Here is a 57,671-nt window from a genome sequence, read left to right as displayed (position 1 = left end):
CAGACCGGTCAGGCGGACACCGCGCTCGTCTACTCCTACGGGAAGTCCTCGCCCGGCGAGGTGCGCGACGTCCTCACCCGCCAGCTCGACCCGTACTACGTCGGGCCGCTCTGGCCGGACTCCGTCGCACTCGCCGCCCTCCAGGCTCGCGCACTCATCGACGCGGGCGACACGGACGAGGCCGCGCTCGCCGCGATCGCCCACCGCAGCCGGGCCGCCGCGGCGGACAATCCGCACGCCCAGCTCAAGGGACCTGTCCCGGCCGGCGAGTACGTCGTGCGACCGCTGCGCACCGGCGACTGCCCGCCGATCGGTGACGGCGCGGCCGCCGTGATTCTCGCCGCAGGCGACACCGCACGGGCCCTGTGCCCCCGCCCCGCCTGGATCCGCGGCATCGACCACCGCGTCGAGGCCCACGGCCTAGGGGTGCGGGAGCTGACCGAATCACCGTCCACCCGGCTCGCCGCGACCCGCGCCGGATTCTTCGAACGGCCCGTGGACACCGCGGAGTTGCACGCCCCGTTCACCTCCCAGGAGGTGGTGCTGCGCAAGACGCTCGGACTCGACGACAGCGTGAACGTCAACCCGTCCGGCGGCGCGCTGGCCGCCAACCCCGTCATGGCCGCCGGGCTGATCCGGCTCGGCGAGGCCGCTGCCCGCATCCACCGCGGCGAGTCCGACCGGGCGCTCGCCCACGCCACCTCCGGGCCCTGCCTGCAGCAGAACCTGGTAGCCGTCCTCGAAGGGGAGAGCGCTCATGCCTGAGGAGCCCGTGGCCGTGGTCGGCATCGGCCAGACCAAGCACGTGTCCGCGCGCCGGGACGTCTCCATCGCCGGACTCGTCCGCGAGGCCGCCGTCCGCGCACTGGAGGACGCGGCACTGACCTGGGCGGACATCGACGCCGTCGTCATCGGCAAGGCACCCGACTTCTTCGAGGGCCTGATGATGCCGGAGCTCTATCTCGCCGACGCCCTCGGCGCGGTCGGCAAACCGATGCTCCGGGTGCACACCGCGGGCTCGGTCGGCGGCTCCACCGCGCTGGTCGCGGCCAATCTGGTCTCCGCCCGGGTTCACCGCACCGTCCTCACGCTCGCCTTCGAGAAGCAGTCCGAGTCCAACGCCATGTGGGGGCTCTCGCTGCCCATCCCGTTCCAGCAGCCGCTGCTGGCCGGAGCGGGCGGCTTCTTCGCCCCGCACGTGCGGGCGTACATGCGCCGCACCGGCGCGCCCGACACGGTCGGCTCCCTCGTCGCGTACAAGGACCGCCGCAACGCGCTCAAGAATCCGTACGCGCACATCCACGACCCCGGCATCACCCTGGAGAAGGTGCGCTCGGCGCCGATGCTCTGGGACCCGATCCGCTACTCGGAGACCTGCCCGTCCTCCGACGGGGCCTGCGCGATGATCCTCACCGACCGTGCCGGAGCGGCCCGTTCGCCGCATCCGCCCGCCTGGGTGCACGGGGGCGCGATGCGCAGCGAGCCGACGCTGTTCGCGGGGAAGGACTTCGTCTCGCCGCGGGCGGGCCGGGACTGCGCCGCAGACGTGTACCGGCAGGCGGGCATCAGCGACCCGCGACGCGAGATAGACGCCGTGGAGATGTACGTGCCGTTCTCCTGGTACGAGCCGATGTGGCTGGAGAATCTCGGCTTCGCCGAGGAGGGTGAGGGCTGGAAACTCACCGAGTCCGGCGTCACCGAACTCGACGGCGACCTGCCCGTGAATCCCTCGGGCGGAGTGCTCTCCACCAATCCGATCGGCGCCTCCGGCATGATCCGCTTCGCCGAGGCCGCGTTGCAGGTCCGGGGACAGGCGGGCGCACACCAAGTGCCCGGGGCCCGGAAGGCACTCGGCCATGCGTACGGGGGCGGGGCACAGTTCTTCTCCATGTGGCTGGTCGGAGCCGAGCCCCCGACCCGATGACACCGTGCCGTCCCGGACCGCCGCGGGCGCTGCTCGCGCCCGTCCGGGACCGGTCGGCCCGGCCCGGGGCCCCCCGCAGCGCCCCGGCCTGCGCGGACCCGGCTCTGCAACGTGAGCCCGGACACGTAACATGGCTGCATGTCCTTCCTCCGCCGCCGTAGCGCCGCCACACCCGCGGGCCCCGACTTCGACGTCCTGGCCATGGATCCGGGGGACTGGCCCGGAAACCTCGGTGCCGGTCTGCTGCCCGCGCCCGACGGAAGCTGTCAGGGCGTCTTTCTGCGCTACGACCTGTTCGGCGGCCGTGGCCCTGCGATGATCATCGGCAACCTCCCGGAGGGCTCGCCCGCCCGCGAGACCGAGGAGGGGCAGGTCCCGTTCGAGGTCGCCCAGCTGCTGCTCGCGCTGGAGAACGACGAGCCGGTCGAGGTCACCGGCACGGAGGACATGCCCGTGATGCAGGGCGACAACCTGCTGATCGTCCGCCGGATCAAGCTCTCCGAGAGCCGGATCTCCTGTGTCCAGTTCGACCGCAGCGACGGTGTGCTCGTCACCATCGCCAGCTGGGACCGGCCGATCACCGACGATCTGTACACCCTGCTGAAGCCCCTGCCGGCCGAGCTGTTCCAGCAGGGCTGAAAAAGGTCCCTCCCGTCGGCCGTCCGCGCTCCCCGGGCGGCTGCGGGACCGCTGCCTCAACATCTGTCCAAGTGCTCGCGGCCTCTGTCCAAGAGGCCGCTTTGTCATGCTCCTTGTCGGGTCAGTCGTCGGACCTTTACCGTCGGCCGCATGACATCCGGGATCACGCGACGTACCACAGTGAAGACAGCGATCGGCGCAACCGGTGCTCTGGCACTGGGAATCCCCACCCTCTCCGGCACAGCGGCAGCCGCCGGTACCTCCGATGAATCGGCGAGTGTCGCCCACACGAAGAAGCAAGCGGAACCGACCCTCCGGTACGACGCGCCGTCCGCGAACTGGGAACGCGAGTCGCTGCCCATCGGCGGCGGTGCCCTCGGCGCGAGCGTGTTCGGGACGCTCGCCTCCGAACAGCTCACCTTCAACGAGAAGACGCTGTGGACCGGCGGTCCCGGCTCCGTCCAGGGCTACGACTTCGGGAACTGGACCACCCCCAGACCCGGCGCCCTCACCGGCGTACAGCAACGTCTCGACAGCGAGGGCGCGCTCGGCCCGGACGCCGTCGCGGCCGAACTCGGGCAGGCGCGACGCGGCTACGGCGCCTACCAGGTCTTCGGCGATCTGCGGCTGGACCTGGCGAACGCACCGGCCGCCCCCGATGCCTCCTACCGCCGCACCCTCGATCTGCGCAGCGCCCTCGCCTCCGTGACCTACACCCATCAAGGGGCCGTCCACACAAGGGAGTTCTTCGCCTCCCACCCGGGCCGGGTCATCGTCGGGCGCCTCGGCGCCGACCGCCCCCGGCAGGTGTCCTTCACCCTGCGCTACACCTCACCCCGCAACGACTGCACCGTCACCGCCGACCGGGACCGGATCACCGTACGCGGCGCCCTGAAGGACAACGGGTTGCGCTTCGAGGCCCAGATCCGCGTCCTGACCAGCGGCGGAACCGTGACCGCGGGCGCGGACGGCACCGTCACCGTCACCGGCGCCGACAGCGCCTGGTTCGCCCTCGCCGCGGGCACCGACTACGCCGACAGCTACCCCTCCTACCGCGGCGAGGACCCGCACCCTGCGGTCACCGCCGCCGTGGACGCCGCCGCCCGGACCTCCTACGAGAAGGTCCGCGACGCCCACGTACGCGACCACCGCACTCTCTTCGACCGGGTCGCCCTCGACATCGGCCAGCAGCTGCCCGACCTGCCCACCGACCAGCTGCTCGCCCGCTACACGGGTGGTGCGAGTCGGGCCGACCGGGCGCTGGAAGCACTGTTCTTCCAGTACGGCCGCTATCTGCTGATCGCGTCCTCGCGGGCCGGCTCGCTGCCCGCCAACCTCCAGGGCGTCTGGAACAACTCCACCACCCCGCCCTGGTCCGCCGACTACCACGGCAACATCAATCTGCAGATGAACTACTGGCCCGCCGAGGTCACCAACCTCGCCGAGACCACCGCCCCGTACGACCGGTACATCGAAGCGATGCGCGCCCCCGGCCGCAGAACGGCGAAGGAGATGTTCGGGACGGCAGGCTGGGTGGTGCACAACGAGACCAACCCGTACGGCTTCACCGGCGTCCACGACTGGTCCACCGCCTTCTGGTTCCCGGAGGCCGCGGCCTGGCTCACCCAGCAGATGTACGAGCACTTCCGGTTCGGCGGCTCCACCGACTACCTGCGCTCCACCGCCTACCCGGCGATGAAGGAGGCGGCCGAGTTCTGGCTGGCCAATCTGCGTGCCGATCCGCGCGACGGACTGCTCGTCGTCACCCCCAGCTACTCCCCGGAGCACGGCGACTTCACCGCCGGAGCCGCGATGTCCCAGCAGATCGTGCACGACCTGCTCACCAGCACCTTGGAAGCCGCTCGCACCCTCGGCGACGCACCCGCCTTCCGCAGTCGGCTGGAGAACGCCCTCGACCGGCTCGACCCCGGGCTGCGGATCGGCTCCTGGGGCCAGCTCCAGGAGTGGAGGACGGACCGGGACGACCCGGGCGACGACCATCGCCATGTCTCGCACCTCTTCGCGCTGCACCCCGGCCGGCAGATCGAACCCGGCAGCGAGTGGGCCGAGGCGGCCAAGGTCTCCCTGCGCGCACGCGGCGACGGCGGCACCGGCTGGTCCAAGGCATGGAAGATCAACTTCTGGGCTCGGCTGCGGGACGGCGACCACGCGCACCGGATGCTCGCCGAGCAGCTGAAGAACTCCACCCTGCCCAATCTCTGGGACACCCACCCGCCCTTCCAGATCGACGGCAACTTCGGCGCCACCTCGGGCATCGCCGAAATGCTGCTGCAGAGCCAGCACGGCACCGTCGACATCCTCCCAGCCCTCCCGGCGGGCTGGCCGGACGGATCGGTGCGCGGACTGCGCGCCCGGGGAGGGTTCACCGTCGACATCGAATGGGCCGGCGGGCAGGCCCGCCGTGTGGTGATCACGGCGAGCCGCAGCCGCGAAGTGACCGTCCGCAGCTCGCTGTTCGCGAGTGGCGAGAAGGTCTTCAAGGCACGCGCCGGCAGCCGCTACACGCTGATCGCCGAGGGCTGAGCGAACAGCGCGGTCACCCGCGCCGCCGAGACACCGAGCCCCGTGGGACCGCTGATGTGCCACGGGGTGCCGGTGCCGCGCAGCAGGTCCTGCTCGCGGTAGCGCCGGCAGCCCCGGTGCCAGATCAGGATGCCCGCGATCCAGTGCTTGAGCTCCTGCACGTATCCGGCCAGGACCTCCCTGGCCTCCGCGTCCAGCCCGAAGTCGTCGTAGAGCACCGGCAGTTCCTGCTCGGCGACGTGCAGGAACTGCCTCAGCCGCGACTTCATCAGGTCGTACACGATCGCCACCCCGGTCGGATAGTCGACCCCGAAGAAGTTCTGCACGACCAGGACGCCGTTGTGCACCTCGCCCTCGAACTCGATCTCCTTCTGGTACGAGAACAGGTCGTTGAGCAGACAGGCGTAGTCCGCCGCCGCGTTCTCCAGGGAGCGCAGCGGACCGCTGTGGTAGATCTCCGGCGGGACCTTCCTGCCATGACCCAGCCGGCACAGGCTCATCGTCAGATCGGAGCCGAAGGTCATGCGCCGCATCTCGACGTAGTCCACCGGGTCGGGGATGCGGTTTTGCACCTGGTTCGCCAGCTCCCACACCCAGCTCGCGGTCATGTCCTCGACCGCCTTGCGGAACGCGAGGCGCCCGTCCGCGTCCATCGGGGCCGAGGTCCGCGCCCAGAGGTCGGCGAGCCCCCGCTCCAGGGCGTTGACCGGTTCGGGCGTCCCGGACCCGTCCAGGGGCATGAACAGCGACAGCCGCTCATTGGCGAGCTTGGCCCCCGCCAGGTCGCGGGCCCGGCCGTGCACCACCGGGAACCAGTCGTCGCCGTACGTCCCCCAGGTCAGCCACTGCGAGGAGAGGTCCAGCTCCTGCGGTGTCGCGTCCGGATGCAGGCCGGCCGCGCAGAGCGGCAGATCGATCGCGACGAGCCGCTCCTCGTCCCAGATGTGCGAACCGGGCACCCCCGGCTGCGCCTCCAGAATGCCCATCCGGCCCGCCCAGTCGACGATCCGCACCCGGGCCCCGTCCAGATGCGGACTGAGCGTCGTGCCGAAGGGCAGCTCGAAGTCGGGCAGCAGCGAGGGGCCGACCCGCCGGTAGGGCACATGGGTGTGACTGCGCAGCCTGGCCGTCTCCGAGCGCGAGGTGAACCGGATGGAGGCCGCGGCCATGCCGAATCCGGGCGTCGCCGCCTCGACCGCGCCGTCGTTCATGTAGCGGCTGGAGCGCATGTGCCACTCATGGCCGCCGGACTGCCAGTCCTGCAAGCCCTTGACGTACGCGAGCACGGCCGCGGTCCGGGCGGGGTCGAGTCCCTTCTCCGCGCAGAGCGGCCCGAGTTCGGTGAGCGCGGTGTTCTCGAACTGCTGGAGCCGGGACGTCAGCAGATCGTTCACCGCGTCCGCGGCCTCCTGCGTGGTGCAGCCGAGAAAGTGCTCCAGGACCAGCACGCCGTTGCTGTTCTCACCCTCGTCCTCGACCTCCCGCTGGTACGAGAAGAGGTCGTTGCGCAGATGCACACCGTCGGAGAACGCGTCCCGCAGCACCCGCAGCGCACGCTCGTCGGCCACCGCCTCGGGGACCTCGGCGCCCGCCGCGTACTCCACGAGGCCCGCCGACCACGGGGCGCCGCCCACCTTGCGGCGCATCTCGATGTACTCGACGGGGTTGGCGATGCGCCCCTCGTTGATGTTGGAGAGCTCCCACAGCGACTCGTTGAGCAGGTTCTCCGTCGCCACGGCGAACCTCGCCCGCCAGGCGTCGGACATGCTCGGCACCGTGCGCTTCCACAGATCGGCCAGCCCCGCCTCGACCGGATTCGTCGGCTCCGGCATCGGGGCCCCGCGGTCCATCGGCATGAACGCCGGCAACCGGTCCAGATAGCGCTTGGCGCCCTCGCGGTCGGGGTGGCGCTTGAAGAGTTCCAGGAAGTGGTCGTCGAAGAAGAAGACCCACACGTACCAGTCGGTGACCAGCGACAGCGCCTCGGCCGAGCAGTCGGGATGGGTGTACGCGCACAGCAGTGCGTAGTCGTGGGAGTCGATGTCCTTCTCCTCCCAGATGCCCGAACCCTCCACCATCCCTATGCTGCGCGCCCACTGCTTGGTGTGTACCCGGGCCTCCTCGACATGGGCGTTGAGCCGTGCCGGGTACGGAACATAGAAGTCCGGCAGGGTGAAGGGCTGAGCCATGTGCGTCCGGCCTTTCCTGGATCGCCGTGCGGACGACGCACGGACGTGATCGTGTCGGCGCGAGCACTACCCTTCGGCCGTTCGGGGCACGCACATCCGGGATTAGTCACATAAATGGCGCGCTCACGGGGGGTGTCCCGGCACGGGCCTGGGGTTGCCCGGAAGCTGTGCCGGCCCTGGCAACGGCCTGCCGTGGAAGATCGGTTGAATCTTTCCGTCGCAGGTCGGACACCTTGCCAGAGGTCTGCTCCACTGGCTCGTCCCGTGACCTCCACGGATCCCTTGACGTGCTGTCATCTCAGGTCGGAGAGTGTGCGCGCACAGCGGAACAGTGAGATCGGATCACACACGGCTCCCACACGCACGGCTCCAAGAAGGGTTGTCATGACGTCCAAGCAGAGGACCGGACTCGCACTCGCGTTGACAGGTGTCGGCGCACTGAGCATGGCGCTGCTCAGTCCAGCGGCGCAGGCCGGCGCGGACGGGGTGCGACCGGAATGCCCGCGCAGCCTCGCATGCGACTGGGTGCCGGCGGCCTACCAGCAGACGGGTGATCCGGCCGACAAGGAGACGTACGGGAACTACGACACCGCGGACCGACCGCACACCAACAAGATCAGGTTCATTGTTCTGCACGACACCGAGGAAGACTTCGACACCACCCTGAAGATCTTCCAGAACCCGCTGAAGCAGACGTCCGCCCACTACGTGGTGCGCTCGTCCGACGGGCACGTCACCCAGATGGTCAAGGGCAAGGACGTCGCCTGGCAGGCGGGCAACTGGTACGTCAACAGCCACTCCATCGGCATCGAGCAGGAGGGCGTCGCCGTCGAGGGCGCCAAGTGGTACACCCCCGAGATGTACCGCTCGACCGCCAGGCTGGTGCGCTACCTCGCGGCCAAGTACGACATACCGCTCGACCGCCAGCACATCATCGGCCACGACGGAGTGCCGCCCACCAGCGCGTCCGGCACCAAGAAGATGCACTGGGACCCGGGCACGTACTGGGACTGGAACCGCTTCATGGCGCTGCTCGGCAAGCCCACCGTGCCGAGCGCCTCCAAGAGCAGCGAACTGGTCACCGTCAGCCCGGACTTCAAGAAGAACCAGCAGGCCTTCCGCGACTGCGAGAAGGGCGTCGACCTGCCGCTCCAGGGCTCCAGCGCCGTCCCGCTGCACACCGCGCCGTCCACCGACGCGCCCCTCTTCTCCGACCCCGGTCTGCACACCGACGGCTCGCCCGGCACGAACTGCGTCGCCGACTGGGGCAGCAAGATCAGCGCCACCCAGCAGGCCGTCGTCGCGGACCACGCCCCCGGCTGGACGGCGATCTGGTGGTACGGCCGGAAAGCCTGGTTCCAGACGCCGGCCCGCAGCCGCAACACCACACCCACCGCCGGCTATGTCGTCAGGCCGAAGCCCGGCCGCACGGACGTGCCGGTGTACGGGGTCGCGTACCCCGAGAAGTCCGAGTACCCCGCGGACTTCGCGGACAAGCGGGTGGGTGCGCCGCTCCAGTACACGATCAAGGCCGGCCAGTCCTACCCCGGCGGCGGCGAGGCACCGACGGGCTTCTACTACGCGCCGACGATCGATGCCTCGTACCCGCTCGACCACGCATACTTCCGTGGCGCGGAGAAGTACGTGACGGTGCAGATCGGCCACCGGATCGCCTTCGTGAAGGCGTCCGACGTGGACATCGTGCGCACGCGCTGAGACCTGGTCGCAGCAGCGGCGGAATGCCAGGTAACCGTATGACTCAGAAGGAGGCCTTCATGCAGAAGCCGATCAGGACCGTCGGCACCGCGGTCGCGGGGCTTGCCATGGCGCTCGCGCTCACCGGCGCCGGAGCCGTCGTCACCGTCGCCACGGCCACGGCCGCCGCCGCGTCCGAGACCGGCGCGCAGGGCTGGGACGTCTCCGGCTCGTTCGACACCCAGCAGGAGTGCGTCGCCGCCGGGGACGCGGGTGTGGCCGCCGGGAGCTGGGCGCAGTACTGGTGCGTACTGTTCGAGGCCCGGTGGGATCTGATGACCCCGGCGTAACCGCACGCCGAAGTACCGGTGTGGTGTGACCGGTGCCCCCGCGCGCACAACGCCCGTGCGCGCGGGGGCACTCGGGTTCAGCCCGCGACCAGCCGGTTCACCTGCTCGGGAGACAGCGCGTGCTCGATGGCGAGGATCCCCGCGCCCACCGCCGCCGCGTTCTCACCCGTACGGCTCGGCTCGATCCGCAGCAACTGGGTGGCCAGCGGATGCGAGCGCCGGTACACCGCCTCCCGCACCCCCGCGAGCAACTGGTCGTGCACGGCGGCCAGCGCGCCGCCCATCACCACCGTATCCGGGTTGAAGAAATTCACCAGCCCCGCCAGTACCTCGCCGACGGCCCGTCCGGCCTCCCGGACCATCCGCACCGCGTCCCGGTTCCCGGACTGCACCAGGCGCACCACATCGCTGCCCGATGCCGCGTCCAGCCCCAGGCCGACCAGCTTCGCCGCCAGTGACGCACCTCCCGCGACCGCCTCCAGGCAGCCCGCATTGCCGCACCGGCACGGATCGTCGAGATCGGCGACCCGGATGTGGCCGATGTCGCCCGCGCACCCCTGCGCCCCCCGGTGCAGCCTGCCGTCGGCGACGATCCCGCAGCCGATCCCCGTACCGACCTTGATGTACAGCAGATAGCGGCAGTCCGGGAAGGCACGCCGCTGCTCGCCCAGCGCCATCACGTTCACATCGTTGTCGACGAGTGCCCGCACGCCGAACCGGGAGGCGAAGAACTCCGGGATCGGGTACTGGTGCCAGCCCGGCATGATCGGCGGATCGACCGGACGGCCGGTGGAGAACTCCACCGGACCCGGCACCCCGACGCCTATGGAGCGCAGCGTCCCCGGTTCCCGCTGCGTCTCCTTCAGCAGGGCGCGCACGGTGCGTTCCACGTGCCGCAGCACGGAATCCGGGCCGTCACCGATCGACAGCGGCTCCTCGTGCGCCGCGAGTGTGGTCCCGCCGATGTCCATCAGCGCCACCCGGCAGTGCGAGGCACCCAGATCCACCCCGGCCACCGCGTGCTCACGGGTGCGCAGCGCCAGCCGCCGGGGCGGTCGGCCGCCGGTGGAACCGCCGTCGGCGTCCTCGTCCACGAGACCGTGCGCGATCAGGGCGTCCACGCGCTGGGAGACCGTCGAACGGGCCATCTTGGTGACCCGGGCGATATCGGCCCGGGTCGTCACCGCCCCGGAACCGATCAGTGCGAGCACCTCGCCCGGCGAGTGCGATGCGGCAGCGGAATTGCGATCCGACGGCGAAGACATGGCAGTCACCCTAGGGACGACTTTCGCTGCTCACAAGGCATCCATTGTTCGGTCATCGGCATAAGTGGCGGCCAAGTCACCTTAAAACAAAGGTGCTTGAGACCTTGACACTCCCAATGTCTGTCACGACTCTGCTCTGCAGACCACTGAGCGAGGAGCAGTTCGATGCTGACGATGCAGGGTGTGTCCAAGAGCTTTCTCGGGGTGCGTGTGCTCGAAGGGGTCGGGCTCGACCTCGAAGCCGGAGAAGTGCATGCCCTGGTGGGGGAGAACGGCGCCGGAAAGTCGACGCTGATGAAGATCCTCGCGGGCGAGCACTCACCCGACGCGGGCACCCTCACCATCGACGGTACCGTCCACTCCTTCAGCCACCCGGCCCAGGCCCAGGCCGCCGGGATCGGCATCATCCACCAGGAGTTCGCCCTCCTGGAGCACCGCACGGTCGCCGAGAACGTCTTCCTCGGCCGTGAACCGACCCGGTACGGGCTCGTCGACCGGCGCACCATGGAACGGCGCACCGCCGAACTCCTCGCCGAGCTCGACGAGACCGGCATCACCCCCCGGACCTCTGTGCACGAACTCTCCGTCGCACGCCGGCAGACCGTGGAGATCGTCAAGGCCCTCGCATCCGACGTCCGCATCCTGGTGATGGACGAACCCACCGCCGCACTCGCCGACCACGAGGTCGACCGGCTCTGCGCCCTGGTCCGCCGTCTCACCGCCCGCGGACTCGGCATCCTCTACGTCTCGCACCGGCTCCGCGAGGTCTTCGACCTCTCACGGCGCATCACCGTCCTCAAGGACGGCCGCCGCGTCACCACCCTCGTCACCCGCGACACCGACGCAGACACGGTGGTACGCGCCATGGTCGGACGGGAACTCGGCGCCTATTACCCGCCCCGGGCCGGGCCACAAGAACCGGGCGAGGTACGGCTCACGGTGCACGGCGGCGGCAACTCCCGGATCTCCGGCATCGATCTGGCCCTGCGGGCCGGTGAGGTCGTCGGCGTCGCCGGTCTCCAGGGCTCCGGCCGCAGCTGTCTGGCCCGGGCCCTCTTCGGCGCCGACCCCTTCACCACGGGCACCATGACCGTCGGCGGGGAAGAGCTGCGCCCTGCACGCCCCCGGGAAGCCGTCCGGGCCGGGATCGCGCTGGTCACCGAGGACCGCAAGGGGGAGGGTCTCGCCCTGCACCAGTCGGTGACCGACAACGCGCTGCTCGTGACCCGTGCCGTCCCCGCACGCGGCAGGCCGTCCGTGCGCCGCGAGGTCACCGCCCTGCTGGAACGCGTACGCCTCCACGCCCACGGCGCCGACCAGCAGGTCCAGTACCTGTCCGGCGGCAATCAGCAGAAGGTCGTCATCGCCAAGTGGCTCGCAGCCCGGCCTCGGGTGCTCCTCTTCGACGAGCCGACGCGGGGAGTCGACGTCGGGGCCAAGGCGGCCATCCACACCCTCGTGCGGGAACTGGCGCGCGAGGGGCTCGCCGTACTGATCATCTCCTCCGAACTGCCCGAGCTGATCGGCATGAGCGACCGCATCCTCGTCATGTCCGAAGGCCGGCTCGCCGGTGAACTGCCCGCCGGTGCCACGGAAGAGGCCGTCATGCGCGTCGCCACCGGCGGCGACCGCGCACGGGAGGGAGCAGCATGACCGCACTCCGGCACGATGCGAGCACCCGGCCCCTCGCCGAGGCGCTGCGGACGGCCCGGCCGCGTCCCACCGGCCCCGTGGCCGGGGTCTGGCTCGCCGCCCTCGCCGTCACCGTGGCCGGCTGGATCGCCGTCGCGGCCCGCGGCGGGGACTTCCTGACCGTGACCAACGCGGTCACGATCCTCCAGAACTGCGTAGCCCTCGGTCTCGTGGCCGTCGGCCAGTCCGTCGTCGTCCTCAGCGGATCGCTCGACCTGTCCGTCGCCTACCTCATCAGCCTGGGCACCCTCGTCGCCGCGGAAACGATGGAGAGCGGCAGTGTGCTCGTCGCGGTCGTCGCCGTCCTCGCCCTCTGCGCCGCCGTCGGCCTGGCCAACGGGCTGATCGTCACCGGCCTCAAGGTCAACGCCTTCATCGCCACCCTCGGCACGGCCTTCATCCTGCGAGGCTGGATCGAGGACAACTACACCGGCCCCGCCGGCAAGGTCCCCGCCTCCTTCCAGCACCTCGGCTACGACCGGATCGGACCGGTCCCGGTCTCCCTCTTCCTCCTTCTCGCGATCACCGCCGCCCTCTGGCTGACCACCCGCCGCACCCGGCTCGGCCACCACATGTACGCGACCGGCGGCGACGAGCACGCCGCCCGGCTCTCCGGCGTACGCACCCGGCGCACCGTCGTCACCGCCCACCTCCTGTGCTCGCTCTGCGCCGGAGCCGCGGCCCTCTTCCTCGCCGCGCGACTCGGCGCCGGGGCTCCCTGGGCCGGTACCGAGGCACGCTACGACCTGGAATCCATCGCCGCCGTCGTCCTCGGCGGCACCGCGCTGGCCGGCGGGCGCGGGGGAGTGGCGGGCACCCTCGGCGGTGTCCTCGTCCTCGCCGTGCTCGACAGCGTCTTCAACCAGCTGTCCGTGGACCCGTTCTTCAAGAACGTCGTCCGCGGCGTCGTCATCATCGCGGCCGTCGCCCTCTACGCGCGGGGCCGCCGCACCCCGCAGGAGAGGACCGCATGACCACCGTCGGCCGCCGTGTCCTGCGTGCCCTCACCACCGGTACCCCCGTCCACCTCCTGCTCGGGGTACTCCTGGCCGCACTCGCCCTCACCGACCCGGGCTTCTACGAGCCCGACCGCTTCCTCTCCTTCGTCAAGCGTGCCGCGCCCCTCGTCATCCTGGCGGCCGGCCAGTATCTGGTCATCGTCTGCGGTGAGTTCGACCTCTCCGTGGGAGCGATCGTCACCGCCGGGGTGGTCGTCGCCGCCGAACTGTACGGCTCGTTCCCGGCCGCTCCCTGGCCGCTCGTCACCGTGGTGCTGCTGCTCGCCGGAGCACTCGCCGGTCTCGTCAGCGGACTGATCACCACCCTGCTGCGCGTGCCGTCGTTCATCACCACGCTCGGCATGATGCTGATCCTCGAAGGTGCCGTCTTCTTCTGGACCGGAGGCTCCCCGCACGGCTCGCTGCCCCCGGAGTTCCGCAGGCTCGGACGCGGCACCGCGTTCGGCTGGCTGCCATGGGCCGTGCTCGCCTGCCTCGTCGCCGGTCTCGTGGCCGTACGCCTGATGCGTTCCGATTTCGGCCGTACGCTGCTGGCCACCGGCGACAGCGAACGTGCCGCTGCGCTGGCCGGAGTCCGGGTCGCACGGGCCCGGACCATCGCCTTCGTGCTCTCCGGCGGCGCGGCCGCGCTCGCGGCCGTACTCGTCGGCGGTTTCTCCGGAGTCTCGGCGCAGGCGGGCCGGGGCTACGAGTTCGAGGCGATCACAGCCGTCGTCCTGGGCGGCGTGGTGCTCGGCGGTGGCCGGGGTTCCGTCGTCGCGGCGATGGCCGGGGCGTTCTCGCTCCAGGCACTGTTCACGCTGCTCAACCTCCAGGGCGTCTCCGGAGCCCTGGAATCGACCGTGCAAGGCGTCATCGTCATCGCCGCCGTCGCGCTCGGCGCAGCCGACTGGTCCCGGCTGCGCCGCCGCGGCACCGAATCCACGGGAGCGAAAGCCTCATGAGTACGCGAAAGTTCACACACGTCCTCGCGCCGGTCGCCGCCCTGCTGGGCGCGGTGCTGCTGGTCGGCTGCACGAGCGACACACCGCCCGGTGCGCCCGCCGCCGGACCGAGCGGCAGCCCGGGCGAACCGGGCAGCGGCGAACAGTCGAAGTTCTTCGACCGGGCCGAGTACGAGCGCCAGCTCGGTCTCGCCGAGGTCACTCCGCAGGGGCCGGCCGGGAAACCGTGGGAGCAGATGCTCCGCCCGAAGCTGGTCGACACCGCCCGGTACCGGAAGAAGGGCGGCGGCGGAATCCGTCTCTGCTTCTCCAACGCCGGTGTCTTCAACCCCTGGCGCCAGGTCGGCCTGAAGAACATGCGGGCCGAGGCCGCACTCCACAAGGAGATCACCGCGTTCACCGTGCTCGACGCGCAGGGCAAGGACGACAAGCAGATCTCCGACATCCAGGAGCTCGCCGGCCAGGACTGCGACGCCCTGATCGTCTCCCCGAACACCACGGCCACCCTCACCCCCGCCGTCGAGCAGGCCTGCGGCAAGGTACCCGTGATCGTCTTCGACCGGGGTGTCGAGACCGACTGCGCCGTCACCTTCATCAACCCGATCGGCGGCTACGGATACGGAGCGGTCGCCGCCGACTTCCTCGTCGGAAAGGTGAAGCCCAAGGGGAAGATCCTCGCCCTGCGGATCTCCCCGGGCGTCGATGTGCTGGAGACCCGCTGGTCGGCGGCGAAGCTCGCGTTCGACAGGAGCGGACTCGACGTCGTGGACGTGAAGTTCACCGACGGCGACCCGGCCAGGACGAAGGCGATCGTCACCGACGCCCTCACCCGCAACGGCGACATCGACGGCGTCTGGATGGACTCCGGGGCGACTTCCGTCGCCGCCGTCGAGGCATTCGAGGACGCCGGCAGGGACGTACCGCCCATCACCGGCGAGGACCAGCAGGACTTCCTCCAGGTCTGGAAGGAGAAGAAGCTCACCGCCATCGCCCCCTCGTACCCCACTTTCCAGTGGCGCACCCCGGTCATCGCCGCACTGAGGATCCTCAAGGGGCAGCAGGTCCCGAAGGAGTGGAAGCTTCCGCAGCCCACCGTCACCCAGGACACCCTCGACCAGTACTACAGGCCCGGCATGCCGCCCCTGCACTACGCGATGTGCGGCTGCGAGAACCTGCCCGGATTCCCGCAGAAGTGGGGAGGCGAGAAGTGACCGCCACCTTCCCGCTCGGAGCCAATCCATGGATCTGGCACTCGCCGGTGACGTACGAAACACTCGGTGACGTCCTGCCCCGGCTGTCCGCATGGGGCTTCGACTGCGTCGAGATCCCGCTGGAGAACGAACGGGACTGGGCCTCCGCATCCGTCGCCAAGCTCCTCGACGCCTCCGGCCTCGCCCCCGCCGCGGTGATCGCCGTCATGCCGCCCGGCCGCGACCTCGTCCGCACCGATCCACAGACCGTCCGGGTCACCCAGGACTACCTGAGACGCTGCATCGACGCCGCCGGGGCCCTCGGCGCCCCCACCGTCGCCGGACCCATGTACGCGGCGGTGGGCCGCACCTGGCGGATGAACCGCGCCGAACGCGCCGCCGCTTACGAGGAGTTGCGGGAAAACCTCGCCCCGGTCGTCACGCACGCCCGCGCGACGGGGGTGCGCCTGGCCGTGGAACCCCTCAACCGGTACGAGACGAGCCTGCTCAACACCGTCGACCAGACCCTCGAAGCGCTGACCGGCCTCCCCGGGAGCACCATCGGTCTCGCGCTCGACGTGTACCACCAGAACATCGAGGAACGCTCGCTGCCCGACGCCGTGCACCGCGCGGCCGGCCGCATCGTCCATGTCCAGGTCTGCGCAAACGACCGGGGCACGCCCGGCGCCGACAGCCTCGACTGGCCGGGCTTTCTCACCGCGCTCACCACGAGCGGCTACTGGGGCCCGCTCTGCATCGAGTCGTTCACCGCGTACAACGACGCCATCGCGGTCGCCGCCTCGGTGTGGCGGCCGCTGGCCGGTACCCAGGACAGCATCGCGACCGACGGCCTGGCGTTCCTGCGCCGTGCCCTGAGGGCTGTCCCGTAGTCCCTGGCGGGCGTGCGACGACAACCACGGCACCTCGCCGAGTTGTCGGAACGCCCGGATACATCCAGTATTCGGGCGTCCCTCCGCCTCGCGTTGCACGGCGTCCGACGCCGCACGCCGATCCGCCACGGATTACTGGACAGCCCTCGGCACCACCCACCGACCCCGCACGTCCGCAACCCGCAGAGAGGATCCGCTCGTGAGCCGTCATCGATTGCGCTGTCATGTTCGTGACATGTTGCGCATGCTCATCGCGCTGGTGGGCGCACTGCTCCTCGCGCTGACCGCGCTGCCCGCGACCGCAGCCACCACCGGCAAGGCCCCCGCCTTCCGCGCCCTGCTCTTCACCCGCGCCGTCGGCTATGTGCACACCTCCATCCCGGCCGGCGTCCAGATGTTCAAGGAGGAGGCCGCCGCAGGCGGCTTCGAACTCGTCGAGACCGCCGACCCCGCGGTCTTCGACACCGGGAAGCTCAAGGACTTCGACGTCGTCGTCATGCTGCAGAACTCCGGCATGGTCTGGGACACCGACGCCCAGCGCGAAGCGATGCAGGCCTACGTACGCGGTGGTGGTGGCGTCGTCGCCATCCACAACACCCTCGACATGGGCATCGAGGACACCTTCCCGTGGTGGGACGAGGCCGTCAACGGAGGCGTCCACATGCCCGCCCACTCGCCCGGCGTCCTCCAGGGCACAGCCAAGGTCGCCGACCGCGTCCACCCCTCCACCGCGGGGCTGCCCGAACGCTGGGAGCGCCCCGAGGAGTGGTACAACTTCGACCGCAACCCCCGCGGTGACGTCCACGTCCTGGTCACCGCCGACGAGACCACGTACAACCCCGGCGGCTCCGCCATGGGCGCCGACCACCCGATCTCCTGGTGCCGCAACACCGAGGGCGGCCGGGTCTGGGCGACCGCCATGGGCCACGACACCGCCTCGTACAGCGAAGCCGCCTTCCGCGCCCACGTCATGGGCGGCGTCAGGTGGGCCGCGGGCAACAAGCCCGGCGACTGCAGCGGCACCGTCTGGAGCGGTTACGAGAAGGTCGCCCTCGACGACAACACCGCCGACCCGATGGAACTCGATGTCGCCAAGGACGGACGGGTCTTCTACGTCCAGCGCAGCGGCGAGGTCAACGTCTACGACCCGGCGACCCACGCCACCACCACCGCCGGGAAGCTCGACGTCTACACCGGCGGCGAGGACGGCCTGGTCGGCATGGAACTCGACCCGGACTTCATGAAGAACCACTGGATCTACCTCTACTACGCGCCCGCGGCCGCCACCGAGGACGTCAACCGGCTCTCCCGCTTCACGGTCAAGGGCAACACCCTCGACCGCGCGAGCGAGAAGAAGCTCCTCGACGTCCCCGCCTACCGCGACCGCACCTTCCCCGAGCCCGGACACACTGGAGGCGCCGTCGAGTTCGGCCCCGACCGCACGCTCTACCTCGGCGTAGGCGACGACACCCCGCCCAACCTCGACCCGAACTGGCAGGGATACGCGCCGCTCGACTGGCGCGAGGGCAAGCAGATGCTGGACGCCGCCCGCACCGCGGGCAACACCAACGACCTGCGCGGCAAGATCCTTCGCATCAAGCCCAAGGACTCCGGCGGCTACACCATTCCCAAGGGCAACCTCTTCGCCCCGGGAACGGCCAGGACCCGCCCCGAGATCTACGCGATGGGCTTCCGCAATCCCTTCCGCTTCACCGTCGACCCCACAACGGGGTACGTCCACGCCTCCGACTACGGCCCCGACCGCGGGCTGCCCACCACCGACCGGGGGCCCGAAGGACTCGTCGAGTACAACGTCATCAAGAAGGCGGGCAACTTCGGCTGGCCGTTCTGCCACGGCAACAACCAGGCATACGCCCCCTACAACCCGGACACCAAGGAGGTCGGCCCCAAATTCGACTGCGCCAACCCGGTCAACCCCTCGCCCAACAACACCGGTCTGACCGGACTCCCGCCGATCCAGCAGCCGGAGATCTGGTACGGCTACGGCGCGTCCGAGGAATTCCCCGAGGTCGGCAGCGGCGGTTCGGCCCCGATGAGCGGCCCCGTCTACCACTACGACAAGAAGAACCCGTCCATCACGAAGTTCCCCGCCTACTTCGAGGGCGCGAGCTTCTTCTACGAGTGGTCGCGCGACTTCGTCAAGGAAGTCCGCTTCGACAAGGACCAGGAGCTCCTGAAGATCAATGACTTCCTCTCCACCCAGAAGTTCAACAAGCCCATGGACATGACGTTCGGGCCCGACGGCTCGCTCTACGTCCTCGAATGGGGAAGCTCCTTCGGCGGCGGCAACAACGACTCCGGGCTCTACCGCATCGACTACGCACAGGGCCTGCGCGCACCGGTCGCCAGGGCCACCGCATCCGCCACCGACGGCCCCGTACCGCTGAAGGTCGACTTCTCCAGCGAGGGCAGCAACGACCCGGACGGCGACACCCTCAGCTATGCCTGGGACTTCGACGGCGACGGCACCTACGACTCCACCGAGGCCGACCCCAGCCACACCTACACGGCCAAGGGAGACTTCGCCGCCCAGCTGAAGGTCACCGACTCCAGCGGAAAATCCGGATACGCCAACATCCCCGTCACCGCCGGCAACACCGCACCCAAGGTGACCATCGACTTCCCGGTCAGCGGCAAACTCATCGAGTTCGGCGACAAGATCCCGTACAAGGTCACGGTCACCGATCCCGAGGACGGCCCGGTCGACTGCTCCAAGGTCACCGTCAACCCGGCCCTGGGCCACGACGACCACGAACACCCCACCACCGACATCCCCGGCTGCGAGGGGACCGTGGACACCGGTGACCTGGGCGGCCACCCCGAAGGAGCCGACCTCACCTACGTACTCAACGCCAAGTACACCGACAAGGGCGGCGACGGCGTCTCCGCGCTGACCGGCTACGGCCGTGCCGTGCTCCAGCCCAAGCACAAGCAGGCGGAGTACCACGACGCACAGTCCGGCACCCGGATCATCGCCCAGGAAGGAGCCGAGAACGGCAAACGGATCGGAGATGTCTCCGACGGCGACTGGGTCGCCTTCGACCCGATGAGCGTCGAAGGCATCGGCACGGTCGCCTACCGCCTGTCCTCACCCAACGGCGTCGGTGCGATCGAACTGCGCGCCGACGCCCCCGACGGCCCGCTCCTCGCCAGCACCCCGGTCCCCGACACAGGCGGCTGGGACAACTACCGGGCGACCCCGCCCGTGCCCGTCCAGGAGCTGAAGGGTACCCACAAGCTGTACCTCGTCTTCACGTCCCCGCAGGACAACTCCTTCGACGTGGACGCGGTCGACTTCACGAGTCCCTGACAGCGGATCGGCGCGCTGCGTGCCCGGTGTGTCGGCACACCGGGCACGCAGCGCGCACCCCCCTGGCAGCAGGGTCAGCGAGTGCCGACCGCGGCACGCACAGCCCTGCGGGCCATCGCGCAGTCGTCGTGCAGCCGGCGCAGCAGCAGCCGCTGCTCCTCGCTCGACGACAGCGCACCCGGGCGGTCCTGGCCGGCACCCGACACCGAATCGCGCATGGCCCGCTGCACGGCCGTCTCGTACGTCCGGATCTCGCGGGTCAGCACCAGCATCAGGTTCACCAGGAACGCGTCCCTCGCCGCGGGCCCGGAGGCCTGCGCCAGCTGGCTGATCTGACGCCGCGCCGCCGGTGCGTCACCGAGCACCGTCCAGAGCGTCGCCAGGTCGTAGCCGGGCAGATACCACCCCGCGTGCTCCCAGTCCACCAGCACCGGACCCGTGGGCGACAGCAGGATGTTGGAGAGGAGTGCGTCGCCGTGACAGAACTGCCCCATGCCCTGCCGCCCGCCCGCGTGTGCCAGACCGTGCAGCAGCTTCTGCAGATCACCCAGATCCCGGTCGGTGAAGAGCCCCAGCTCGTGATAGCGGGCGATCCGAGAGGCATAATCGAGCGGAGCGTCGAAGAGCCCCGGTGCGGGCCGCCAGGCGTTGACCCGGCTGATCGCGCCCAGCGCGGCCCGTACATCGGCACGGGGCGGGGCCTCCGACGGATGCCGGGTCAACGCGGCCACCCGGCCGGGCATCCGTTCGATCACCAGGGTGCAGTTCTCCGGATCGGCCGCGATGAGCCGCGGCACACGCACCGGCGGACGGTGCCGGACGAACGCGCGATATGCAGCTATTTCGTGACGGAACCGCTCGGACCACGCGGGCGAGTGGTCCAGCAAACACTTGGCCACCGCGCTCGCGCGGCCGGTGGAGCCGACGAGCAGCACCGAACGGCCGCTGCGGCGGAGCACCTGGACCGGGTTGAACTCGGGGCAGATCCGGTGCACCGAGGCGATCGCCATTCTCAGCTGCGCGCCCTGCGCTCCCGACAGATCCAGCCGGCCGCTGAGCGGGGGCCCGACCGGACCACCCGCAGGCCGTCGCGGCCGGACCGCGCCGGGCGCCGACGGGGCGGCATGCGGGGCGAGGTACGGTCCGCCGCCCGCCCCCAGGGGGCGAAGCGGCCGGGGCGGGGCGGTCACGGAGGACGATGCTGTGTACATAGGGGGGACAGATCCCTTCGTGCGCCGACAAGTTGCGTACACCGCCCCGGCCGGCGGCCGTTCGGCACCCTGGGGAGTACCTAGGGCTGCCGGGCGGGGTGGCGCTTTCCTACCTGACACCGGTCGACGGGTGGCAGACCACGTAGCGCACCCTGGCGAACCCTGGCGAATAGTCGCAGGGCACCTGACAGGGGGTTACTGTCGACACAGCCGAGAACCTGGGGGCTTGACGTGACCGGAGAACCCAACACCCGCCTGTCCGACCTGTTCGGCCTCGCCGGCTGGTCCAAGGGCGAACTCGCGAGAATGGTGAACAGGCAGGCGGCGGCCATGGGCCATCCGCAACTGGCCACCGACACCTCGCGGGTGAGGCGTTGGATCGACATGGGGGAGTCCCCCCGCGATCCCGTGCCCAAGGTGCTGGCTTCCCTGTTCACCGAGCGACTCGGCCGTGTCGTGACCATCGAGGACCTCGGGTTCGGCCGACGCGGGCGTGTGGGGAAGCGGCGGGAGGACGGGACGCAGGACAATCCCGACGGACTGCCGTGGGCGCCCGAGCGGACGGCAGCGGTCCTCACCGAATTCACGGGAATGGACCTCATGCTCAACCGACGCGGCTTGGTGAGCGCGGGCGCCGCGCTCGCCGCAGGATCGACCATCACCGGACCCATGCACGACTGGCTGCACTCCGACCCCGTGCTGGCGGCCGACGCACCACGGATCGACGACCCGCTGCACGCGGACCAGGCCGGTTTCGACCGGTACGAGGCCGCGCCCATCGGATCGGACGAGATCGAGGCGCTCGAACGCTCCGTCGAGGTGTTCCGCGCCTGGGACGCCTCGCGGGGCGGCGGACTCCAGCGCAAGGCCGTGGTGGGCCAGCTCAACGAGGTGGGCGGCATGCTCGCCTACCGCCACCCCGAGCATCTGCAGCGCCGGCTCTGGGGGGTCGCGGCCAACCTTGCGGTGCTCGCCGGATGGATGTCCCACGACATCGGCCTCGAACCGACCGCCCAGAAGTACTTCGTCATCGCGGCACACTCGGCGCGCGAGGGCGGCGACCGTCCCCGGGCGGGCGAGGCGCTCTCCAGGGCGGCCCGTCAGATGGTCCACCTCGGCCGTCCCGACGACGCCCTGGACCTGATGAAGCTCGCCCGGTCCGGCTCCGGGGACATGGTCCTGCCGCGCACCCAGGCGATGCTGCACACCATCGAGGCCTGGGCGCAGGCGTCCATGGGCCGCGGCCAGGCGATGCGGCGCGCGCTCGGGAAGGCCGAGGAGCTCTTCATCTCGGACAAGAGCGATGTCCCGCCGCCGAGTTGGATGCAGATGTTCGACGAGGCGGATCTGCACGGCATGCAGGCCCTGGCGTTCCGTACGCTCGCCGAGCACGAACCGTCGGCGGCGATCGTGGCTCAGCGCCACGCCAAGCAGGCGCTGGAGCTGCGGGCCAACGGACGTCAGCGGTCCAAGATCTTCGACTACATCTCGCTCGCCTCGGCGTGCTTCATCGCCGACGACCCCGAGCAGGCCGACCGCTACGCCCGACTCGCACTGGTGACGATGGGGGAGACCTCCTCGCACCGCACCTGGGACCGGCTGCGCGAAATGTACCGGCTCACGGGCCAGTTCGCGGGCTACGCGAAGATCGAGGACCTGCGCGAGGAGATCAAGCTCGCCCTGCCGCAGAGCTCCATCATCAAGCAGCCCAGGCGGTCCTCGCAGATCTGAGAAGGGGCACCGCGACGAAGGGGCGCCGAGCACCGACCGTCCGTACACCCCACCCGCAGGCGGGTCCGCCCACCTGCGTCGTTGCGCCGTGTCCGGTGTTCCGTGCGCCTGGGATTCCGTACGGGTGCCGCCGCGCTCCTACGCCCCGATGCGGGCGATCAGCACGCAGGCGTCGTCCAGCCGCTCGGTGTCGCCGAATTCCGTGACGACGGTCCGCAGGCACTCCTGTGCCGAACGGGCCTGCGCGAAGCGCGGTGCCAGAGCGAGCAGCGCGTCCGGGCCCGCACCGCGGTCGCTGTGACGGTTCAGCCCGTCGGTGTGCAGCACCAGCACGTCGCCGGGCAGCAGGTGCACTTCGTCCTGCTCGTACGCGACCCCGGAGGCCGCGCCGAGCAGGACCCCGTCCGGTGCGGGCAGCGGCCGCCCCTCCCCGTCGCGGAACAACAGCGGAGCGGGGTGTCCGGCCTGCGCCCAGACGAGGGTGCCGGTGGCGGTGTCGAGACGGCAGCACAATGCGCTGCCGAGAGCGGGTTGGACGGAGGTCTCCAGTAACTGATTGAGGTGGCCCATCAGGACACCCGGCTCGATGCCGGCCACGGCCATGCCGCGCAGTGCGCCGAGCAGCATCGCCATGGCGGAGGTGGCCTGGATGCCGTGACCGGTCAGATCACCGACCGTGAGCAGGGTCCTGCCGTCCGGCATCTCCAGCGCGTCGTACCAGTCACCGCCGATGTGCGAGCTCGACTCCGACGGAAGGTAGTGGGCCGCGATGTCCAATGCGCCCGGCCCCTGCGAGGGAAGCCGCAGCGAGCCCCGCCACGGGGGAAGGACGGCTTCCTGGAGCTCGACGGCCAGGCGGTGCTCGGTCCGGGCCCGGTGTTCCCGGTGGCGCAGCGAGTCATGGCTGCGACGCACCGCCTGCTGGCTGCGCCGCAGCTCACTGACGTCGCGCAGGACGGCCCACATGGAGGCGGTGCAGCCGTCCGCGTCGAGGACGGGCTCGCCCATCATGTGGAGCGTGCGCATCCGGCCGTCGGCCCGCAGGATGCGGAACTCGCCGTCTATCGGCTTTCCGTCCACCAGGCAGTCCGTCACCAGGGAGGTGAGCAGGGGCTGGTCCTCGGCAAGGAGCATGGACGGGAGCTCGTCCAGCGAGAGCGGTCCGGCTTCGGGGGGCCTGCCGAAGATCTGGAACAGCTCCTCGGACCAGCTGACGCCATCGGTGAGCAGATTCCACTCCGCGCTGCCCACGCGGCCGATCAGCGATCCCGGCCGCGGCTGGTCGCCAGGCCGCGGTGCGCCTGTCTCTGCCGCGTGCTGCGCCTTCTCGCGCGCCGAGGCGCCCTCGGCGCGTTCCGGGCTGCGGGGCGGCAGGCCCTCCCTGAGCTGGCCCAGGTGTGCGCCGAGATCGTCGAGATGGTGGACGGCCAGATCGCAGAGCGCCCGCCGCCAGCGCAGCTGTGGGTCTTCCTCGTCGATCACCACGGTGTCCCGCCGCACCGCGTCCATGTCACCACGGAGCCGACGGGTCCGGCTGATCAGAGCGTCGACGGCCTCGCGTTCGGGTGGCTCTGGGGCGGGGCGGTCCGCGGACAGAGGGGACGGCATCTCGTACTCCGATACAGGCGCGGTACGACCAGGTCTGAAAGGTGGACCGAGGACGACTGTCGCACAGCCGACGAGGACCCGTAAGGGATTTGGCAACACTCGATGCGTTGTTGCTTCTGGCATGTGCCACAGGCTGCGCAGGGCGTCGATCGGTCGAACAGCTTTGCTGTCTGCGGACGTTGACGCAAGCCATCCGGCGTGTGCGGACGGTTGTGCGCCCGCACGCGCCGTTCTTGCGTCACGCGCCCGGTTCGGGCACGGCATATGCGGGACGTACGGGGGTGCGCAGCGGGAATGCGGCCGTGGCCCGCCGCGTTGCATCGGCAGAACGAAAACGAAACCCATTCCCATCGGGAGGATGGGGTCGGCACAAGAGTGTGGAGGCGTCAATGGCCCGCAGTGAAACCCGCCCCGTGGTGACGCTCCGGTCGACGGCCGGAACCGGGCAGAGCTATGTCACCCGCAAGAGCCGTCGTAACAATCCGGACCGGCTGGTGCTGCGCAAGTTCGATCCCGCGGTGGGGCAGCACGTCCTCTTCCGCGAGGAGCGCTGACCGGGGAGCCGGAAGGCTCCGTTCCGTGCCATGGATCACAGTGCGGGGTGCGCGTTTCCGGGAACGGGAAACAGTGGTTTATCGTTCACCTATATGTGGATGTCGCGCACCGCGCCCACCCGCAAGCCGCCCCGGCTGGATTCCCCCGATCCGGCCGGGGCTTTCCTCTGCCCCCGGGCTCCGTCGCGGTCAATCCCGCGCCCGCCGCCGGCACGAGGTCTCGACCAGCAGCGCGCCCGCCGCCGGCACCACGGCCACCGCAGCTGCCGCGTCCGGCCACAGACGTACGGCCAGCGCCGTCACGGCCGCGCCCACCACGACCGCGATCAGCCTGCCGGCCACCCAGTGGTCCCCCTCCTCCCACGACCGCAGTGCCGCCCTCCCGACGAGGGCCGTGAGCGTGCCGGTGAAGTAATTCGTGGGTGTCGCCCGGATCCGGCCCTGGATGCCCATGGCCACGGCGAGCAGCACCAGCAGTCCCAGCCGGTCCCCGTCGGAAGTGATCAGGCCCAGCGCCCACAGTACGGCCCCCGCCGCCAGCAGGGCCGTCTCGATCAGCAGCATCAACGGCAGTGACCACCGCAGCCGCTCGTTCATCCAGGCACCGCAGGCGACACCGATGCCGTAGGAGGCCAGCGAGGTGATCACCCGCAGCGCCACCCCGTGCTCTCCGCCGCCGGCGGCAGCGGCGCCGAGCAGCACCAGATTCCCGGTCATCACCCCGGCGAACACCTGGCCGACACAGATGAAGACAAACGCGTCGGCCGCCCCGGAAGCGGCGGACAGCAGTAGCAGGGACCATTCGCCCCGTGGATCGAGCCCGGCACCGCGGGCGGGAACGGAGGGGCGCATGGGAGTGGACACGCCTGCATTCTCGGTTCGAGCCACGCCGTCGGCAGCCACTCGCGGCCCGCACGGCGCGCCGACCGGCCCTGTCGCCACGCGCCGGGACACCCGGCCGGACCGTCGCCGTTTGCGGGGCGCCCCCGTCCGGCCCAGCGTGGGGAGGCGCCGTACACGCCGACGGCGCACACATCACCCGCCGACGAGGAGCGACATGGCTGACGCCCAGTGGAGTCCGGGTCCGAGGGCATGGACCGTCGGCGAGTGGCTGCCCGTGCTGGACATCGTCGAACCGCCGCAGCAGCGTCGGCTCACCGTGCTGGTACGGCTGCTCCTTCTGATCCCGCACTTCGTCGTGCTGTTCCTCCTGGACATCGCGGCCGCGGTGGCCGTCGTCGCGGGCTGGTTCGCCGCGCTGTTCCTGGGCCGGCTGCCCGAACCGGTCTTCCGCTTCCTCGCCGGATACCTCGGCTACCAGGTACGCGTCGGCGCGAGCAGCATGCTGCTCGTGGACCGCTATCCGCCGTTCGCCCTGGACCCGCCACCGGACTACCCGGTCCGGATCGAGGTCAGGCCCACCGGTCTCAACCGCCTGGCTGTCTTCTTCCGCCTGATCCTGATGATTCCGGCGGCCGTCGTGCAGAGTCTCGCCCTCTCCGGGTGGTGGGCGGTGGCGATCGTCTGGTGGCTGGTCACCCTGATCCTGGGACGCATGCCCCGCCCCCTCTTCGAGGCCACGGCCGCCGTGCTCCGCTACGGGATGCGCTTCAGCGCGTACGTCCTGCTGCTCACCCCGGCCTACCCCAAGGGCTTCTTCGGCGACGACGACCTCTCCGTGACGCAGCGGCAGACGCGTTCCGCCACGCGGCCCCTTCTCCTGAGCGGTGCGGGCAAAGGGCTGCTCGTCCTGTTCCTGGTGCTCGGGGTGGCCACGTCCGTCACCACATCCACCACGACCACATGGCCGGACGAGACCGCCGACGGCATGTGAAATCCCTGTCCGGTTCCCTCGCGGACGAGGCATGATCACGCCATGACATGGACAGCACCCGACGTGACGCGCACCCCCGGTTCCCTGGTTGCCGGCGAGCGCGAGATGCTCACCGGCTATCTCGCCTGGTTCCGCAGCTCCCTGCTGCACAAGTGCGCGGGCCTGACCGGGGAACAGCTCGCCGAACGGACCGTACCCCCGTCGAACCTCACCCTTCTCGGGCTGATCCGCCACATGGCGAAGGTCGAACGCGTCTGGTTCCGGGAGCGGTTCGCCGGCCAGCGGTTCGACCCGATGTACGACCCGGAGAAGGGCAAGGACGCGGACTTCGAGGACCTGGACCCGGCCCGCGCGGCCGAGGACTACGCCCGCCTCGTCGAGGAGAGCCGGCTCGCGGACGAGATCGTCGCAGGTGCCTCGCTGGACGACACCTTCGTCCATGGCGGCGAGGAGTACTCACTGCGGATGATCCATCTGCACCTGATCTCCGAGTACGCGCGCCACACCGGCCACGCCGACCTGGTGCGCGAGCGCGTCGACGGTGTGACGGGCGGATGACGCACCGCTGAGCGGGGCCCGGCGCGGCCGCGCCCGGCGGAACCGGACGGGCCGGGTGACGGAGTGGGCCGGGAGGCCATGGCGTACCTGCGCGTCGGGGGCGGGAACGGTCGGCGCCGCACCACGGATTCCGGCACAGTGCGGTCGGGAGGGTATGCCGCGCCTCGGCCCTGCGACGAGGAGACGAGCGCGCCCGAGGCGCCGTACGCCCGGCGCACGGCCGGACCGCACCGCGGCCGTGTGTGCCGACCCGACACCTTGACGCGGAAGCGTCGTTGGGCATGGTCTGGTCCAAGTGCGGACAGAAGTTCGCCGAGTTCGACGACCACGGCGCGCAGCCCGGCGCCACGGTCACCCACCAGGTCGACTTCGACAGTCTGACGGGCAGGCAGAAGGTCCTCGCGGTGTGGAACACAGCTCTCGCGGCCGGCGGGGGACCCCGGATGTCGCTGCGCCTCACCTCGGCCAACTCCCGGTCGTCCGGCATCTTTTCCTTTGGCTCACGGGTCGGCGAACCTGGTTCGCGCAACGGGAAAGCCCCGGCAGCGGAGAGGGAGCGTCTACGCTGTGAGGTCTTCCTGGTCCGGGACGCGCCGGGCCTGCGGAACACTGGGGTGGGCCGTGGCGGTATCCGGGGAAGCGGTGACGTGCTCGGTCTGTGTCCGGCGCCCCGGATCGTCGTCGAGCGGCCTCGCGTCGGTCCAGTAGATGTTGAGCATCGTGCGGAGCGTCGTCGGATGCTGGCCGGGGCCGGTGGGCACGGTCAGCCGGTCGAGATGCTGCCACAGCTCGTGGTCGACCTGCTCGGCACCGCCGCCGTTGCGGGCATGAACGGCCTGGTGGCGCTGCACGGCGACGGCAAGCTCACGGAGCGTCTCCCGGCTCTGCTGCCCGGCGTTGTGGCTCTGCGCGCGGTTCACATTCCGCTGCTCCTGGCCCAGCTCGGTGATGGCCCGCTGGACCCGCTGGTGAAAATTGGCCGTGCGGCGGCGCAGCGATTCGAAGTCGGCCCGGGTGGCGAACCATTCACGCTTGCCCGCCTCGCCCCGGGCAAAGCACTGGACGCGGAATTCCTCGCGCTCGGTCTTCCGGCGCCTCAGGACGCTCGCGGTCCGTTCGTGTACATGCGTGAGGATCCTCCGGGCCCGCGGCAGGTTGTCGGGGTGGGTGATCGCCGCCCACGTTCTGGCGTCGCGGGTGGGCGGGTGGATGTTCGAGGTGAGCATCTGCTCGAACTCTTTGTCGGCGAGCTGTGCGAGGTCCTGGGCGTCCACTACTGGCCTCCAAGCCGGTGTTGGGCGGTATGTGTCCAGCGTGGCGTATGACACAGACAAGCACGTAGAAATCCGGAAATAGAACGCGACGAGGTGAAGGTCACTGTTGATATGACGGCGCGTCAGCTACAAGGCCGCCAGGGCGGCGTGCACGCGGCGGACGCGAGGTGCTTGCCGAGCGCGGAGTCATGAACACGCAGCCCGGGTAGGGGACGGGGCCACCCCTCGCATGTCCGAAACTGTACGCCGGGCAACGGACGGGAGAGGTACTGGGCTGTCGCCCATGAAGCGCCTCCCTGCCGAACTGGTGATCTTCGACCGGGACGGAGTCCTCGTGGACAGTGAGCGGATATGCGTCGGAGTGGACGCGGTGATCCCGGCTGATCGCTCATGGAGCGAGTCCTGGCGGACGCATCCGTTGCGGCACGTGGGTGCCGGACCCGACCGGGTGACCGGGCCGGGTGTCACCCGATCGGCGTACTTCCGGCGGGTCGGTCACCGGGCCGGTAAGTCAGTGACGCCGTGGTGTGTGCTGGTCGAGGACGGCGCGTGAGCATCCGCGCCGTTGCGTGACGGGGTGGGGGTTGGTCTAGTGAAACCACTTGCCCATGGGGGCCACGAGGCGAGCCCGGTGGACCGTGGGCCCCGGGCACCCCACGTCCGTGTCCGGCGCAGGGCGACCCCGGCCGGCCATTCCACGCGCCCCACCCGCACTCACTGGACGGTGACCATGACCATGTCCTCCTTCGGCTCCTTCGGCGGCCCGGACCCGTTCTCGGAAATGCTCAACCGGTTCTTCGGGATGTCCCCGGCGTCCTCACCGCCACAGGTGCAGCGGGTCCCCATCGGGCGGCTGCTCACCGAGTCGGCCCGCGAGCTGATAGGCCGGGCGACCACACGCGCGACCGACGACGGCAGCCGGGACCTGGACACCGAGCACCTGCTGTGGGCCGCCACCCAGGTGGACCCGGCCCGAGCCCTGCTCGCACAGGCCGGGGCGGACCCCGACGATCTGGGCAAACGGATCGCGGAGATCCTGCCGGGGGAGAGCGCCACCCCGTCCGCGGAGCCGAGCCTGACGCCCGCCGCCAAACGCGTACTGCTCCAGGCCTACGAGCGTTCCCAGGCGGCCGGAGTCTCCTACATCGGACCGGAGCACATCCTCGGCGCGCTGCTGGACGCCCAGGTTTCCGGTGCGGCCAGACTGCTCGGCGCGTACGGCACGGACACCGGCAAGCTGCGCCGCGAGGCCGACAACGCGGGTAGGGCCGACGGTACCCCGGCGGTGAGCACCAGTGACACCCCGACCCTCGACCAGTACGGGCGCGATCTGACCGAGGAGGCGAAGGCCGGGAAGCTCGACCCCGTCGTCGGTCGGGCCGAGGAGATCGAGCAGACCGTCGAGGTCCTCTCCCGGCGCTCCAAGAACAACCCCGTCCTGATCGGTGAGCCCGGTGTGGGCAAGACCGCGATCGTGGAGGGAATCGCCCAGCGCGTCGTGGCCGGGGACGTCCCCCGTACCCTCAAGGGCAAACGGGTGATCGCCCTGGACCTCTCCGGCCTGGTGGCGGGCTCCCAGTACCGGGGCCAGTTCGAGGAACGGCTCAAGAACGTCATCGACGAGGTCAGCGCGGCCGCTGATTCGACGATCCTGTTCATCGACGAGCTGCACACCGTGGTCGGCGCCGGGGCATCCGGTGAGGGCGCGATGGACGCGGGCAACATGCTCAAACCCGCGCTGGCACGTGGTGAGTTGCATGTCGTCGGAGCCACGACCATCGACGAATACCGCAAACACATCGAGAAGGACGCCGCACTGGAACGCCGATTCCAGCCCGTCATGGTGCCCGAGCCGACGGTCGAGGAGACCATTCAGATCCTGGAGGGTCTGCGCGACTCCTACGAGGCCCACCACCAGGTCCGCTTCGCCGATGATGCCCTGGTGGCGGCGGCCGAGCTTTCCGAGCGCTACATCAGCGACCGCTTCCTGCCGGACAAGGCCATCGACCTCATGGACCAGGCGGGCGCCAGGGTCCGGCTGCGCTCGCTCGGCAGGTCCACCGAAGTCGTCTCCCGCGAGGACACACTCGCCAAGCTGAAGCGGGAGCAGGACGAGGCGGTCGCGTCCGAGGACTTCGAGAAGGCCGCCGGGCTGAAGGCGCAGATCGCGGAGACCGAGGCCGAGCTCGCGGGAATCGAAGAACGCCGTGAGGGCGTCATGGACGTCACCACCGCCGACATCGCCGATGTCGTCTCCCGCCGCACCGGCATCCCGGTCACGCAGCTCACCGCCAGCGAGAAGGAGAAGCTCCTCAAACTGGAGGACGCCCTGCACTCCCGGGTGGTCGGCCAGGACGAGGCGGTCACCGCGATCGCGCAGGCGGTGCGCCGCAACCGGGCGGGAATGGGCGACCCCGATCGACCTGTCGGCTCGTTTCTCTTCCTCGGACCCACCGGTGTGGGGAAGACCGAACTCGCCAAGGCGCTGGCCGAGTTGCTGTTCGGCGACGAGAACCGCATGGCCCGCTTCGACATGAGCGAGTTCCAGGAGAAGCACACCGCCTCGCGGCTCGTCGGCGCACCTCCCGGATACATCGGCCACGAGGAGGCAGGCCAGCTGACGGAGAAGGTACGCCGACAGCCGTACAGCGTGCTCCTGTTCGACGAGGTGGAGAAGGCCCACCCCGATGTCTTCAACACGCTGCTGCAGGTCCTCGACGACGGACGCCTGACCGACGCGCAGGGACGGACGGTGGACTTCCGCCACACCGTCGTCATCATGACGTCCAACATCGGCGCCCAGCGCATCCTCGCCCACAAGGGCGACGTCTCCGAGATCCGCGACGACCTCATGGGCGACCTGCGGCGCCGCTTCCCGCCGGAGTTCCTCAACCGCGTCGACGAGACGATCATCTTTCACGGCCTGGGCAAGGACGACCTCGGCCGCATCGTCGACCTCATGCTGGACGGCAGTAAACGCCGGGTGCGGGCCCAGGACATGGAGCTGGAGGTCACCGAGGCGGCGAAGAAGCTCCTTGTCGCACACGGCCACCAGCCTGAGTTCGGCGCCCGCCCGCTGCGCCGCACGATCCAGACCGAACTCGACAACCGGATTGCCTTGCTGCTGCTGAGCGACGAAGCGGAGCCGGGCGACACCATCGTCGCCGACGTCAAGGACAACGCTCTGGTCTGCTCGATCGGCCGCCCGGAGACCTCTGCCGAGGCCGAGACGGCCGCTGACGAACAGCCATAGTCCCCGCCGCCCCGGCCCGCAGGGCTTGCCGTGCAGTTCCTCGGACCGCGCGGCAAGCCCTGTGCGTCGAGTGTCCTCGGGCCTTGTCCTCAGGCCTTGTCCTCACCCGCGCCCCGCGCCGACGCGATCGCCACGGGGCTCGCCCCCACCCGGTCATGTGGCCCGGACGGCTGGAGCGGACGGTGAGGGGCGGTCTCCTCGTCGTGGCGGGAGCCACTGCGGAGACCTTCAGGTTGGCCGGTTTTGCGTGGCACGGTGCGGATGCTGTGGGTGAATGAACGGTTACTCTTTGTCGGTTACCGTGAGTGATCTTCAGTACCCGAGGGGACATCTGAATGAACCGCATGCGCAACGTACTCGCCGTGCTCGGCATCACCGCCGGGCTCATCGCGGCTCCCGCCGCGAGTGCCTCGGCGAAGCCGGAGGACCGGTCTCCCGCCTCCCCGGCCCGCCACGAGCCCTGCACCGGTGAGTTCCGCGGCGATGCCCGGCTCGGCCCCAAGTGGCTTCCGAACAACCGGCTGGCCCCCGTGGGGCCGCTCCTCAACGGATACAAGCGCACCGGCTCGCTGTCCCCGCAGGCCTTCCTCAAGAAGTACTGGGAAGGTCCTGCCGACTCCGGCAGCTGGAAGTACCCGCCCAACGACGGATTCGGCCAGGTCAACGGGCAGATCGACAAGGAGCCGACCAAGCTGCGTCCGGGCCAGCGCCTGGACCGCTTCGGCTCCGAGTACGGCGGCTACCTGGCACCTGCCGGGGACGCCTACGCGGAGCGCGCGCTGCCGCCGCAGAACCTCAACACCCGTGACGCCGCTGTCGCTTGCGACTACCGCGTCTACAAGGTGGCCAAGCCCTTCTGGGTGTGGCAGGGCAGCATCGCCCCCTGGTTCGAGCAGCCGGGAGGCGGTCAGCAGATCAAGCTGGACGCGGTCTTCCTCGATCCGGGAGAGGGACAACGGCTGAACGTCAAGTGGCTGCTGGACCACGACTACCTCACGCCCGTCGGCGCATAGGACCGGTGTGGACCGTCGGGAGCTGCGCGCGGCGCTGAGCCGGGCAGGCGTGGCCGACGGCTACTACCGCATCGAGGGCGTCCATGAACCGGTCCCCACCCCCACGGACTTCCTGTTTCTGAGACAGGCGTCCGACGGGGTGTGGGAGACAGGTGCGTACGAACGCGGTGCGTACGAGATCATCGCCCGGCACCGGAGCGAACAGGACGCCTGCGGGCATCTCCTCCGCCTGCTCCTTTGAGGATCGGTCGGAGGGGAAGGAGCGGGTGTTCCAAGGGTGAACATTGCAACCCGTACGGGTGATTGCCCCGTCCCGCAGGCGACGCTGCACCGGAGCCCGGCTCACTCTGCTGCTTGTGATCGAGAACTTGCTGCGTGCCGCCACGGCGGTCGCTCTCACCGCCCTGCCCCTCACCCCGGCGAGCCCGGCGTTCGCCGGGGAACGCCCCGTCGCACCACGGGCGAGCCCCTGCGACGCCGTCGTGGCACCCGCCGGAAGTGTCTGTGTACCGTCCCCGAAGCAGTGCATCACGACACCGTGTCCCCAGTACGACCTCGTCGCCATCCCGTTCTACCCGCTGCCCTCCGGCGGAGGAATCGTGACCCCCCGAGGAGCAGCGGGCACTCCCTGACGCCTGCCCGGGGCACGGCGCGCTCCGCTCCGTGCGTCGTGCCCCGGAACCCTCGCTCACGTGCACCGTCGCCGGCGGCCCACGCTCGGTGCCGCCGGTCGTGCGCAGCGGTTGGAGTGCGGAGCACGGCCCAGGACCGGAGCGCCGAGCCTGAGCGATCCATGTGTGACCAGGAGCAGGACCCGTCGTTCGTCTGCGACCGGGCGTTGTCAGTGCCCGCAGGTAAGTTCGATCGTGTCCTGCCGTTGTGGCGCAGAAGTCGCCCTGGTGCACATAGGAGTGGTGCGTTGTCAGACTGGGAGAGGTCGAGCACGGCACGGGTGACAGCACCCGCACGACCGCGCAAGCTGGCCAAAGTCCCGTTCGTCGAGCTGGCCGACGGGCGTCTGCAAGGTGTGGTGTCCAGCGGTTCGGACATCGGGCGGGTCTATGTGTCGTCGGTGGCCGCCGGTACGTACGCGTTCGCCTGCAGCACCAACAACAACCGGCCCTGCGGTGGCGCGCGGGGATCGTTCTGCAATCACATACGGGCCCTGATCAACGAGGCGGTGCTGCAGTACGGCGCCGGGCGCGTTTCCCGCTACCTGAGGGTCGAGACCGCCGACGGCGAGCCGAGCGCGCCAAGTATCACCGCCGGCATGAGTGACACACGTCCGCCGCAGGGCGACACGAAGGCCGCAGCGCCCGTCTTCAGCCGGTTCCTGCGCCACCTCGCCTACCTGGAACTCACCCCGACCACCTCACCGTTGCCGGAGATGCAGTGGTTCCCGACGACCAGGGCGGTGGCCTGATGCGCGCCGACCTGCTCTCGGAGACCATCCCCGGACTCGACGAGGCCCTGACGGCTGTCGACGCCTTCGACCGAGCGCTCGTCGCCGGCCTGCTCCGCCCACAGCCCGCCCAGACCGCCGGCCTGACCGGACTCGCTCACGCGGTCGCCGGGAGCCCGCTCGCCGCCAGGGTCGCCGAGGCGGCCGAGAAGGCGGCGGGCGGAGCCGCGAGCGAGGACCACTTCGTCGCCCTCGCCGCCGCCCGCACCGCACTCCTCGGCTCCGCCCACGACGCACTGATGGCCCGTATCGAGGAGGCGACCGGCCGGCCTCGCGGCGAGGAGACCGTCCCGCCGCCCGCCGGACAGCAGGCGGCCAACCTGCTCGCCGCCGCCCGCTCCTGGCTGTCCGACCTGGCGCGCTCCGGATGGCAGGGAATCGACCACGATGTGGTCTCCGGGGCTGCGCCGGTCGTCTCCGCGATGCTCCCCGACCCCGCGCTGCGCCGCCTGGCGACGCTCCTCGACGGCTTCGCCGCCGAACTGGCCGCGTCCTGTCCTGGTGCGTCGTCGGAGCGCTTCCCGGAACGCCGCTGGGCCGACCTGTGGTCCCGCGCATTGCTGCTGACGCTGCCCGGAGCGGCCGGCGTACCCGTGACCGGCACGGCCACCGGGCGGCTGCTGCCGCTCGGTGTCGATGTCCATGAACACGCGACGGCGGTACAGGCGCAGGTCCACGCGGTGTTCGAGCCCGCGGACGGCGCCCCGCCCCGCCTGGTGCGGGCCGGGGTGGCGGTGCCGAAGCCGGACACGGTCGTCGGAGCGGGGCTGTGGCAGTTGCTGCGCCCGCACATGTCGCTCCTGACAGCCGTCGGCGAAGGCCGCTCGATGGACCTCACCGACATGCCGGTCACCGCCGAGGGCGACCTGATCTGGAGCGACGAGCACGCGCGCCAGGGTGAGCCCGCCGACGCCTTCGCCACCGCCCGTGTCGCCCTGCCCGCCGCCAGCACCGCGGCGACCGCACCCCTGGACCGGCATCCGGCACGCATCGCCGTCCCCGTGTTCCTGGAGGGCTATACCACGCACGATAAAGACGGCGCACTGACGTTCACCCTCGCCGACGGCCCTGTCGTCGTCGATGCCGACCGCATCCCGACCGCCGGGCCGCTCACCCCCGAGGCCGTCGTGGCGTCCGGCGCGTGCATCGGACTGCTCCGCTGGGACGCCGGGACGTATCGCCTCCAGCCTCTGGCCGTCGAGACGACCGTACGGAAGAAGGCCGTCGCGATCCATGCCGGCGGATGGGCCGGGGGCACTACCGACAAGGCCGGCGTCAAGGCCGAGAAGGCTGCCACCGACGCCGTGGCCGTGCTCCGGGAGCGAGCGGGAAGGCTGCTGCGGAAATGACGGAGCACACGACGGAACGAACCGCCGAGAAGACCACCCCGCAGCCCTCGGCGATCCAGCGGACCCCGGAGGCCTCGAGGAGCCCGGAGGCGGACCCCGAGGAGAACCGCCGTCAGGTGCTGTACTGGCGGCTCCTCGCCCGCCTCTTCGACCAGGAGGAACAGGGCACCCTGGAATCCGCGAGCCTCGCCGTGGTCGAGGACATCGGCCTGCCGTCCGCACTGTTGGACCCACAGGCCTCCGTCGACTCGGTTGTCCAGCGTCACCCGGAGCTGGCGGCCGAGTTCGACGGCCTGATGACACCCGCCCCCCACGCCGACGGCGACGACACACGCGACCGGGCCGTCGAAGTACGACGGGCGGCGCTGGTGTCGAAGGTGCTGCTCAACGTCTTCGCCTCCGGCTCGGGCACGGTCACCGCCGGACAACTGGCGCGTTGGCAGTCCGACGCGGGCTGGCTGGAACGCGCACTCGGCTGCAAGCCAGGGGAGCTGCGCGGCGGCCGGGCCGGGGGACGGGCAGCGGGGCCGGGTGTCAGTCCGACCGGCACCGGAGGTGGCGGCACGAACCCCGACCTCAGCCGGCTGATCCCGGCAATCGGCCCGGAGCTCGGGACCATCGAGGCCGACCTCGTCAAGCGGATGCACCTGCGCGAAGTGCTGGCCGATCCCGGGCTCGCCGCGCAGCTGACTCCGAGCATGTCACTGATCGAGCAGCTGCTGCGCGACAAGAACAACCTCTCGGGCGTGGCCCTCGCCAACGCCAAGGACCTGATCCGTCGCTTCGTCGACGAGGTCGCCGAAGTACTGCGTACGCAGGTGGAGAAGGCCACGGTGGGTGCCCTGGACCGCTCCGTCCCGCCCAAGCGGGTGTTCCGGAACCTCGACCTCGACCGCACGATCTGGAAGAACCTCACCAACTGGAGCCCGGAGGAGGAGCGGCTGTATGTAGACCGCCTCTACTACCGGCACACGGTCCGCAAGACGACACCACAGCGGCTGATCGTCGTCGTGGACCAGTCGGGCTCGATGGTCGACTCGATGGTGAACTGCACCATCCTGGCGTCGATCTTCGCCGGGCTGCCGAAGGTGGACGTCCACCTCATCGCGTACGACACGCAGGCTCTCGACCTCACACCGTGGGTGCACGACCCCTTCGAGACCCTGCTGCGCACCAACCTCGGAGGCGGCACCGACGGCACGGTGGCCATGGCGCTGGCCCAGCCGAAGATAGCCGAGCCCCGCAACACCGTCGTGGTGTGGATCTCCGACTTCTACGAATGGCAGACCGAGCCGCTGTTCGAGAGCATGGTCGCCATTCACCGTTCGGGAGCCAAGTTCATCCCGGTGGGCTCCGTCACCAGCTCCGGCCGCGGCAGTGTCAATCCGTGGTTCCGTGAACGCTTCAAGGACCTGGGCACGCCAGTGCTCTCCGGCCACATCCGCAAGCTCGTCCACGAGCTCAAGACCTTCCTCGCCTAGACCTTCCTCGTCCCTGCCTTCTTCGCTCAGACGTTCAACGCTCAGAAACTCAGAAAGGCCCTGTCATGTCCGACCTGTTGCGCGCCCCCGCCGAGATCAAGTACGCCGAGGAACTGGAGTGGCTGGAGTCCATCGACGACAACCCCAAGCCTTTCTCCTGGCGGCTGTCCCCGAAGATGGTCCGTCTGTTCATCCTGGGCTCCGAGCGCTCCGACGGCCTGGACCGGGAGATCTCGCAGAAGTGGTACGGCGACCGCAGTTTCGTCGAGCGCTCGATCGTCACGCTCGCCTCGGACCGCGGCCTGCTGCTCATAGGCGACCCCGGCACGGGCAAGAGCTGGCTGGCCGAGCTGCTGTCCGCCGCGATCTGCCGCAATTCCACGCTGGTCGTGCAGGGCACGGCCGGCACCACCGAGGACCACATCAAGTATTCCTGGAACGTGTCGATGGTCATCGCCAAGGGCCAGTCGCGGGAATCGATGATTCCCTCACCGATCATGACCGCGATGGAGTCCGGTGCCATCGGCCGATTCGAGGAGCTCACCCGCTCCACCAGCGACGTGCAGGACGCGCTGATCTCGATCCTGTCCGAGAAATACATCTCGGTTCCCGAACTGGACAGCGACAGCATCGTCTTCGCCAAGCCCGGCTTCTCGATCATCGCCACCGCGAACAGCCGTGACCGAGGCGTCAACGACCTGTCCTCGGCGCTCAAGCGCCGCTTCAACTTCGTCCGCATCCCGGTGGTGACGAACAAGAAGAGCGAGGTGGAGATCGTCCGCTTCCGTACCGAGGAACTGCTCCGCCGCCACCAGATCGAACTGGAAGTGCCGCCGACACTCCTCGACGTACTGCTGCAGAGCTTCGCGGACCTGCGTGCCTCGGCTGCCGCGGCCGGCAGCGACGACGAGAAGCTGGAGTCCGCGCTGTCCACCGCGGAGCAGATCGGTGTGCTGGAGGACGCCGTGCTGCACAGCAATTTCTTCGGCGAACGCGCCCTGACGGCCCGCACGCTGGCCTCCTCGCTCGTGGGGTCGCTGGCCCGGCGCGAGCCCGAGGACCTGGCCATCCTCAACAAGTACCTGCACGGCGTCGTCGAACCGCGCAGCAAGGAAGAGGGCGGATCCTGGCCGGAGTTCCTGGAGGGCGGCCGCGACGCGATCGCCACCCTGTCATGAGCAGCACTCACGAAGGAACCTTCGAAGGGCTGCGTGCCCAGCTTCAGGAAGCCGCCGCGACGTTCGCCGACGGGCCCGACGCCCTGGAGGGCATCCTCCTCGGCATCGTCGACGACGTGGACCACGCGGTCCGCGAGCCGCTCGAAATCTTCCCCGTCTGCCACCACTCGCCCGCCTCGGCGATCGCCATGGCTCGCCGCCTGCGCGAGAAGCAGCCCAAAGTCGTGTACCTGGAGCTGTGCGAGGACATGGCACCGCTGCTGACCGAACTGCGCAACTGCAAGCTCCCGGTGGCGGTCCAGTCGTTCGCGACCGATGTCGACGGCTTCCCGGCCGAGTGGTCCCCGCTGTCGGTGGTCGCACCGATCACGGAGGCCTCCGCGGAATACCAGGCGATCGCCTACGCACTGGACACGCCGGGCGTCGAGCTGGTCCTCGTCGACCGCTCCTCGGACCACGTCTTCCAGTGGGATGCGCGAGGAGCGGAGGCCACCGAGCCGACCGGCCCGGACGCACCTCCCGTCGAGGAGGAGGCCGCGCTGCACGGCGACGCGGTCGGCGTGGAGATCGGCGACCTGCGACCGCGCTTCGCCGAACTGGAGGAGCACCTGCTGCGCCACGGCAAGGTGCGGCACTGGTCGGAATGGTGGCACCAGTACGTCGAGTTGCCGCTCGGGGACAGCGACCACGACACCTACCGCCAGGTCATGCTCCTGATCGGAAGCCTCTTCCGGCGACTCGCACCCGGCGACCCCCAGCGGGTCCGCGTGGACGAGGACCGCGAACGCCACATGTGGACCAGGATGCGCGAACACCTGGCCGCCACCGGCGCCGATCCCGCGGACTGTCTCTATGTCTGCGGCGCGTTCCACGCTGCCAGCCGCGTCGCGGAGTTCGGCGTCCACGGCACGGACACCTTCGAGATCAGCCCGCCCACTGCCACCACGTGGCAGCACGGCCTGATCCCGTCCAGCCATGCGGCGATCGAGGCGCAGTTCGGTCTCGCCGCCGGCTCGGTGTCGATCGCCGCGACCGTGTGGGCGAAGAACGTCCGGCGCACACGTGTGGAGCCGTACCGTCTGGCGGGACAGGCGGGCGCGAAGAAATCGAGGGCCAGGAAGGCCGTGGCTGCGACGGATCCCGTACCGGATCTTCCGCCCTCGGACAAGCTGACCGGCTTCCTGCAGCAACCGCCCGTCCTGGACCGGCTGGACGAGGCCGAACTGCTCGGCTGGTCGGTGGAGATCGTGCGCTCCGCCCGCCGCAACGGCTACCTCTCCTCCACCGCCGACGCCATCGCGGTGTTCGAGACCTCGATCCTGCTGGCCGGAATGCGTGACCGAGCCAGGCCCACGCCGTACGACTTCCAGGACGCCGCCGTCACGTGTATCGAGAAGGACACCGTGCCCGGCCGACGCGATGTGCGGCGTCTCGTGGAGATCATGATGGGTGGCGACCGGGTCGGCCAGGTCGGCTACGACGCGCTGCCGCCCCTGGCCCGCGACGTGCACGACCGGCTCGCGCCGCTCGGTCTGAAGCTGCAGCAGGGCGGTGTCAAGCGGGCACTGCTGGACATCGCCTCCCAGCCGGAACTGGAGCGCTGCTCCGACGTGTTGTGGATGCTGCGTCAGCTGATGCCGCAAGGAGCCGCACGCCCGATCATGGGCGAACGGAAGCTGGGGGAGCGGCCGATCCAGGAGTCGTGGGACCTCGCGCTCGGTACCCACCAGCGTGCGCTCATCGAGCTCGGCTACGAGGGTGTCAGCATCGAGCAGGTGCTGGAGCAGCGCCTGCGCCGCACGGCGTACGACCGGCGCGCCACTGCGGCCACCGTCCTGGAAGCCGTCGAGGACGCGACGCTGTACCTGCGCAGCCGCCGTCTCGCCGACGAACTGGGTACCCACGCCCTGGAGGTGCTGTCGGCCGAACGCAGCGTCGACGGTGCACCGGAGGTGCTGCGCCGGATACGGAGGCTGCTGGCGTACTACCGCACCAGCGAGCCGGTGCTGCCGCCCTGGATCGAGTCCTTCGTCAAAGCCGGGTATGCCCACTACTGCACCCTGCTTCCGACGGCGTTCACCGATGAGGACGCCACCGTTCGCCAGGTGGCGGCCATGCTGGGCTTCCTGTTCAGCATGGAGAGCCTCGCGCTGTCGCTGGGATGCGACCGGACCCAACTGGAACTGGCGGTGGTCCAGTCGCACCCGGAGGAGTCGTCGAAGACGGCTCTGCTGTGGGCGGCCCAGGTGCAGCTCGGGCATCTCTCCCGCGCCGAGCTCCGGGCCAGGTGCGACGAACTGCTGGGCAATCCCTTGGTGGTGCCCGCCTATCCGCGCTACCTCAGCGGCTTCGTGCAGGCGCTGGATCCCGTCCCGGGCCTCACCGACTTCGTGGTGGAGGCGGTGTCCAACGCGTTCGGGCGGTTGCCGGACCCGGTGCTCCTGCCATGGCTGCCGACCCTGATCACCACTCTGCGATCGGGCGGCTCGGAGCTGGCGCCCCTGCTGATCCGTGAGGCCGGGCGGACCTTTCCCGGCCGGCTCGCGGCGTTGGACGCGTGGGTGCCACCGTGGCGGGCACAGCCGCAGCCGGAAGCAGCGCCTGCGGCGAACCGCGCGAAGGGCGGCGAGGGTTGCCCGCTGCTCGCCGCGCACCCCGCGACATGCGACGCGGTGGCGAGTCTGCTGGGCTGCGAGGGGACGTGGGAGACGACGGATTCCGGTCCGGCAGGGGTGGCACTGGCCGGTCGCCATCCGGATACCGCCGTCGCGCTGGAGGCACTGCTGGCCGGTGCGTGACTTGGGGCGAGCCATGGCCTGCACGACGGCTCCGCCGACGGTGGCACCGTCCGCGCCGCCCACGGGGCAGTCGGCTGTACAGCAGCCGACTGCCCCGTGCCGCGACTCAGCGCATCTCCTCGCCGCCCCGAGCCGAGCCGAGTCGAGCCGAGTCGAGTGGATGATGGTGCGCGCCGCGTGCTCGCCCTGCTACGGCCGCACCCCGAACCGGTAGACCTTGGAATCGCGGGCCTGGAATCCCAGCCGCTCGTACAGCCGATTCGCCGCTTGCCGGGACGGACGCGAGGTGAGGTCGACCGTCCGAACCCCGGCTGCGTCGGCCAGGCGCAGTGCCTCCTCGGTCAACGCCACTCCCACACCGTGCCCCCGGGCCACCTCGTCGACCACGACATCCTCGATGCGGCCGCGAAGCCCCGACGGCAACGGAAACATGATCAGAGTCAGCATGCCGACCGCACGGCCTTCGACCCTGGCCAGGAGCAGGGTGTTGGCATCGCTGCGCAACAGCCGGGCCACCGACTCCCGGTCGGGCACGTCGGCCGACCTCGAAAGCTGGGGCAGAAGACGAGAGACCGCTTCGACCACTTCGTCGGTCGCCCCGCGGACGACCTCCACTTCGACGCTCATGGACGCGACCCTACCGACGAGTCCGCGAGCACGGTGGGTGGCAGACCGCACGAGTCGGTGGTTCCACCGGAGTCAGGCGTGGACCCTCACCCACAACGAGGCGTCGCTGGTACTGCACCGTCGGCTCGTTCTCTACCGGACGACACATGACCTCGTCATGATGCGCATGTCCGCCGGGGAGTTCGCCCGACTGCACCCGACGGGTGAAGTCTGAGCCGACACCAGGATTCCGTGTCGAACGCGACTCGGACCGGGAGAGGCGCAACTGATGGGCAGCCGCCCATCGGTCACGGGCGCCAGTACAGCGACGGGTCGGGGTGGTTGGTGAAGCCGAGTTCGCGGTAGAGCGGTTCTCCTTCGGCGGAGGCGTAGAGGTCGACCCGGGCGACATCGCTCTCCCGGAACCAGTCGAGCAGGCCCCGCATGAGCGAGCGGCTGTATCCGAGGCGCCGGTATCCCGGGTCGGTGATCACACCGATCACCTGTCCGATGCGGCCGTTGCACAGGTGAGGGCCGGGCAGCCGTTGCTCGATGGTGCCGATGGCGCAGGCTGCCAGGCCGCTCGCACCGTCCACGACAAGGACGCGTACGGCATCCGAGGTCAGCTGCTCTTTCAGCACCACGGCCAGGGTGTCCAACCACGCGCCGCTTCCCGACACTGGGCTGAAGAAGTAGCCGCCGAGGTTCTCGAACAACATCTCCCGCAGTCGTACGAGCTCCGGGATGTCGTCCTCCACCGCCTGCCGTACATAGTCGTGGTTTTCAGTGCGGTTTTCAGTGCGTTGTCTCATGCCGACCACGTTGATGTAATGGCCTTATGCATCTCAACCCTTACGGCGAGGATGTTGTGAACCTTGCCGCGGATCTGGCCAACCGGCGCCCGGCCGATGCCGGGGAACTCGCGGACCGCTGCCGCGCCGCCGGCCTGGTGGTGGAGCGCTCGGTCACGCCGCAGGACCTCGACGCCACCCGGAAAGTGCTGGACGCGTGGGAGAAGGTCGTCGATGCCGACGACGAGCTCGAGCGCGCCGAGCTGCTCAACCGGATGCTGTCGGCGGCCGCCGCCTACCCGCGGCTGACCGACCACGCCGGAGACGGCTGGCACCTGCACTACCGCGACGACCGGCAGCCGCTCGGCTCCATGCTGTTCTCACTGATCTCCGTCGGTACCGCACTGCACCTCGCGGGGCGGGGCATGCACCGGCTGCGGCGGTGCGCCGTGACCGGGTGCACCACGATCTTCGCCGACACATCCCGTACCGGACGGCAGCGCTACTGCTCCCCGAGGTGCGCCAACCGGGACGCGGTACGCCGGCACCGCGCGCGAGCGGTGCCATGACCGCGTTCCGACCGTATCCGGGCCGAGCGACGGGGCGCCCCGATCCGGCCGGCCCGGCGCGCGGTGGCCGGACCGGCTTGCCGCCTGGCAGGGGTTCCTCGACCACGAACCGGCCCAGGGAGGCGGAGCAGTACTACGTCCGCGTCCCGGATGTCGCCGTGCTGTTCGACCGGCCGCGGCCCCTGCTCCGGGACCGCCTCACCACAGCCGGGATCAACTGCACCGGCCACGGCATCGTGATCCTCACCTTCGATGCCCCCTACCGGATCCCGGTCCGTGCCGACGGCCTCGCCCAGGTCGCCACCGGCGGCGCGTTGCAGGGAGCGAGAGCCATGGGAGGCGTCGGGGTGGCCCCCGACCACCTGCCCGCCCCGCTGTTCGTGCCCGCACGGGATCGAGGCCCCACTGCTCGCCGTGCTGCTTCTCGCTGCGCACGGCGCCTCTCGTGCACTCCTCGCTCAGCTCGCTCGGCTGGGTCTGCGGCGGTCCCGCCGTCGTCGTCTCGGCGCTGCTCGATGTCCTCGGCGACGGCGGGACCCTGGTGGTGCCGACCCACTCCGGTGGGAATTCGGATCCGGCGGACTGGGGGAACCCACCCGTGCCCGAGGCGTGGTGGGCGGACATACACGCCTCGATGCCGCCTTTCGACGCACGGACCACACCCACCCTGGGCGTCGGCGTCATCCCGGAGACCGTCCGCAACTGTCCGGGCGCCGTCCGTAGTTGTCATCCGCAGGCGTCCTTCGCACTGACACGCCGTTTCCGGGTGTCCTCACGTCCTTCCGTCGCTGGTGGGGACCGATTTACCCGGTCGTGGCGCGGGATCGGGCGCGAAAGCCAGGGTGCTGAGATGCGGGGAAGCAGCCCGGGGTACACCGTTGGATCACGAACTCGACCCTGCCGATAGCCACGTGTCCGTCACCGACCGGCGGACACCATGGGACGGTGAGTTGTGGAGACAGGGGAGGCAGGGGCGAATCTCGGGGTCCGGTCCGTTCCGACCTCGATGTGCTGCTCCTCATGGAGCGGGCCGGCCCCGAGGAACCGGAGGTGATGTTCGACCCGAGGACCAGATGATCGCGGAACTCACGGCGGACGATCGCGAGGTGGAGGAACTGTTTGCGAACGTCTGGGTGGAGCCCATGAGTCATCGGCAGCGGAACCGAAGGAGCATCGAATGCCGGCCCTCGGAAGGATCAGGCCCGTAAACGGAGCTCCCTGCTGGGTCAGCCTGCTGGCGGGCGATCTGCATGCCGCCCAGGCTTTCTACGCCGCCGTCATGGGCTGGGAATTCGTCGACAGTGCCCTCGGCAGCAACTTCTGTGTGGCCGTGGCGCACGGCCGGCCCGTCGCCGGGATCGGCTGCTGCTCTCCCGCCAGCAGCCCTCCCGCTGTCTGGACCCCGTATTTCGCGGTGGACGACGCCGACGAGACTGCCGACCGGATCAGGGAGCGCGGTGCCACGCTCGCCGTCGGGCCCGTGAAACTGGCCGTGGGCCGTGCGGCGATCGCCGCCGACCGCGACGGGGCCGTCTTCGGCATCTGGGAAGGCACGGCCCTTGCCTGGCCGGTGGGGCACGGCAGCGCCCCGGCGCGGCTGGACCTCCAGACCCGCCATGCCTTCGAGGCCGCCATCTTCTACGGGGAAGTCTTCGGCTGGGCCGAGCCGCCCGGCGGTTGTACGGTCGACTACGCGCAGGACCACGTACGCGTGAAGCTCGAAGGGCGTACCGTCGCCACTCTGCGCGGCGGAGGCATCGAGACCGCCGCGGACCCCAGAATCCGGCCCCGGTGGGTCGTAGACTTCCGCGTCGAGGACAGCACACGGGCCGCAGCCGCAGCCGTCGACGCCGGGGGCGAATCATCGTGGGTTCCGCCACGCGACGGCCCCCCGAAGGACGCCTTCATCATCCGTGACCCGGACGGCGCGCTCTTCACCGTCTCCGGCCCATGACCCCGCCCCTCCAGGGCCCTGACAGACCGCCGTACAACTGATCGCGGCCAGGGATGCTCGTCCGGCGGTACGTGTCACAGACTCCAGTACGCTGCCCCACCCGTACGGAGTCGGCTCGCACGCCGAGAACATGGTCGGCCCGTTCACACTCCTTCCTTCGCGAAGGAGCAGGCCGGGCTCGGCAGTGTCCGGGCGGGCGCGCCGCCGCTGGCCTCCCTCACCGCGTACCAGGCCGTCATCGAAGCCGCTGGGCTGCGCCCGGGCAGCACCCCCACCCGCCGGGCACCCGGCACCCGGAAACCTCTCCCCTCTCGAATCCTCGCAGGATCCATAGGTACCCCTCGGCACCGGCCGCAGCGCCGGCGTCGGTTCGGCCGTGCGTATGGCCGTCCCCGCCACCGGTAGGTATGCCGACGCCGAGCGGGTGAGAGGGTCCGAGCGCACAGATACGTGTACGGACCTGCGATTCAACGCCTGTCGGGGCGCCGGGTCGTGCGGCAGGCTGGGCGTGCCGCTGGGACGTGGAGTATCTGCGCAGCTCGGGTGGGTGAGGCTGTCGCAGGCCCGAGTGCTCTCACCCCCAGCGGCGCCGGAACCATGTATCCGCGCTGTCGGCGGTGCAGGCGCATGATTCCGGCTGATCGCGACTTCCGCAGATCGCGCTGCCGGGCGGTATCCGGTGGCGCGGAGCCGGGCGCTGCGGGCCCGGCCCCCACTCCTCGTCTACCGGCGACGGACTTCGACCATGAAACAGCCGAACTCCACTGCGCGGACATGCACCAGTGCCACATCCGGATCGGCGAAGACCGCGCTCAACGCGTGATCCACCTCGGAGGCCCGCTCCTTGGGGATCTCGATCAGTCGTCCGCCGATGATGTGCCCCCGGGCATCGTAGGAGCGCAACACACGGCGGGCACCGTGCAGTTCGACCGGATAGGCGGATCCGGAGGCCGCCCCTTCGCACTCCTCGGCGTGAACGAACACCGGGCCGCGCTCGTCGTACGGGCCCGGCTCGGCACCCGTGTCCGACGCCCAGCGTTGCAGCGGCGCGTACGAGACAAGGACAATCCGCTCACCGGGTTCGCTGTGCCGCAGACAGCAGCGCAGCGGTGCACCGCCCTCCGGATCGGTGAAGGGTTCCCGGGTGCGGCCGGCGTCGTCCCGATCCCGCAGCCGCTTCAGCACGGTGGGGTCGATCGCCCGCACCTCATAGGTCGTGGTCATGGCTCCAGCATCCGCAGACTCCCGTTCCCGAGCTGGCGGAAATCGGACATCGCGCTGAAAGAAGCCGGCCCCGTGGTGGACGGTCACCAGGGGGAGTCGGGCGCCCCAGGAGCCGAGGGCATCGACTTCGCCCGCTCCGTCCGCTCCGTCTGCTGAACGGCGTCCGAGTCCGTCCGCCGCCATTCCCACGGCCGGATCCCGCTGATCCGGTGATCGTGCTCGAATCCAGGCCCGAGCGGTCGGCGAGTCCTGGGCGGAGCAACTGACCGCTGTCCGCCCGTCGGGCGGAGAGGACCTGCTCGTGGCCACCGCCTGACTGTGGCAGGAGCGCGGCCGGGGCGCTCCCGCAGGCCTCAGCCGTCGATCCGCTCGGCCACGGCCAGCAGATCAGGGTGCAACCGGCGCCTGGCATCGAACAGTTCAATGCCCAGAAGTCGTCCCTGCGCATCGCAGTCGAGTACCGCCGTAGTGCCTTCGACGGCAGGCTCCTGCCGAACGGCTCCACCCGAGCTGATCCTGTCGACCAGGTGGATATGCACTGTATTTGCCGATACGTCGTATTCGATCAGAAATATCCTTCGCTCTGTGTGTTGGCCGACCTTGGGTGCGAGGCCCCTGGCTGCAGCCGGAGCCAGCCATCGAGCGCTGGTCGGGTGGTGTGAACTCCCGGGCCGGGCAGACGGGTTCCCGCCGCCCGGCCGACACCACTCAGCCGGATCCCAGGGCGTCGCGGACGATGGCGGCGGACGCGCGGGCGGCCGTGTGGACCGGGGTCGTGTCGTGGGCGGCGCGGGCGAGCATGAAGGATCCTTCGAGCAGGGCGATCACCGAGCCCGCGGTGTCCCGGGCGGTGTCCGCCGCCATGCCCGTACCGGCGTAGAAGCCGGCGAGGGCCTCGATCCACGAGGCGAAGACCTCCGCCGTCGCGCCGCGCAGCCCCTCGTGGGTACTGGCGACCTCCAGCGCCACGGTGGCGATCGGGCACGGGTCGGTGAAGTCCAGCTCCCGGAGCGTCTCGGCGGCGCCCGTGAAGGCGGCGGCGGTGGCGGCTGCCGGATCCGTGTCCGGGTCGGCGAAGAGGCTGCCGATCAGCTCCAGGTAGGCGGCTCCGGAGGTCCGGATCACCTCCTCGCCGAGTTGCGCCTTGCCGCCGGGAAAGAAGTGGTACGCCGAGCCGTACGGGGCCCCTGCCTCCGAGACGATCTGCTTCATGCCGGTCGCTGCGTAGCCCTGCCGCCGGAAGAGTTCGGTGGCGGCGGTGACAATCCGCTGCCTGGTGTCGCCGGTGATTCTCATGCCGGATAGTCTCTCACTAGATCGGTCTATCAAGTAACAGTCGCGGGGAGGCCATGCGATGCCGGAGATCGAACTGAGCGCCGGAACCATCGAGTACACCGACACCGGGAACGGCACGGGCGGGACCGTGGTGCTCGTCCATGGGCTCGCCTTCGACGGCTCCGTCTGGGACGCCCTCGTGGCGGAGCTGCGTGACGACTTCCGCGTGGTGGTCCCCGTACTGCCGCTCGGCAGCCACCGTCGCCCGATGCGTCCGTCCGCGGACCTGTCGGCCCAGGGCGTGGCGGACCTGCTCGCCGAGTTCCTGGAGCGGCTGGACCTGCGCGGGGTCACACTGGTGCAGAACGACGCGGGCACGGCCCAGCTCCTGCCCGGCGTACGCGACGAACGCATCGCCCGGCTGGTGCTCACCTCCTGCGAGGCGCTCGACAACTACCCGCCGGGCGTCCAGGGGCGCACCCTGGTGGCCGCGAGCCGAGTGCCGGGAGGGCTGTTCCTGCTCCTCCAGTCCTTCCGGGTGCCCTTCCTGGTGGCGACGGGCAGCTCACTGGGCGGCATGACGGCGCACGGAATCCCGTACGAGCGGGTGCGCCGCTGGTACCGGCCGCTGCTGACCGACCGGGCGATCCGCCGGGACCTCGCCCGCTTCCTGCGCTCCACGCAGAAGGACACCTACCTGCGGGCCGCCGAACGGCTGCGGCACTTCGACCGGCCCGCGCTCGTGGCCTGGGGCGCGGAGGACCGGATGATGCCGCCCGAGACCGGCCGGCGCCTCGCCGAACTGCTGCCGCAGGGGCAGTACGTCGAGATCCCTGGGGCCGGGACGCTGGTCCCCCTGGACAACCCGGCGGCACTCGCCCGCGAACTGCGCAGGTTCATCGGGGAGAGCGCCTGAGGGCGAGAGGCATGCCCGTCATTTGCCGGTGCCGTTTCCCCGGTCCGTCCGGTCCGGTGGGGGTTCACTAGGCTGTACGGAGTTTCACCATGCGGGGGAGGGGCCGCCGAGCCGCACCCGCTTCGTCGGTACGCCCCAGCCCGAAAAGAGGAAGCACCTTGTCCTTCGCTCCCCTCGGCCGGCACAACGGCGAGCACAGCGACTACTGCAACACCAGCCTGTGCTGCCGCTGCCAGCAGCGGAACTGGACGACCCAGCAGGGCAGCGAGCGGCTCTGCGGCCTGTGCGCGGCCTGCTGCCGTGAATGCGGCAGGGCGCCGGCCCCGCACCTGGACGGGCTCAGCGACGGGATCTGCCTGGACTGCCGCGGACTGTGCAGCCGCTGCCACAAGCCACTGCCGGACGGTGGCGTCTGCCACTGCCAGCAGTGGAAGCAGAGTCCGGGCAACGACCCGATGCGCTTCATCATGCAGGGCTTTCCCCAGCCACTGCTCCAGGCCCTCGGACACCGGGTACCGCGCACCCTGCCCGATATTCTGTTCGAAGAGCTCGCGCACCGGACGGCAGCCCAACTCCTCGACCGTATCGAAAGGCGCTGGAGCAACCGCTGGTCGCATGCGATCCACGAGCGCGACGAGGAGAACCGTCGCCGCTGGGCACCCCAGGAGATCGCCGAGGCCCTGGTGAGCCCGGGCGCCTGCTCGAACCGGGCGTGCGAGGACGGATACCTCCTCGCCGACGGTGCACCCTGCCCGTACTGCCGGCAGCCGGCCCACCGCTTCGTACCCGCCACCGCCGACGCGGTCTCCACCTCGGCGCATGCGCGAGCGAGCGCCGCGCAGATCCGGCAGGCGCTCATCAGCAACCGCGCCGCCGGGAGGAAACCCGGGCGCGGGGCGCGGCCGGGCGCATGGCCGGCCCCTCCCGCCGGCTGACACCGGAGAACGCGGACCGCCGTGCGCGGCACGTCCTCACGCATGCGCCATATGCTGCGCGTCCGCGGAGTCCGGCCGGTCACGGCGGCCCGTGTTCTCCTTCTCGTATCCTCCGGGCTCAGTGCGCCGGGGTCGCCGATGCCTTTGTCGCGGCGGCGTTCTCCTGCGCGAGCCGTTCCATGCCGCTCTGCGTCTTGAGCGGCTTCTCCTTGATGAACAGCACCGCGATCAGGGCGAGCAGCGCGAAGGGGGCTCCGATCAGGAAGACGTCCGCGGTCGCGACCCCGTAGGCGTGCTCGACCACCTGCCGGGCCGGTTCGGGGAGGGTACTGAGGTCGGGGACGCCGTGGCCGGCGCCTCCGTTGTCCGCCGCCCCGCCGAAGCCCTTCGCCATCTCACTCGCCACCCGGTGGCTGAGCACGGCGCCGAGCGCGCTCGTGCCGATCGCTCCGCCGAGGCTGCGGAAGAACGACAGCACCGAGGTCGCCGCGCCGAGCTCCGACGCGGGGACGTCGTTCTGAGCCGCCAGCACCAGGTTCTGCATCAGCATGCCGACGCCGACGCCGAGCACCACCATGTAGACGCTGAGCAGCCCGAACGAGGAGTCCGCGCTGATCGTGGACAGCAGGCCCATGCCCGCGGTCATGATGATGCCGCCTGCGATCAGGAAGCCCTTCCACTTGCCCCGGGCGGAGATGATCTGCCCGGCGACGGTCGTGGAGATCATCAGACCGAGGATCATCGGCAGGCTCATCAGGCCCGCGATGGTCGGCGACTTGCCGAGCGAGATCTGGAAGTACTGGGAGAGGAACACCGTGCCGCCGAACATGGCCACGCCGACCAGGAGGCTCGCCACGGTCGTCAGCGTCACGGTGCGGTTGCGGAAGATGTCCAGCGGGATGATCGGTTCCTGGACCTTGGACTCGACCAGCACGGCGGCGGCCAGCAGGACCACACCGGCGGTGACCAGGGCGGCGGTCTGCCACGACGCCCAGTCGAACCGGTTGCCCGCGAGGGTCACCCACAGCAGCAGCGCGCTGACCCCGCTCATGATGAGGAGGGCGCCGAGGTAGTCGATCTTCACCTCCCTGCGGACCGTGGGCAGCTTCAGGGTCAGCTGGAGCAGCACGATCGCGAGGAGCGCGAACGGTACACCGATGAAGAAGCACCAGCGCCACCCCAGCCAGGAGGTGTCCACGAGCACCCCGCCGATGAGCGGTCCCGCGACGGTGCCGACGGCGAACACCGCGCCGAAGATGCCGGAGTAGCGGCCGAGTTCACGCGGCGGAATGATCGCCGCCATCACGACCTGGGCGAGCGCCGTGAGACCGCCCGCGCCGATGCCCTGCACCACACGGCTCACGATGAGCAGACCGACGCTGTGCGAGAAGCCGGCGACGAGCGAGCCGACGATGAACATCGAGAGGGACAGCTGGATGAGCAGCTTCTTGTCGTAGAGGTCGGACAGCTTGCCCCAGATCGGGACGGTCGCCGTCATCGCCAGCAGCTCGGCGGTGACCACCCAGGTGTACGAGGACTGGCTGCCGTGCAGATCGGCGATGATCCTGGGAAGTGCGTTGGAGACCACGGTGGAGGCCAGGATGGCCACGAACATGCCGGCCATCAGGCCTGACATGGCCTGGAGTATGTGACGACGCGTCATGGCTGGTGCGGTCCCGTCGGGCGCACTGGCCGTTCCGGTTTCGGGTGTGACGGCAGCGCTCATCGGCTGGCGTTCCTCATTCTCTGGATTCGCGGTTGATCGGATGGTCGGGGGCAACGGGTGAGAGCCCTGGTGGAGGCTTGAGGGGTGCGCTTCAGCCGTTCAGGCCCGCAGCCAGTGAGGCGAATGCCTCGTGATAAATGCTCTGGAACGTACGGGTACGGCCGGAGGCCACCCAGAGCTCGACGGCGGCGCGCGCGGCGGCGATCGCCACATGTGCGAGAAGCCTGGGGTGGAGATCGGACTCGGGATCCTGGTCGGTACGCTCGGCCACGGCAGCGATCAGCGCGCGTTCGTCCGCGCCCCGGGCGGCCAGGAAGCCGGACAGCAGCGAGGGACTCGTCCTGAGCACCGTCATCTGGAGTTCCCAGCGTTCGTGGTCCTCCTCGATGTGGGCGAGCTCCTGGCCGATCGCCTCGCGCAGGGCGATGAGTGCCGTGAGTTCGGCCGGTGCGTCGAGTACAGCCCGACGGGTCCGCTCGGCGTGGTCCTGGGCGGGACGAGTGATCGCGTCCTCAAGGCACGGGAAGTAGTTGAAGAAGGTGCGCACGGATACGCCGACTGCGTCGGTGACCGCTTCCACGGTCACGTTCTCGAAACCGCGGTCCGCGGCCATGCGCAGCGCCGTGTCCGCGAGGGCGTCGCGCGTCGCGCGCTTCTTGCGTTCACGCAGCCCGAGAGGCGGATCGGCGGTACTCATGAAGTGCATGCTATGCAAGTTTGCGTGTTGTGCAAAATTCTGCCGCGACGGGGGACCGACCCGCTTCCCGCTCCGACCGGTGGGCCGCTCAGAGCGTCCCGTGCGCCGAGGCCGGGTACATCATCCTCCACGGAGAGGAGTTCGCTGATTCGCCGGTGAGGGCGCCCGCCGGGCGCGTTCGGCTGTAGATCTTGCTCGCCTGCACAGGTAGCGTCGTCATGTGCCTGAACTGATCGCGCCGACTGTCCGCCTCCGCACCGCCTGGCTCGAGGCACATGAAGAGTGGGGCCTGGTGTGCACGAGGACGGGTTCGGACTGATGTCCTGCGACGAGGTCGACTCGTCGGCAGGGTTCGCGGCCTGGGTGGCACGGCTGGCTGCCGAGTCGCATCCGGCGAGGCCGCTGCAGGCCCGGCGGACGAGCTGCATGTACCGATGGATCGTCGAGGACGACAGGGTGCTCGGTGGGATCGCGCTGAGACATGGGACGGACGTCGTGCCGGAGACCGGCCACATCGGCTATGGCATCCGGCCCTCCGCGCGCCGGCGCGGACTGGCCACCTGGGCGCTGGGCCGGATGCTTGACGAGGCCCGGGTGCTCGGGATGGATCGGGTACTGCTGATGTGCGCGATCGACAACATCGCCTCGGCAAGGACGATCGAGCGTCATGACGGTGTCCCGGAACGCCTGCGGGACACCGAGCTCGGTGCCGTACGACACTATTGGATCGAGATCCAGTAGCTTCACCGCCGAGCAAAATACTCAGATGGCTTGGCTGTGGTTGCGACGGGTGCCCGCTGCGAGGAGCGCGGTGATTGTCTCGGTGCAGGGCCCGGACATCGCCTGGAGCACGGGCGTTGGCGTCGTCGTAGCCGGTGTCAAGGTGGACGATGGCCTGGTCGGGCAGCGGTCCGAGGGTGTTCAGCAGGTCCAGGGTCGGGGGCGAGCAGCGGTGAGTCGTGGCCGTTGGGGCGTGTGTCGAATGTGCTGGTCACCGGTGTGACACCGTCGGTGAGCGATCCGAAAAGCACGTGCAATTTGCGCCCGGTCATGCTGAGATCACTCGTTATGGATGTCCGTTCTTTCAATGAAGCCGACTTGACAGACAGGATGGAGCGGAATCTGGCGGAACATGCCTGTCATCTGCATCGGAGGATGAGCGGTGCGACCGTTACAGAGACTGATGACCTCCTGATCGCCGACAGCAGCCTGGACGACGACACCTTCAACATCGTTGCCGCGGCCCGCTTCACCGCCACCACCGCTGCGACACGTATCACCGAGACCGCCCGGACACTGGCTCGCACCGGCCGCCCCTTCTCCTGGTGGGTCGGGCCCGCCTCGATGCCACCGGACCTCACCGCCCGCCTGACGGCGGCTGGTCTGCCGGCATCCGAACGCGAGACGGCGATGTGGGCCGAACTGGACGACACCCTGCCGTTGCCCGCCGCCCCCGGACTGGACATCCAGACGGTCGCCACGCCCGAACAACTCGCCGACTACGCCGGGGTTCTCGCCGCGAACTGGACCCCGCCCGCTGACACCGTCCGTCGCTTCTTCGCCCAGGCCGCCCCGCAGGCCCTCGATACACAATGCCCGGCCCGTTACCTGGTCGGCTACGTGGACGGCCGTCCGGTCTGCTCGGCGGAAGTGTTTCATCACGCGGGAGTTGCCGGCATCTACAACATCAGCACCCTGGCCGCCCACCGCCGACGCGGCTACGGCGGTGCCATCACGCTCGCCGCACTCCACACGGCCCGCGACCGGGACCACCGCATCGCCGTCCTGCAGGCGTCCACCGACGGCGAGCCCATCTACCGCCGCCTGGGATTCCGTTCCTGCGGCCAGTTCACCGAACACACCATCAGCCTCTGAACATCCCGAACCCCACAAGCCACCTGCCCACTTTCACAACGGTCCTGGTCACAACCACTCGTTGACGGCCGCGACGAGAACGGTCGTCTCGTGGCGGACCGCGAGCTTGTCATACCTCGTGGCAACCGCCCCGGCGCATCTTGAGACGATCAATGCCGCATCGACCGCGTGGACCCGTGGTAGTCGGTCTTGTCGAACCTCGGCGGCCGACCGCTGTGGGGGAGCCGAGTTTTGATCGCCGGAGGCAAGGGCGGTGGCGGAGTCAGCGGCGTTTCGGCCAAGATCGCTCCGAGTGACCTCCGTTCGCGGCAACGGTCGGTGCACCCCGCATGCTCCGTTTCTCGCTCTGCCATGCGGATCTCATCTCGTCTCAAACACATGCGTTCGAAGGCTCTGCCCGGTCGTTGAGCTCCATGACATGCCCGAATGACCTTTCAGGGAGCTCAGTTGACCTCGACCGACACGGAGAAACAGCAGCTCACGGCGCCACTCCCACCGCCGCCGCCGGCGGAGTTCAGCTACAGCGGGCAGTACGCGGTCAACCCGCTCGCCGAGGTTTCCTTCCGGAAGATGTGCGGGCAGATCCCGAAGGTCCTGCACCGGATCGCCCGGCTGTCGTGGCAGACGGACCGCAGGGCGGTGCGCCTGCTGGTCGGGTGCCAATTGCTGACGGGCCTGTCCGCGGCCGTGCTCCTGACGGCGACAGCGCGGGCGATGAAGCCCATCCTCGGGACCGGTGCCGTGGCCGAACGGCTGCGCGACGCCTTGCCGGCGCTCCTCCTCGTGGCCGTCGCGGCCGCTCTCGCACGGGCGACGGGTGCGACGGCCACGTACGCCGAGCGGCGCATCACTCCGAGGCTGACCACCGAGACGGACACCGCCCTGGTCGAGGCGGTCTGCCGGGTCGAGGCCGCGGCCTACTCGGAACACGGCTTCGCGGACCGGCAGGAGGCCGCGGAGATGGGCGTGCTGCGTACCCAGGTGATGGTCACCGATGCCCAGAGACTCATGTCCGCACTGATCCGCATGACCACCGCCGGCGGCGTCCTGTCGGTACTGAACCCCGCGATGCTGCCATTGCTGCTGCTCGCCGTTCTGCCCGCTGGGATCGGCGCCGTCCTGACCGCGCGTGTGGACTACGAGATCCACTATGCCAACGTCGCCGACCGCAACGTACGCGGCATGATGCGCTGGTGGTCCACCACGCCCAAGTACGGTGACGAGGTCCGCGCCAACGGAATGACCGACTACCTGCTGTTCTGGTACCGGTCGCTGTCCGAGCGGTGCGACCGGCGGACTCTGGCCGCCGCCCCACGCACCCTGCGCATCGCCCTGCTCTCCTCGCTGGCCGGCGGCGTCTTCCTCGTCCTCACGTGGGCCGTCCTGGCCTGGCTCGCCGTGACCGGCCGGATCGGGCTCGCGATCGCCGCGACCGCGGTCCTCGCCGTGCAGACCATGCTGGCCGCCCTGTCGCAGGTCGTCCTCAACGGAGCCGCGGTCTTCCACACCAGCCTCTACCTCGGCGATATGCAGGCCTTCCTCGACGCCGCCGCCGAGCGGGCGCCCAAGCGCGGGAAACACGCCGTCACCGGTCCGGTCGACGAGATCCGGCTCGACGAAGTCGTCTATCAGTACCCGGGAAAGGAGGCACCGGCGGTCGCAGGCGTCTCCCTGACACTGCGGCGCGGTCAGATCCTCGCGATCGTCGGGACGAACGGCTCCGGGAAGTCGACCCTGACCCGGCTGCTCACCGGAATCAACCTGCCCGACAAGGGCAAGGTGACCTGGAACGGAGCGGATCTCGCCGGGGTCGACCCGGCCACCGTCTGGCGCCACACGGGCCTGGTCCCGCAGATCTTCGCCCAATGGCCGCTGCGGGTGCGGGAGAACGTCACCCTCGGCCAGCCCCGCACCGTGGACGACAGACCTGTTTGGGAGGCCGTCGACGCGGTCGGGATGCGCGAGGCGGTGGAGGAACTGCCGGACTGCCTGGACACCCTCCTCGCTCGCGAGCTCTTCGGCGGAGCGGAGCTGTCCGGCGGACAGTGGCAGAGGCTGGCCTGTTCGCGCGCGCTGTACCGCCAACCGTCGCTGCTGATCCTCGACGAGCCCACCTCACAGATGGACCCGCGCGGCGAACACGGCATCTTCGAGCAGATCAAGGCCATCGCAGGCGACCGCATCACGGTGGTGGTCACCCATCGGCTGGAGAACACCAAGATCGCCGATCACATCGTGGTGATGGAGCACGGCCGCATCACCGAACAGGGCCGGTACGAGGACCTGGTCCACGCCGGAGGCACCTTCGCCGAGCTCCTGGCGCTTTCGCTGGACCGTTGACCGGCCGGCTCTGACCGCACACGGATCACACTGGGTGCTCCGAGGCCAGTTCCACCACGGCATGCCCGAGCTGGGGGCGGATCCACTCACCGTCGCGGGTGATGCCGAGCACACCACCCAGAAAGGCCATCGGGAAGACGCCGGCCGGAGTCTCCCAGTGGAACGGGACACGCGAGAGGTGCGAGGGGAAGTCATCCTCCACGGTGGTACCGGGGCCGAACGACTGCTTGGGAAGGGGGCCGTCGTCGGTGTACCGGTGGGCGAAGAAGGTGGTGATCCAGCCGGTGACACGATCGCCGCCGGACGCCGACTCCCACTTGTACAGCGAACGCCAGAAGTTCCGGTCGGCTCCCCACCCCGAGGCTGTCGCGCAGATCATGTCCAGTACGGGATGCAGGGCCTTGAACCACGGCCGCAGTCCTTCGAACCACCCTTCCAGTTCACGTACGCGGGCGGCCAGAAGACGCCAGTCGCGGCCCGAGCCCTCCAGCCTGATCCGGGGGATTCCGCAGAGCGAGACCCACTGGAAGCGGTAGTACGGGCTGACCACATCCATCAGCGCCACCAGTGCGGCCGTGGCGTCGCCGGGGGTGGTGGTGGAGAATGCGGGCTGGAACAGATCGGCCACGTCGTCGCCGATCCGGGCGCGCAATGGCTGCTGGACCAGGTTGATCGAGCGCTCCCAGTCCAGCGCCGCCAGGTCGTCGCGGACGGTGATGAGCTGCTGCTCCCCAGATGTTCCGGTGAACACCCCTTCGTACGTACGGGAGTTCAGACGGATATGGACGGCCGTCTCGTGCACGACGGCGTACCAGAGCAGGTCGGGTGACAGGCTCAGGGGCAAGTGGGCCGTGAAACACAGGTGGATGGCGCGCTACAGGAGGCTGGAGGCGGGCTCGCCGCCTTCCCGAGAGGCTGTCGGCCAACCGGTGAGCCGGTCGGTGCTGCGGTGGTGGAAGCGTGCCGCATCGGGCAGTGCCGCCCGCAGGAAGCGTGCGTTCCCCAGCTCGGTCAGCTCGGCGGCGAGCCTGGTGGCATGGGCATGGGCATGGGCATGGGCATGGGGATCGGAATCGCCACCGGAACCGGCACCGGCGTTCTCGCCGAGCGGCAGGTCTATCTCGACAGCCATCCCATTCCCCAGCAGCATCCTTCAACAGCAACGAACGGCCACAAACGACAGGGCACAGCAGCACGACCGGCTGCGATTCTATCGAGCCGTTCCGGGACGCGTGGCGCGCCGCCCGGGGGCGGCGGAGGACTGCATACTCATGCTGCCGTCGGCGACGAGGAGTTGGCCGGTGAGGTAGTGGGACCCGGGATGTCGTTCCCCGGAGCGGGCGTCATGACCGCACCGGGTGCGACGGCGTTGCAGCGCCCGTTCTGCAGCCCTTATCGGAAGGCGATCGACTTCGTGATGCCGGCCACCGCGGCTTGACGGCGCCGTAGGAGGTCTGCACGACGTCGCCGACGAGTACGGCCACGGACGCCGTGTTGATGACGGGGCCGCCACCGGCGCGGATCACATGGGGCACCGCGCCGGGCGCCCAGGTGAGTGCTGAGCATCGAACAGCGGGAGGGGTTCATCTGGTCCCGCACGGACCGTGCGGACAAGCCCTCGGCCACGGATTGACCCGGGACGCGACTCTTCGCCCGGCGTCAATTCCACTCGGCATATTCACCGATTCGGGTATTCGCCCGCCAGGCCTCACCGCGCTCGGGCAGGGTGGTGGCCTGACGGCCGGTCCGCGAGCGGAGCGGCGCTTCGGATGCGTCGTCCGGGCCGG

General features: G+C 69.9%; 46 protein-coding genes and 4 pseudogenes (1 of these 50 only partly in view). 35 read left to right on the top strand and 15 right to left on the bottom strand.

Going from position 1 to position 57,671, the window contains the following annotated elements; translation table 11 throughout:
• The 4 genes from IE107_RS21015 to IE107_RS21000 form a co-directional block, all read left to right on the top strand.
• On the top strand, window positions 1–765 hold the 3' portion of the coding sequence (locus IE107_RS21015; protein ID WP_189545367.1) for a thiolase family protein. Its footprint begins 288 nt before the window's first position; the window shows 765 of its 1,053 coding nt (coding positions 289–1,053); its start codon lies off the left edge, out of view; its stop codon occupies window positions 763–765.
• On the top strand, window positions 758–1,924 hold the full coding sequence (locus tag IE107_RS21010) for a thiolase family protein (RefSeq protein WP_189545366.1): 1,167 nt from the start codon (window positions 758–760) through the stop codon (window positions 1,922–1,924). Before IE107_RS21015 ends, IE107_RS21010 begins: the two co-directional genes overlap by 8 nt.
• Window positions 1,925–2,062: 138 nt before the next feature.
• Window positions 2,063–2,563, top strand: a complete 501-nt coding sequence (locus IE107_RS21005) for a hypothetical protein (RefSeq protein ID WP_073789562.1) — start codon at window positions 2,063–2,065, stop codon at window positions 2,561–2,563.
• A gap of 150 nt (window positions 2,564–2,713) precedes the next feature.
• Window positions 2,714–5,107: a glycoside hydrolase family 95 protein gene (locus IE107_RS21000; RefSeq protein WP_189545365.1), complete on the top strand. Its 2,394-nt coding sequence runs from the start codon at window positions 2,714–2,716 to the stop codon at window positions 5,105–5,107.
• Here the strand turns inward: IE107_RS21000 and IE107_RS20995 are convergent.
• Window positions 5,083–7,296, bottom strand: a complete 2,214-nt coding sequence (locus IE107_RS20995; RefSeq protein ID WP_189545364.1) for a terpene synthase family protein — start codon at window positions 7,294–7,296, stop codon at window positions 5,083–5,085. The two genes, IE107_RS21000 and IE107_RS20995, sit on opposite strands and share 25 nt — an antisense overlap.
• A 384-nt stretch (window positions 7,297–7,680) precedes the next feature.
• Between IE107_RS20995 and IE107_RS20990 the strand changes: the two genes are divergently transcribed.
• Both IE107_RS20990 and IE107_RS20985 read left to right on the top strand, forming a co-directional pair.
• On the top strand, window positions 7,681–9,012 hold the full coding sequence (locus IE107_RS20990) for an N-acetylmuramoyl-L-alanine amidase (protein ID WP_189545363.1): 1,332 nt from the start codon (window positions 7,681–7,683) through the stop codon (window positions 9,010–9,012).
• 59 nt (window positions 9,013–9,071) lie between these two features.
• Window positions 9,072–9,341: a hypothetical protein gene (locus IE107_RS20985; RefSeq protein ID WP_189545362.1), complete on the top strand. Its 270-nt coding sequence runs from the start codon at window positions 9,072–9,074 to the stop codon at window positions 9,339–9,341.
• 77 nt (window positions 9,342–9,418) lie between these two features.
• On the opposite strand, the gene IE107_RS20980 is transcribed toward IE107_RS20985, so the two are convergent.
• A complete protein-coding gene (locus tag IE107_RS20980; protein ID WP_189545361.1) occupies window positions 9,419–10,606 on the bottom strand; it encodes an ROK family transcriptional regulator in 1,188 nt (395 codons plus the stop codon).
• Between the two features lie 165 nt (window positions 10,607–10,771).
• Between IE107_RS20980 and IE107_RS20975 the strand changes: the two genes are divergently transcribed.
• From IE107_RS20975 to IE107_RS20950, 6 genes are all read left to right on the top strand, one after another.
• Complete coding sequence (locus IE107_RS20975) at window positions 10,772–12,259, top strand: sugar ABC transporter ATP-binding protein (protein ID WP_189545360.1); 1,488 nt, start codon at window positions 10,772–10,774, stop codon at window positions 12,257–12,259.
• Complete coding sequence (locus tag IE107_RS20970) at window positions 12,256–13,272, top strand: ABC transporter permease (protein ID WP_189545359.1); 1,017 nt, start codon at window positions 12,256–12,258, stop codon at window positions 13,270–13,272. Before IE107_RS20975 ends, IE107_RS20970 begins: the two co-directional genes overlap by 4 nt.
• The gene (locus tag IE107_RS20965; protein ID WP_189545358.1) at window positions 13,269–14,261 is read left to right on the top strand and encodes an ABC transporter permease; all 993 of its coding nucleotides are present in this window, start codon (window positions 13,269–13,271) and stop codon (window positions 14,259–14,261) included. Before IE107_RS20970 ends, IE107_RS20965 begins: the two co-directional genes overlap by 4 nt.
• Complete coding sequence (locus IE107_RS20960) at window positions 14,258–15,472, top strand: ABC transporter substrate-binding protein (RefSeq protein ID WP_189545357.1); 1,215 nt, start codon at window positions 14,258–14,260, stop codon at window positions 15,470–15,472. Before IE107_RS20965 ends, IE107_RS20960 begins: the two co-directional genes overlap by 4 nt.
• Window positions 15,469–16,341 carry a sugar phosphate isomerase/epimerase family protein gene (locus tag IE107_RS20955; protein ID WP_189545356.1) on the top strand — a complete coding sequence of 291 codons (873 nt, stop codon included), beginning with the start codon at window positions 15,469–15,471 and terminating at the stop codon, window positions 16,339–16,341. Before IE107_RS20960 ends, IE107_RS20955 begins: the two co-directional genes overlap by 4 nt.
• A 235-nt stretch (window positions 16,342–16,576) precedes the next feature.
• On the top strand, window positions 16,577–19,672 hold the full coding sequence (locus IE107_RS20950; protein WP_189545355.1) for a ThuA domain-containing protein: 3,096 nt from the start codon (window positions 16,577–16,579) through the stop codon (window positions 19,670–19,672).
• Between the two features lie 74 nt (window positions 19,673–19,746).
• Here IE107_RS20950 and IE107_RS20945 read toward each other — a convergent pair whose 3' ends face one another.
• The gene (locus IE107_RS20945; RefSeq protein ID WP_189545354.1) at window positions 19,747–20,883 is read right to left on the bottom strand and encodes an aminoglycoside phosphotransferase family protein; all 1,137 of its coding nucleotides are present in this window, start codon (window positions 20,881–20,883) and stop codon (window positions 19,747–19,749) included.
• 231 nt (window positions 20,884–21,114) lie between these two features.
• On the opposite strand from IE107_RS20945, the gene IE107_RS20940 reads away from it, so the two are divergent.
• Window positions 21,115–22,614, top strand: coding sequence for a DNA-binding protein NsdB (locus IE107_RS20940; protein WP_189545353.1), 1,500 nt, complete (start codon window positions 21,115–21,117; stop codon window positions 22,612–22,614).
• A 138-nt stretch (window positions 22,615–22,752) separates the two neighbouring features.
• On the opposite strand, the gene IE107_RS20935 is transcribed toward IE107_RS20940, so the two are convergent.
• The gene (locus IE107_RS20935) at window positions 22,753–24,222 is read right to left on the bottom strand and encodes a PP2C family protein-serine/threonine phosphatase (RefSeq protein ID WP_189545352.1); all 1,470 of its coding nucleotides are present in this window, start codon (window positions 24,220–24,222) and stop codon (window positions 22,753–22,755) included.
• 389 nt (window positions 24,223–24,611) lie between these two features.
• Here IE107_RS20935 and rpmG point away from each other — a divergent pair, with 389 nt between their 5' ends.
• Window positions 24,612–24,776: a 50S ribosomal protein L33 gene (gene rpmG, locus IE107_RS20930; protein WP_189545351.1), complete on the top strand. Its 165-nt coding sequence runs from the start codon at window positions 24,612–24,614 to the stop codon at window positions 24,774–24,776.
• A gap of 85 nt (window positions 24,777–24,861) precedes the next feature.
• Here rpmG and IE107_RS20925 read toward each other — a convergent pair.
• Window positions 24,862–25,628: pseudogene (locus tag IE107_RS20925) on the bottom strand (YoaK family protein).
• 205 nt (window positions 25,629–25,833) lie between these two features.
• Here IE107_RS20925 and IE107_RS20920 point away from each other — a divergent pair.
• The 3 genes and pseudogenes from IE107_RS20920 to IE107_RS35145 form a co-directional block, all read left to right on the top strand.
• Window positions 25,834–26,610 carry a DUF4389 domain-containing protein gene (locus tag IE107_RS20920; protein WP_189545350.1) on the top strand — a complete coding sequence of 259 codons (777 nt, stop codon included), beginning with the start codon at window positions 25,834–25,836 and terminating at the stop codon, window positions 26,608–26,610.
• 42 nt (window positions 26,611–26,652) lie between these two features.
• Window positions 26,653–27,168 (top strand): DinB family protein, encoded by a 516-nt coding sequence (locus IE107_RS20915; protein ID WP_189545349.1) that lies wholly within the window; start codon window positions 26,653–26,655, stop codon window positions 27,166–27,168.
• A 299-nt stretch (window positions 27,169–27,467) separates the two neighbouring features.
• A pseudogene (locus IE107_RS35145) lies at window positions 27,468–27,587 on the top strand (chitin-binding protein); the annotation flags it as partial.
• A 141-nt stretch (window positions 27,588–27,728) separates the two neighbouring features.
• Here the strand turns inward: IE107_RS35145 and IE107_RS20910 are convergent.
• Window positions 27,729–28,442 (bottom strand): hypothetical protein, encoded by a 714-nt coding sequence (locus IE107_RS20910; protein ID WP_189545348.1) that lies wholly within the window; start codon window positions 28,440–28,442, stop codon window positions 27,729–27,731.
• Window positions 28,443–28,749: 307 nt separating this feature from the next.
• Here IE107_RS20910 and IE107_RS36170 point away from each other — a divergent pair.
• From IE107_RS36170 to IE107_RS20860, 10 genes and pseudogenes are all read left to right on the top strand, one after another.
• Window positions 28,750–28,827, top strand: a pseudogene (locus IE107_RS36170) (HAD family hydrolase); the annotation flags it as partial.
• Between the two features lie 345 nt (window positions 28,828–29,172).
• Entirely contained in the window at window positions 29,173–31,695 is a 2,523-nt protein-coding gene (locus IE107_RS20900; RefSeq protein WP_189545347.1) for an ATP-dependent Clp protease ATP-binding subunit, read from the top strand.
• A 335-nt stretch (window positions 31,696–32,030) separates the two neighbouring features.
• Window positions 32,031–32,708: a TNT domain-containing protein gene (locus tag IE107_RS20895; protein ID WP_189545346.1), complete on the top strand. Its 678-nt coding sequence runs from the start codon at window positions 32,031–32,033 to the stop codon at window positions 32,706–32,708.
• Between the two features lie 7 nt (window positions 32,709–32,715).
• Window positions 32,716–32,949 carry a hypothetical protein gene (locus IE107_RS20890; RefSeq protein ID WP_189545345.1) on the top strand — a complete coding sequence of 78 codons (234 nt, stop codon included), beginning with the start codon at window positions 32,716–32,718 and terminating at the stop codon, window positions 32,947–32,949.
• Window positions 32,950–33,064: 115 nt separating this feature from the next.
• Complete coding sequence (locus IE107_RS20885) at window positions 33,065–33,340, top strand: hypothetical protein (protein WP_189545344.1); 276 nt, start codon at window positions 33,065–33,067, stop codon at window positions 33,338–33,340.
• Between the two features lie 287 nt (window positions 33,341–33,627).
• The gene (locus tag IE107_RS20880; RefSeq protein ID WP_189545343.1) at window positions 33,628–34,131 is read left to right on the top strand and encodes a hypothetical protein; all 504 of its coding nucleotides are present in this window, start codon (window positions 33,628–33,630) and stop codon (window positions 34,129–34,131) included.
• Window positions 34,101–35,519, top strand: a complete 1,419-nt coding sequence (locus IE107_RS20875) for a hypothetical protein (protein ID WP_189545342.1) — start codon at window positions 34,101–34,103, stop codon at window positions 35,517–35,519. Before IE107_RS20880 ends, IE107_RS20875 begins: the two co-directional genes overlap by 31 nt.
• Window positions 35,516–37,000: a vWA domain-containing protein gene (locus tag IE107_RS20870; RefSeq protein WP_189545341.1), complete on the top strand. Its 1,485-nt coding sequence runs from the start codon at window positions 35,516–35,518 to the stop codon at window positions 36,998–37,000. The genes IE107_RS20875 and IE107_RS20870 overlap by 4 nt, the downstream gene beginning before the upstream one ends.
• A gap of 65 nt (window positions 37,001–37,065) precedes the next feature.
• A complete protein-coding gene (locus IE107_RS20865) occupies window positions 37,066–38,178 on the top strand; it encodes an ATP-binding protein (RefSeq protein WP_072484794.1) in 1,113 nt (370 codons plus the stop codon).
• Complete coding sequence (locus tag IE107_RS20860) at window positions 38,175–40,976, top strand: DUF5682 family protein (RefSeq protein WP_189545340.1); 2,802 nt, start codon at window positions 38,175–38,177, stop codon at window positions 40,974–40,976. The genes IE107_RS20865 and IE107_RS20860 overlap by 4 nt, the downstream gene beginning before the upstream one ends.
• A gap of 189 nt (window positions 40,977–41,165) precedes the next feature.
• On the opposite strand, the gene IE107_RS20855 is transcribed toward IE107_RS20860, so the two are convergent.
• Window positions 41,166–41,603, bottom strand: a complete 438-nt coding sequence (locus tag IE107_RS20855) for a GNAT family N-acetyltransferase (protein ID WP_189545339.1) — start codon at window positions 41,601–41,603, stop codon at window positions 41,166–41,168.
• Between the two features lie 287 nt (window positions 41,604–41,890).
• Window positions 41,891–42,394, bottom strand: a complete 504-nt coding sequence (locus tag IE107_RS20850; protein WP_189545338.1) for a GNAT family N-acetyltransferase — start codon at window positions 42,392–42,394, stop codon at window positions 41,891–41,893.
• Window positions 42,395–42,420: 26 nt separating this feature from the next.
• On the opposite strand from IE107_RS20850, the gene IE107_RS20845 reads away from it, so the two are divergent.
• The 3 genes and pseudogenes from IE107_RS20845 (at window position 42,421) to IE107_RS20835 (ending at window position 44,896) form a co-directional block, all read left to right on the top strand.
• Complete coding sequence (locus tag IE107_RS20845; protein WP_189545337.1) at window positions 42,421–42,942, top strand: CGNR zinc finger domain-containing protein; 522 nt, start codon at window positions 42,421–42,423, stop codon at window positions 42,940–42,942.
• Between the two features lie 427 nt (window positions 42,943–43,369).
• A pseudogene (locus IE107_RS20840) lies at window positions 43,370–43,690 on the top strand (AAC(3) family N-acetyltransferase); the annotation flags it as partial.
• A gap of 429 nt (window positions 43,691–44,119) precedes the next feature.
• Window positions 44,120–44,896 carry a VOC family protein gene (locus IE107_RS20835; RefSeq protein ID WP_189545336.1) on the top strand — a complete coding sequence of 259 codons (777 nt, stop codon included), beginning with the start codon at window positions 44,120–44,122 and terminating at the stop codon, window positions 44,894–44,896.
• A gap of 723 nt (window positions 44,897–45,619) precedes the next feature.
• Here the strand turns inward: IE107_RS20835 and IE107_RS20830 are convergent.
• The 3 genes from IE107_RS20830 to IE107_RS20820 form a co-directional block, all read right to left on the bottom strand.
• A complete protein-coding gene (locus IE107_RS20830; protein ID WP_189545335.1) occupies window positions 45,620–46,120 on the bottom strand; it encodes a DUF1203 domain-containing protein in 501 nt (166 codons plus the stop codon).
• A 353-nt stretch (window positions 46,121–46,473) separates the two neighbouring features.
• Entirely contained in the window at window positions 46,474–46,659 is a 186-nt protein-coding gene (locus tag IE107_RS20825) for a DUF2283 domain-containing protein (RefSeq protein WP_229867133.1), read from the bottom strand.
• Window positions 46,660–46,828: 169 nt separating this feature from the next.
• The gene (locus IE107_RS20820; RefSeq protein WP_189545334.1) at window positions 46,829–47,416 is read right to left on the bottom strand and encodes a TetR/AcrR family transcriptional regulator; all 588 of its coding nucleotides are present in this window, start codon (window positions 47,414–47,416) and stop codon (window positions 46,829–46,831) included.
• Between the two features lie 58 nt (window positions 47,417–47,474).
• Here IE107_RS20820 and IE107_RS20815 point away from each other — a divergent pair, with 58 nt between their 5' ends.
• Together IE107_RS20815 and IE107_RS20810 are read left to right on the top strand one after the other, a co-directional pair.
• A complete protein-coding gene (locus tag IE107_RS20815; RefSeq protein ID WP_189545333.1) occupies window positions 47,475–48,311 on the top strand; it encodes an alpha/beta fold hydrolase in 837 nt (278 codons plus the stop codon).
• A 158-nt stretch (window positions 48,312–48,469) separates the two neighbouring features.
• Complete coding sequence (locus tag IE107_RS20810) at window positions 48,470–49,246, top strand: hypothetical protein (protein ID WP_189545332.1); 777 nt, start codon at window positions 48,470–48,472, stop codon at window positions 49,244–49,246.
• A 118-nt stretch (window positions 49,247–49,364) separates the two neighbouring features.
• Here IE107_RS20810 and IE107_RS20805 read toward each other — a convergent pair whose 3' ends face one another.
• Window positions 49,365–50,909, bottom strand: coding sequence for an MDR family MFS transporter (locus tag IE107_RS20805; protein ID WP_506004915.1), 1,545 nt, complete (start codon window positions 50,907–50,909; stop codon window positions 49,365–49,367).
• A 154-nt stretch (window positions 50,910–51,063) separates the two neighbouring features.
• Entirely contained in the window at window positions 51,064–51,669 is a 606-nt protein-coding gene (locus IE107_RS20800; RefSeq protein WP_189545330.1) for an acyl-CoA-like ligand-binding transcription factor, read from the bottom strand.
• A gap of 294 nt (window positions 51,670–51,963) precedes the next feature.
• On the opposite strand from IE107_RS20800, the gene IE107_RS20795 reads away from it, so the two are divergent.
• The 3 genes from IE107_RS20795 to IE107_RS20780 all read left to right on the top strand — a co-directional run bounded on the left by IE107_RS20795 (window position 51,964) and on the right by IE107_RS20780 (window position 55,884).
• Complete coding sequence (locus IE107_RS20795; RefSeq protein WP_229867132.1) at window positions 51,964–52,410, top strand: GNAT family N-acetyltransferase; 447 nt, start codon at window positions 51,964–51,966, stop codon at window positions 52,408–52,410.
• Window positions 52,411–52,779: 369 nt separating this feature from the next.
• Window positions 52,780–53,544, top strand: a complete 765-nt coding sequence (locus IE107_RS20785) for a GNAT family N-acetyltransferase (RefSeq protein WP_189545397.1) — start codon at window positions 52,780–52,782, stop codon at window positions 53,542–53,544.
• Window positions 53,545–53,991: 447 nt separating this feature from the next.
• Window positions 53,992–55,884: an ATP-binding cassette domain-containing protein gene (locus tag IE107_RS20780; protein WP_189545329.1), complete on the top strand. Its 1,893-nt coding sequence runs from the start codon at window positions 53,992–53,994 to the stop codon at window positions 55,882–55,884.
• A 25-nt stretch (window positions 55,885–55,909) separates the two neighbouring features.
• On the opposite strand, the gene IE107_RS20775 is transcribed toward IE107_RS20780, so the two are convergent.
• A complete protein-coding gene (locus IE107_RS20775) occupies window positions 55,910–56,746 on the bottom strand; it encodes a DUF4419 domain-containing protein (protein WP_268246609.1) in 837 nt (278 codons plus the stop codon).
• Window positions 56,747–56,758: 12 nt separating this feature from the next.
• The gene (locus IE107_RS35135; RefSeq protein WP_229867130.1) at window positions 56,759–57,016 is read right to left on the bottom strand and encodes a hypothetical protein; all 258 of its coding nucleotides are present in this window, start codon (window positions 57,014–57,016) and stop codon (window positions 56,759–56,761) included.
• Between the last annotated feature and the right edge of the window lie 655 nt (window positions 57,017–57,671).

The sequence above is a fragment of the Streptomyces gelaticus genome (assembly GCF_014649535.1).
GTDB classification, from domain to species: Bacteria; Actinomycetota; Actinomycetes; order Streptomycetales; family Streptomycetaceae; genus Streptomyces; species Streptomyces gelaticus.
Note: the sequence above shows the minus strand (reverse complement) of the source record. Positions and strands in the feature narration are given on the sequence as shown.

What these genes read in the sequence shown, in the direction of transcription:
- IE107_RS21010 (WP_189545366.1), top strand. Translation starts at nt 758, where the DNA reads ATGCCTGAGGAGCCCGTGGCCGTGGTCGGCATCGGCCAGACCAAGCAC.
- IE107_RS21005 (WP_073789562.1), top strand. Translation starts at nt 2,063, where the DNA reads ATGTCCTTCCTCCGCCGCCGTAGCGCCGCCACACCCGCGGGCCCCGAC.
- IE107_RS21000 (WP_189545365.1), top strand. Translation starts at nt 2,714, where the DNA reads ATGACATCCGGGATCACGCGACGTACCACAGTGAAGACAGCGATCGGC.
- IE107_RS20995 (WP_189545364.1), bottom strand. Translation starts at nt 7,296, where the DNA reads ATGGCTCAGCCCTTCACCCTGCCGGACTTCTATGTTCCGTACCCGGCA.
- IE107_RS20990 (WP_189545363.1), top strand. Translation starts at nt 7,681, where the DNA reads ATGACGTCCAAGCAGAGGACCGGACTCGCACTCGCGTTGACAGGTGTC.
- IE107_RS20985 (WP_189545362.1), top strand. Translation starts at nt 9,072, where the DNA reads ATGCAGAAGCCGATCAGGACCGTCGGCACCGCGGTCGCGGGGCTTGCC.
- IE107_RS20980 (WP_189545361.1), bottom strand. Translation starts at nt 10,606, where the DNA reads ATGTCTTCGCCGTCGGATCGCAATTCCGCTGCCGCATCGCACTCGCCG.
- IE107_RS20975 (WP_189545360.1), top strand. Translation starts at nt 10,772, where the DNA reads ATGCTGACGATGCAGGGTGTGTCCAAGAGCTTTCTCGGGGTGCGTGTG.
- IE107_RS20970 (WP_189545359.1), top strand. Translation starts at nt 12,256, where the DNA reads ATGACCGCACTCCGGCACGATGCGAGCACCCGGCCCCTCGCCGAGGCG.
- IE107_RS20965 (WP_189545358.1), top strand. Translation starts at nt 13,269, where the DNA reads ATGACCACCGTCGGCCGCCGTGTCCTGCGTGCCCTCACCACCGGTACC.
- IE107_RS20960 (WP_189545357.1), top strand. Translation starts at nt 14,258, where the DNA reads ATGAGTACGCGAAAGTTCACACACGTCCTCGCGCCGGTCGCCGCCCTG.
- IE107_RS20950 (WP_189545355.1), top strand. Translation starts at nt 16,577, where the DNA reads ATGTTGCGCATGCTCATCGCGCTGGTGGGCGCACTGCTCCTCGCGCTG.
- IE107_RS20945 (WP_189545354.1), bottom strand. Translation starts at nt 20,883, where the DNA reads ATGTACACAGCATCGTCCTCCGTGACCGCCCCGCCCCGGCCGCTTCGC.
- IE107_RS20935 (WP_189545352.1), bottom strand. Translation starts at nt 24,222, where the DNA reads ATGCCGTCCCCTCTGTCCGCGGACCGCCCCGCCCCAGAGCCACCCGAA.
- rpmG (WP_189545351.1), top strand. Translation starts at nt 24,612, where the DNA reads ATGGCCCGCAGTGAAACCCGCCCCGTGGTGACGCTCCGGTCGACGGCC.
- IE107_RS20920 (WP_189545350.1), top strand. Translation starts at nt 25,834, where the DNA reads ATGGCTGACGCCCAGTGGAGTCCGGGTCCGAGGGCATGGACCGTCGGC.
- IE107_RS20915 (WP_189545349.1), top strand. Translation starts at nt 26,653, where the DNA reads ATGACATGGACAGCACCCGACGTGACGCGCACCCCCGGTTCCCTGGTT.
- IE107_RS20900 (WP_189545347.1), top strand. Translation starts at nt 29,173, where the DNA reads ATGACCATGTCCTCCTTCGGCTCCTTCGGCGGCCCGGACCCGTTCTCG.
- IE107_RS20895 (WP_189545346.1), top strand. Translation starts at nt 32,031, where the DNA reads ATGAACCGCATGCGCAACGTACTCGCCGTGCTCGGCATCACCGCCGGG.
- IE107_RS20870 (WP_189545341.1), top strand. Translation starts at nt 35,516, where the DNA reads ATGACGGAGCACACGACGGAACGAACCGCCGAGAAGACCACCCCGCAG.
- IE107_RS20865 (WP_072484794.1), top strand. Translation starts at nt 37,066, where the DNA reads ATGTCCGACCTGTTGCGCGCCCCCGCCGAGATCAAGTACGCCGAGGAA.
- IE107_RS20860 (WP_189545340.1), top strand. Translation starts at nt 38,175, where the DNA reads ATGAGCAGCACTCACGAAGGAACCTTCGAAGGGCTGCGTGCCCAGCTT.
- IE107_RS20855 (WP_189545339.1), bottom strand. Translation starts at nt 41,603, where the DNA reads ATGAGCGTCGAAGTGGAGGTCGTCCGCGGGGCGACCGACGAAGTGGTC.
- IE107_RS20850 (WP_189545338.1), bottom strand. Translation starts at nt 42,394, where the DNA reads ATGAGACAACGCACTGAAAACCGCACTGAAAACCACGACTATGTACGG.
- IE107_RS20845 (WP_189545337.1), top strand. Translation starts at nt 42,421, where the DNA reads ATGCATCTCAACCCTTACGGCGAGGATGTTGTGAACCTTGCCGCGGAT.
- IE107_RS20835 (WP_189545336.1), top strand. Translation starts at nt 44,120, where the DNA reads ATGCCGGCCCTCGGAAGGATCAGGCCCGTAAACGGAGCTCCCTGCTGG.
- IE107_RS20830 (WP_189545335.1), bottom strand. Translation starts at nt 46,120, where the DNA reads ATGACCACGACCTATGAGGTGCGGGCGATCGACCCCACCGTGCTGAAG.
- IE107_RS20820 (WP_189545334.1), bottom strand. Translation starts at nt 47,416, where the DNA reads ATGAGAATCACCGGCGACACCAGGCAGCGGATTGTCACCGCCGCCACC.
- IE107_RS20815 (WP_189545333.1), top strand. Translation starts at nt 47,475, where the DNA reads ATGCCGGAGATCGAACTGAGCGCCGGAACCATCGAGTACACCGACACC.
- IE107_RS20805 (WP_506004915.1), bottom strand. Translation starts at nt 50,909, where the DNA reads ATGACGCGTCGTCACATACTCCAGGCCATGTCAGGCCTGATGGCCGGC.
- IE107_RS20800 (WP_189545330.1), bottom strand. Translation starts at nt 51,669, where the DNA reads ATGAGTACCGCCGATCCGCCTCTCGGGCTGCGTGAACGCAAGAAGCGC.
- IE107_RS20785 (WP_189545397.1), top strand. Translation starts at nt 52,780, where the DNA reads ATGGAGCGGAATCTGGCGGAACATGCCTGTCATCTGCATCGGAGGATG.
- IE107_RS35135 (WP_229867130.1), bottom strand. Translation starts at nt 57,016, where the DNA reads ATGGCTGTCGAGATAGACCTGCCGCTCGGCGAGAACGCCGGTGCCGGT.